Origin of the sequence: Streptomyces sp. NPDC102462 (assembly GCF_044765425.1) — a bacterium.
In the GTDB taxonomy this organism is placed as follows: Bacteria; Actinomycetota; Actinomycetes; order Streptomycetales; family Streptomycetaceae; genus Streptomyces.
Window position 1 is genome coordinate 1 of the sequence record NZ_JBIWKB010000064.1, and the last position, 52,481, is coordinate 52,481.

Below are 52,481 nucleotides of genomic sequence, written 5' to 3' on the forward strand. Positions count from 1 at the left end.
CAGGCCGCCCCCATGCGCGTACCGCATGACGACGTCATACCGCAACGATCAAGAAGCGTCACGGGCCACCGGACTCCACGAGTTCAACCTGAGTAGCTCTTCGACCTGGACAGCCCAAACGCTTGGGCTGCCTCTTCGACGCTCGCGGTTCCGCTCCAGGTGGCTCGTATATGTGCGGGGCTGAACTGCCCGTGCTGCGTTGCGCTGTTCTGGCTGGGCATCCCTGTCGGCAGTGCCTTTCGATTCTTTGTTGCTTCCGGCAGTAGTAAGTGTGTGTGGATGGTGGCCAGGGGTGGTTACCAATGCCTGATCTCACATCTTCTTCACGGCGCCGAAGCCCCTGACGGAAACAATCCTGTACCCGCCCGGTGTTCTCGATCTTCGAGCCGAGGAGGGGAAGGTGTCGGGTCTGAAGCTGTTTCACACGACGAATGGGGCTGTGAGCGAGGTCGCGCCGCGTCTTGCTGAGGTCGAGGCCGACGTGCAGGGCCTCATCGAAGCGCACATGGAGACGCTGTTGGGCGTCCGGTTGCTGGCGAGCGAGTACGGCACCGGGCCGGTCCACGGGGGCCGGATCGACTCGCTCGGGCTGGACGAGAACGGCTCGCCGGTCATCGTCGAGTACAAGCGCGGCGTTGACGCCGGCGTGATCAACCAGGGCCTTTTCTACCTGGCGTGGTTGATGGACCATCGCGCCGAGTTCGAGCGCCTGGTCCACGACTGCCTCGGGGTGACAGCCGCGTCCCAGGTCCTGTGGAGCGGCCCGCGTCTGATCTGTATCGCCGGCGACTTCACCCGTTACGACGTTCACGCCGTGCGCGAGCACCGGCGCTCGATCGACCTGGTCCGCTACCGACTCTTCGGCAGCGACCTGCTCGGGCTTGAGACAGTGGTATCCGTCAGCGGCGGTATGCAGGTCGTCCGCCGAATGCGCCGCCAGGCGGATGCTCGGGCGGTAGCCGACGTCCAGGGCGCGTCGATGATGGAGCTGGCGAGCGCGGTCGACGAGGCGCTGTTCGGGCTCGGGGACTGTGTGAACCGCGTTGAGCGCAAGCAGTACTGGGCGTATCAGCGTCTGCGGAACTTCGCCTGTGTCTGTCCGCCTCAGCGGAGCAAGCTCCTCGTCTACCTGAAGGTCGACCCGAGGGACACCGACCTCGTTCCGGGTTTCACCCGGGATGTGTCCGGTCTTGGTCACCACGGGACGGGTGATCTGGAGGTGCAGCTCCGTACGCCGAGGGACGTGGAGCGGGCGCAGGATTTGTTCCGGGCGAGCTACGCGGCAGCGTGATCGCTGGACGGTCCCTCGGTCGTGCGCGCTTCGTGGCTGCTCTGTGGTCGTCTGGAGGCGCCTTTCGACGTAGGGACAGGGCGTGGCGGCGGACTATCAATGGTGCGCGGGATCGCCGGTTTGGCCAACCGGCGATCCCGCGCTATGTTCGCCCGCTTTGCGGTGCTGGGTTATCAGCCTGTCTGGCCCCAGCATCAGCCTCGAGCAGCGGCGGCTCGCAGCGCCTCCGCCCAGTCACACGACCTGGATTAGCGGCGAGTGAATAAGTGCGCCCTCGCTCATCACCATCGGCCGACTCAGGAGGCGATCCACCGCCCCTCCTCTGCATCACTCCCGACAACGCATCTTCGGCTACTCGTCGGTGGCTTCGTCTCCCTGTTCCTCGGGCGGTGCCGACCGCCGGTACTGGGGGTGGTCGAGGTCGAGCTGTTTGGCTGCGTGCAAGGGGACGGGGTAGCGGGAGCGGTCGGACCAGGCGATGGTCTGGTGACACAAGCGTGCGGTCGCCCGTGCGAGCATCGTCCGGTCGACCCCGTCGGCCACACCGACTGGGTAGATCTCGGTCGCTGTGACGGCCCACCACGGCGCCTTGAGCTCATTCGTCTCCCGCTCCCCCTCCTCCCCGCCCTTGCCCGGGTCGGCATCCCAGCGAGTGATCGCCTTGCCCAGGTCTCCGCCCTTGGCTTGGTAGTTGCGCGGAATGTTGAACAGGATCCAGAAGGGATTCCCGAAGTCCACGTCGGCGCGGTGTAGTTTGGCCGATGCGAACAGGATGGACTCTTTCTCGGTGTCCGGATCGCTCTCGCGAGGGACGGGAACGTACTGGGGCACCTCGTCTGCGGCGACGTTCATCCGGATGACCGCACTCGGCTTCTTGCGAGGTGCGTTCTTGCCTTTGCCGTACCCCGGCAGCCAGGTGCGCGGATCGGTGATGTCCTCTTCCTGGTAGCTCTGATTCTCGTTGTGCAAACCCGTCCACATCCGTCGGCAGGCGTGCCCGTCGATCATGACGACATAGCCCATGCCGGGTTCCAGCTCGTCGCTTACGAGGCTGGAGAGGGCATCTTCGACGTGTGTCGCTGCTTCCGCCCAGCGTTCCTTGTCCGTCTCGCCCTTGCCGTCGACGTGGAGTGCATAGTCGCTGGCGTGGAAGGCGGCGATTGCCTCCCGGTAGGGCACCCAGGCCCCGATTTGGGGTGTCCACGCTCGCATCGTCCAGGCGTCGCTCTCCTCCTCCGGCGGGAACAGGGCTGTGGCAACGATGATGCGTTTGGTGTGTTTGCCGTCGGCGGTCTTGGTCTGCCGGCGGGCGTGGATCCCGCAGTAGACGAGTTTCCCCGCCTCGTGGCCCTTCCTGTCCTTCGCGATGGCCCGCGCGAGGCGCTGGTCGATGATCCCGAGTGAGCGGTACAGGTCGAGGAGCGCCATGTAAGCGGCGTGGTCTTTCCCCGGCTTCGGAGGGCTGATTTCTGTTGCGGGGTTTCCGAAGGATCCCGGTTTCATTCCCGTGGTGAACTGGCAGACGAAGTCCTTCTTGGCCAGGAAGCGGCGGACTTGGAATTTCCCGTCATAGCGCTCCTTGCGCAGCAGGAATGCGTTCCGCTTTTCTCCATCCTTCTTCTTGAGCGCCGGGATCTCGGTTTCGCACCAGGCGCCGACCATTGCCTGCGACTCGCTGTTGGCGAAGTCCTCTTCGAGGGACTTGAACTCCACGGTCCGGTTGATGTCGTCGCCGTGTGACAGGAAACGCTCGGCCTGGCGGAACACCACGCTGATGCCGGGAGCGAGGAAGACCTCCTCACCTGGCTCCGGATCGCCGATGGGCGGGCCGTCCGGGAAGGCCAGGGACAGCGCGTTGATCATGCGTAGGCGGGTGTTCCAGCGGTACCACAGGCATACGATCCGCAGGTGCTCGAAACCCTGAGCCTTCACGGAAGCGGTGATCTCTTCGGGCGGGGGAAAGCCGATGCTGTGGAGGAGTTCGCCGGCCTCGATGCGGCTTGCACGCTCCTGTGGGGCCATCTTCTGCTTGTCCGTGGGGCGTGGTTCGAAGGTCATCGGTTCCACCGTGAAGTCGACCCAGGTGGCCTTCTCGCCCAGCACCTTGGAGACGTGTTCAGCCAGGAGCCGCAGGTGGAGGCTGCCAGGTCCGGTGCCGACAGCGAAGTTGTCGTTCTGCGGCATGAGCGGGCGGATGACGCCGGCGTCAGGGGTGATGAACGAGGGGAATTCCCCCTTCTCGGCGGCCTTTTCCAGCAGGTCCCGCTCTTCGGTGACGCGCGTCTGCAGTGCTTGCAGGACGCTGATGTCCATCTCGTCGCGTGCGAGCAGTTCCAGGGCGCGCTGGTTGACCGCTCGGACGCTGCCGTTGCGTACCAGCTCGGTATGCAGGATGGGAAGGCCGTCGCTGCCCTGGTAGATGTGCGTGGACTTGGCGTAGACCATGTTGCTGTGGACGCGGGTGACGTGGGCGTCCAGGAAGATGACGGGGTGGACGACGTTGGGCTCGGTCTTCATGACCACTGAGAGCCGGGACATCGCGTACTGGGCCTTGGTGGCCTCGTTGACCTCGGTTGCGTCGTCACGGAGGTTGTACTTGCGTCCGAAGGGGTGATCCCAGGCGATGAGGCCGCCCCGGCTGTCGGGGAGGTAGGTGACTTCCCGTTTGTTCGGGTTGGCCTTCCAGCCGATTGTGCGGTTCTTGTAGACCTGTTCGCCGTCGGCGTCGAGCTTGGGGGAGCCGTCCTTCTCCTTCGCGGCGACCTGCTCAGTGATCGGGACGAGGTCGTAGATGGTGAACTTCTCCTTGGCGAGCTTCTTGGAGATCACCCAGGGCACGGCCACGTACATCCAGTCGGGACACCTCGGCTGCCTGCCCGACACCGGCTTGAGGAAGCGCGTCATCTCGAACTCCTGCTCGGGCGTGTTCGCGATGGCTTCGGCCACCGGCGGTACATCGAGGAGGACGGCCTGGTCGGTGTTCAGCCCCTTGCTGTAGCCGACGATGCACCGGAAGACGTGGCGCAGGGTCTCGTTGTCGATCTTCTCCAGTGAGACCAGGAAGTTGAGGTACCGGTCGAGGTGGACGTACCCGCCGGTCTTGAACTTCAGGTAGGTCAGGGCGGTTGAGTACGGCAGGTTCCTCTTCTCGTCCGGATGCTGCTGGCTTTTCTGCTCGTCGTCTCCGTTGCTTTTCAGCTTCTCCCATTCATCCCGCACGCTGCGCGGGAAGATCCGTACGTACACCTTCTGGCCCTGGACGAGTTCGGGGGTGCAGCGCAGGGTGAGGGTGCTCGGGAGAGTCGCGGTGGTGTCGCTCAATGCTGTGATCTCTTTCGGGAAGAAGCGCTGGGCTATGCGGAGAGGGCGAGGTCGACGCCTGCGTAGGTCAGGAAGGCGTTGACCGCTTCGCCGTACAGTTCGGCCATCTGCCGGCGTTCTTCCGGCAGCCACCGTGAGGCCATGCGTTCGATGATGCTGGCCAGGTCAGAGCTCCATGTCTCGTCGTGGAAGGCGTAGTCCACGAAGTGCAGTTCCATGTTGGTACCGCCGCGTCGTGCTCGGCCGGCGAGCTGGATGAGGGACACCAGCATTCCGGCGACCATCTGTTCCTGGAGGACGAGATCCATGGTCGACAGCTGCGGGGAGGAGCGCAGAATGGTGGCCATGTGGTCGCGTGCTGCGGTGCGAGCCGTCTGCAGAGCCTGGACGGGATCCGACGCACCGGATGCGGGCAACGAGTTGATGCCTGCGGCGTTGACACTGCCGTACATCCAGGTGGGATCGTCGATGATCAGCGGGGGCCTCACGCACAGGTAGATGGAGTGGATGGCTGAGCGGAGATTGACGACGATGTTGAGTCCTCTGGCGATGTTAGCCAGGGGCGCGATCAGGATGTCGCCGAATTGGGGGAATTCCTCGACCTCTTCGACGGTGATGCGGCGGACCAGTGACGGGTCGGGGAGGTGGCGGACGTTGCTGAGGCGGTCTTCTTCCCGGACGAGGACGCACACTCGGTGGGAGAGCCCTTTCGCCTTGGCGATGCCGGTGGCGATGTGGCCGCACTGTTCGTAGCTGTTGGCTGTGAGGATCACGCGGGCGCGGGTGCGGGTCGATTCCGATTTGGCCAGGCGCGTGAGTTTCCTCGACAGCTTTGTCTCGTACAGGCGTTCGCCGATTTCGCGCAGGGCTTCGGGTTTGTCGGAGGGGAACTGGCCGGCGATAGGGATGCGTTCTCCGGCCTTGCGGTGGCCGTTGCCGTAGGTGACGGCCGAGGACTCGACCAGGATGGATTCTTCCTGGGCGTCGGTCATCCACCACATCACGGGGGCGTGGACGTGTTCCTTGACCGCCTGGGGGAAGTAGGCCGTGGCGGAGAGCCCGAAGATGGGCCGCTCCACGCCGGCGGTGATCAGTGAGACGAGTCCGCCGAGTTCTGACACGTAGGTGTGCGGGTCGCCGGCCATGTGCTGCGTGGAGAGCTTGGCGTCCTTCTCCGGGTTCTTCATGCCGGTGACCCGGTAGCCGTTGATCGGCCTGCCGATTGTTCCGTGCGGAAGTACGTCGGCGATGCCGCCGGAGCGCATCGAGTCGATGATGCGGTTGGCGGTGAGCAGCCCGGAGTGACGCAGGGACTGGGCGGTGTCGCGCAGAACGGCGAGCGACACGTCTAGTTCGCTCATCAGTGTGCGGATGAGGAGGTGGTCGATGGCCCGGTTGCGTGTGCGGCCGTCGCTGATCATCGGGGCGAGGGCCTCGTGGAACCTGAGTTTGAGCGCGTCGCGCTGGTTGATGCCGCGCGGCGACACCACGGCTCCGAGGACGCTGCTGACTCGTTCCCACTCGGGGTCCAAGAGCATGGGGGTTGGAGCCGTCTCGTCGTCTTCGCCGAGGTCGGGGGTCGGTACCAGGGCGTTGAGCCGGGCGATGGCCTCGGCGGGAAGGGGCTGGCCGTCGCTGACCGGGTATTCGGGGAACAGGAGGCTGATGAGCTCGCGGTCCTTGGAGCGTGGCAGGCGCCAGCCCTCGTAGTCGTATTCGTGCCTCAGCCGCGGGACTCGGGCGTCGTCGTGGTGGTTGAGGCGGAATGCCTTGGTGCACAGGCCGGTCAGCAGGGACTCGGCCATGAGCCGGACGTGGCTGATCGGTTCGATGAGCTGGTCCTCGAAGCGCAGAGGAAGGTGCTTGGCCGCGGTGTCCAGGGCCTGCGGTTCTGCGGTCCACGGGCGCCGGGAGTGCAGGTCGACCGTGGTGGCGCAGCGGTCTACGGCGACGGCCTGGAAGGCGTCGATCTCGTCGATGATGACGAAATCGCTGGCGCGGAGCACGAACTCGCGGACGGTGACGGACCGGACCGGGCGGCCGTCGATCTGGATCCCCACCCGCATGGTGCCCTGGATGAAGTTGTGGTGATTGGTGACGATCACCGTGGCGTCAGCGGCCTGGTAAGCGGGGGCGAACTTGCCGCAGGTCGGGATCCAGGGGCAGGCCAGCATCTCTCCGCCGCCGCGCAGGCTCAGGCAGTTCTCCTTGCCGGGGCGGTAGATGCCGGCGGAGTCGAGCCAGTGCCGCTGTGCGCATCCATAAGCGAGGTGGTCGACGTCACGGTGGCCTCGCTTGCCCCATTCCCCGGGGGCGTCGGGGTCCTCCTTGACGAGGGCCGCATGCTTGAGGGCCCGCTCGTGCCGTGAAGACGGCGACATCAGCGGAGCGCACGTCGCCAGGTGCTCGGTCTTGCCCGCCTCGTGCAGGATCTCAAGGTCGCGGCTGATGTCCCAGACAGAGGCGAGCGTGGCCTTCACATCAGGGACGAGGAGGGTGATGCGGTAGTCGTTGAGCGCGGCCCACGAGCCCAGGAGACGGACCAGCACGGACTTACCGGTTCCGGTGGGCGCGTGGAAGATCTGGGTGCAGCCGGCCAGGAGCTCCAGCACGTCGACGGTGTCGGTGTCACGGGCCTTGACCCGGTCGAGCAGGCCCGCCAGCACCTTGTGCAGCCAGGGGCCAGCCTCTGTGTCCTCGTACTGGGTGTCCAGCAGCTGGGCGATGTCCTTGAGATCTTGGACGTGGACCGGGACCGTGCCGACGTTGGGCCGGGTGGTGAGGGCGGGAAGCGTGTCGTGGCCGAGAGGCTGGGTGAAAGCGGGAAAGCGGGGGATGGTCACGCGCCCGTGGACGATCTCGTTGCCCTCGGTGCGCTCACTCGTCTCGTACGTCTGGCCCGGCGCTGCGAACTCGTGGGGCTTGCGTCGGCTGCTCGGCCGCCGGTAGGGCGCGAGAAGGCTCTTGGCGTAGCCGAGATAGTCACCTCCCAGCAGGGGGTAGGCCGCGGTGGCGGTGAGAGGATCACCGGCCAGGGTGAACAGCTGGAGGGTGGTCTCCTCGTCCTCCTCGTCGGCGCTGTCCATGGCGCCCAGGAGGATCCGGGCAGCAGAGGCGAACCGCTTCTCGTCGGCGAGGTCGGGGTTGCTGAGCTTCATCACCTCGGCCACGAGCAGTCGTTCCTCACCGCCCAGCTCGTCCCATCTCTCCCATGCCTGGGGTTTGCAGCTGGCGAAGAACGCCGCGTAGCGGAAGGAGGCCAGCGGCTTGCCGTCGTCGTCCTGTTGTGGGAAGTAGTGGGCGGCCAGGGCCAGCGCGGCGCGGACGAAGGCGTCCCTGACGGTCATCTGGCTCATGCCCACACCACCCCGGCGCTCCGGCAGACCATCTTGGCGAAGTCGGTCATGGTCGCGGCTTTCATGTTGTACTTGTGGCAGGTCACGGTCAGCAGGGGGATCTGGTCAGCCCGGTGGTCGGGAACGACGAGCCATTCGGCGCCGCCCTTGTCGCCCTCGTTGCGGTGCAGGCTCTCGGCCAGGACACGACCGTGGGTGTAGTCCTTCACATCCACGGTGAAGACGTGTGTGCTCCCGTCAGGGCCCTTGACCTCGATGCGATGGTCATAGGCGTCGCTCATCGGCCAGAGCCTGACGGCCTCGTCCACATCGGCCAGTGCGGCGGCCAGCCGCTCCCGCAGAACGGTATGCAGACGCAGCTCGTGCAGGCCGGGCACGCATGTGTAGCGCCACACGCCGCGCTTGAGGGCCAGATGCCCCTCAACCGGCTTCGCCTCCGGCACGACACCGGTGGTGCCCAGCGCGAGCGCCGCCTCGTGCGGGGCCGGGGTGTCGGGGCTGTCCGGATGTAGCTGCGGCGCGTCTCCGGACGTGGGCCGGAACATGAAGCTGGCACCGGTATCGGCGTGACGGCCGTAGAGGCAGGCGACGCGGTAGTACTCGCGGCCCGCACTCATCCGCTTGCTGATCTTCATGGGCCACTTGCACACCGTGCAGGGAAACCACCAGGTGCGGTAGACGGCGTGGTAGGGGATCGGCTCGTAGAAGCCGATCGCGTTGAGGGGCAAACCGCGCTTGTTCAGCTCCGCGGCCGTGCCGGCCGGGCATTCCACCAGCGTGGTGCGGTCCTTGACGTACTGGGCGTCACCGCGGCCCTTGAGGATCTCGTACATCTGATCCTGGTCGATCTCGTCCTGAAGCTGCTCCTCGGTGAACCGCATCCGGCCGATCCGCCGAAGCCGCTTCAAAATCCGGTGCAGCTGGGAGGTCTCCCACTGCAGATCGAAGGCGTTCCCGGTGACGCAGCCCTCGGCGTCGACAACGGGAAAGTCGAGATCGCCGAAGCCGGACCGGTCCAGCCATGGCGGGAGCAGGCCGTCGATGGGGCCGCGCAGCTTTCGGCGGAACTCGCCGAACGACAGCGGCACTCCGGGGCCGTACGCGGCGAGCAAGTCCCCGTGGTACCGCATCAGCTTCTCGGCCCGGTCCCTCGGGGTCAGGTCCGGGGCGGTGATCGTCTGAGAGGCTTTGATGAAGGTGAAGTTGATCAGGCGGAACGCCTCGAAATGCGAGAACGTCAGGCCGTCGTCATCGACATGGGTCGTCACGGGAGACGACGGTAGAGCACGGGTCTGACAATGCCCCCGGAACGGCCTCGGACCGCCCTAAACGATCATTGCGGCGGAGACGTCGCGGCCGGGTACATCTGGGTGTAGACGTGCAGGTAGGAGGCAATGTGCTGCTGCCCGAGAGCGGTGGTGTGCCACCGGTATTCGAGGACGTGCGTATCGCCCGGTGCCATCCGGGGACGTAGTTCGATAAAGCCTCTGCTGGGATGCGCCTGGCGCTTCGGCCGATAGCCGACAGCCAAGTAGAACAGGGATTTACCGGTCAGCTCGCTCTCGTGGAGACCCTCCGGGCCGGCCGCGGCGACACGCAGCAGAACGCCCCACAGCCATTCAGACAGCAGATGCGCGGGAGGCGCCGACTCCGCGGGCTCTCCAAGCCCAGCGCGGGCGCAGGCACGGCCGCGGCGCGTAATCTCCACCAGGGTCCGGTCTACCTCGCCGACTCCCGGAACCTCTACGCGGTCCTTGGTCACTTTGATCAGTCCCAGCCGCTCCAGGGAGTGGAGGGTGGCCCCGGCCCCTTGATCGTGGACGCCAGCGCTCCGCAGGCGCTGCTGAAGGCGCGTGTGGCCGACTACTTCGGTGGGTGCGTCGAGAGTGAACGGCAACTTACGCCACTGCTTGGCCGGTGGAACCCTGGCCTGGTTCTGCCGGCGCATCCACATCTCAGTTTCAGTCATCTGGTCGTCGCGCAGGATTTCGCCTAGATAGACCCGCTGCCGTTCATTCAGCCCCTCCCAGCCCTCGACCGCTGACGCCGGCGGACCGTGCCGCTCCCGTTCGGGCAGGCGAGGGGGCTCATCAGCCGGCCGGGTACGCATCCAGGTGTCCATCACCATCCGGACCGGCACCTCGTACACGGCGGCAAGCTGCTGCACCAGTCGGCCCGTGTGCCCCGGCTTTCTCCAGTTCCAGCCGGACACCTGGCGGCCCCGCTCCAGGCTGCGGACTTTGTGTGCGTCCACGAACAGATCACGGCCGACGGCAGTCGCGCGAAGGCGGGTGGCGACCTCCTCCGCGGTGAGACCAGCGGCATATCGAAGGTCAACCAGCGTCTCGGACCCGCTGGGCGTACCCGTGAGGTCGGCCGTGGCGCAGCCCAGAGCATCGGCGAGCCGCCGCACGTTCCTGGCTTCAGGCACATACCTGCCCTCCTCCCAGTACACGACCACGCGGTACGTGACCCCCACGCGATCAGCGAGCTCCTGCGGAGTAAGCCCAGCCTGCTCGCGCAGCGCCCTGATCTTGGTGTGCTCAACGGCTAGCAGATGCCTCGGCATACTCGTAGGGAACCCCAGTGAAGACTTCATAGCAACCAGTTCCGCGCCGGGTGGCTATCAGCGTGGAGGTGAGTTCGAACGAGTACGGGGGCGTGCCCGAAGCCCAGCGACCGTCACGCTCATGTTCCGGGATCGAGTCGTCGGTGGAGAGGGCGTCGATTGCGCCGTCCTCCAGGAAGCGCATCGGGGCCCAGTCATGCACCTGCCGGGCGGGCGATCGAAGGCGTGACCTGTCGATCACGAGGGGGCGGGCACGCCAGACATCGTATAAGGGGCGGTCGCTGACGGATCCGCGCCATCGAACGGCCATGCCCACGGCGTCGCTGTGGCGCCGTCTCCGTCAGCCCCTCGAAGCCTCGCTGGCTGGGCGCGATTGCCGTATTTCGTGGTCCTGGGGAGGGATATTGTTGGCGGGTCGTCTGCACAGGGACGCGACGCCCAGGGCATGTCCACTCAGCGGCGTGTCCGGCGGATGCGCGCCGGGCATCCCCGTACTGGGCTGACTGATAGGAACACCACGGCCTTCGGGTCGCCACCTTTTGACGAGCGAGGAAACCCCCGACTGATGGCAGTGACCCAGCAGGAGATCGAGAGCCGGTTGTGGGACGCCGCGGATGAGCTGCGTGTGGCGATGCCCGAAGCGCAGTACTCCTCGGTCGTCTTCCCGCTGATGTTCTGGAAGTACCTGTCGGACACCTGGGAACACCAGCACCAGGAATTCCTGGCTGAAAACGAGGATCTGGACGACCTCTCAGCCGAGGAAGCGCACGAGATCGAGTACCGCGACTACCAGTCGTTCGAGATCCCGTTCATCCACCCCGGCACCGTCCAGGAGCGTCGTGCCTCCTGGTCGTCCATCCTCGCCACCGTCACCCAGCCCGGCCTCGGCCAGCGGGTCCGTGCTTCTCTACAGGCTATCGAGACGGCCAACCCCGACAAGTTCTCCCGCCTGTTCGGGTCCATGACCTGGACCTCCGAAGCCGTGCTGTCGGGGGAAGTATTGGCGGCGGTCATGCAGGCGATGGATCGCACCCCGAAGATGCACGAGGGCAACATGTCTCACGACGTGCTCGGCGGTGCGTACGAGTACCTGCTGAAGCGGTTCTCTGACGGGTCCGGCACCCGCGCCGGCCAGTTCTTCACCCCGCGCGAGGTCGTCGAGCTGATCGTCGAGGTCCTGGACCCCAAGGGCTACGAGTCCGTGTACGACCCCACCTGCGGGTCGGGAGGCATGCTCATCGCCTCCGCGAACCTCCTGAAGGCCCACGGAGGCCGCGGGTACACCCTCAGTCTGTACGGGCAGGAGGCCGTACCGGACACCGCCGGTGTGGCACGCATGAACCTGTTCATGCACAACCTCACCCAGTTCAAGGTCGAGGTCGGCGACACCCTGAAGGACCCGCGCTTTAAGAAGCCGGACGGGTCCGTGGCGCAGTTCGACGTGATCCTCGCCAACCCGCCCTACAGCCTGAAGTGGAAACCCTGGACGATGGACCCGCGCGCCATCGGCGGGGTCGCCCCGCAGTCGTCGGCGGACTGGGCGTTTGTCCAACACATGATCGCCAGCATGGACCCCAAGAAGGGCCGCGCTGGCGTCGTCCTTCCACACGGTGTCCTGTTCCGCATCGGCCAGGAAGCGGGCATCCGCCAACGCGTTCTGGACGACGACCTCCTGGAAGCCGTCATCGGGCTGCCAGCGAACCTCTTCTACAACACCACCATCCCCACGGCGATCCTGGTGTTCCGGGCACCCGGCACCAAGCCCCCGGAGCGTCAGGGCGGGGTGCTGTTCATCGATTCCTCCAAGCGGTTCACCAAGGCCAAGAACCGAAACATCCTCACCGACGCCGACATCGCAGACACGGTGACCGCCTACAACTCAAAGTTCGATGCTGACGGCAACCCGGTGGCCCCCGACAGCGATGGCGGCGTGACAGCACGCTTCGTGCCCAGCACGGAGATCGTGGCGAACGGGTACGACCTGAATATCGGCAGCTACATCAAGCAGGCCGCCGCTGAGAGCGAAGACCTCGGCACCCTCATCGACGCCTACAATCTCGCCCGCGCCGAACGTCAGAAGGCAGAGGCCCGTATGCTCGCCGTGCTCGCCGACGCCGGGATCGAGGGCTTCGATGAGTGACCCGACGAGCAATGACAATGCCGCCCGGTTGCAGGAAGGTTGGGTCCGCGCGCCTCTGGCACGGTTCCTCACGCCGAATGTGGAATCCGTGGACGTGGACCCGGAACAGACATACCCAACTGTGGGGGTGCTGAACAGAGGGCGAGGGCTGCTCTACCGCGATCCCGTCGCCGGGAGCGCAACCTCCTACAAGAAGCTCAACCGGATCGGCCCAGGAGTCCTCGTCTACAGTCGGCTTAAGGCGTTCGAGGGCGCGATCACCATCACGCCCGACGACCTGCCGGAATCGTTTGCGTCACAGGAGTTCCCCACATTCGCCTTCGCGCCCGACGCGGACCCCGACTTCTTTCGCATTCTCACCACGACGCAGCGCATGTGGGATGCCCTTCAGGGGGCCTCCAAGGGAATGGGGGGCAGGCGTGAGCGGGTGAAGCCCGCTGACTTCCTCAACATCGTCATGGATATTCCGCCACTGCCGGTGCAAAAGCGGATCGTCGAGGTCATCGGTGCGGTGGACGACCAGATCACCGCGCTTGACAGTGAGGCTGAGGCCGCGAGGCGGGTCCGGGATAGGCTGCTGGATGAGTTCACAGGTGCCGCTGTCAACGGAATGAAGCCGCTCGGGGAACTTTGCCCCGTGATCGGCTCAGGGCCCTCTTGGGCGGCCAAGGACGAGTCTTCGGTTCCGTCAGAAGAGGCGTGGACGGTCCTGAAGATCACCAACACAAGGCCCGATGGGTCCATCGACCTGCGTGAAATGGCTTATGTGGTGGGGCTACCGGCCAGGACAAAGGCCGTAGGCCCGACGAGTCTGGTCATGATCCGCACCAACGGAAACCGCGAGCGGATCGGCAACGTCTACCTCCCACCGGAGGAAGTTCACGGTGCGGCGGTGTCCGCCTTTCAGTTCATCCTGGACGCTACCGATGTCGAGACACGGGACTACCTCTACCTCGTGCTTCGCAGCCCGAGAACTCAGCATCAGATGAGCGAATCCGCTAGCGGCAGCACCGGGCTTGGGAATCTCGCAGTCCGGTGGCTGAAAACGCTTGAGATTCCTTGGCCCGCCTCTGAGGTGCGCGAGGCCCAGGTCGAATCCGTGCGGGCCATCGACGCCAAGATCGCCGCGATTCGCGCTGAGGCTAACCAACTCCGCAGCGTCCGTGGCGGGCTGCTGGCGGGGTTGTCGGACCGGACCATCGAGATTGAGTCTGCCGAGCTGGAGGTCTGAGCCGTGGCGAAGGGCATTCGGGAGCGCGAGTTCCAGAACCTGATGATCCAGTGGTCCCTCCCGATGGGCTGGGACTTTACAGCGGGCAGGTCGCTGCCGCGTGAGACGACACAGACGGTGGTCGCCAGCCAACTGCGGGACGCCATCGTCCGGTTCAACCCTGGGGTGATCGACAGGTTCGACGTGGACGCGGTGGTCGAGGAGATCGTCGCGACGGTCAATGCCGTCGACGGCGGGCTGGTGCGGGCCAACGAGCAGGTGCTGCACCTACTGCGAGGGCAGAAGGAGTTCCGGGACGTTGACGGGGTGTGGCACGCCCTGAAGGTCATCGACTTCGAGCATCCCACCGCCAACACGCTGGTCGTGTCGGACGAGGTGACCATCACCGTTCCCGGTAAAACTCCTCGCCGTTTCGACCTCGTGTACTGGGTCAACGGCCTGCCCCTGGTCGTGGTCGAGGTGAAGTCACCGACCGCGAAGTCCGGGTGGGCCGACGCCGTCCGCGAGATCAACGACGTGTACGTCACGGAGTACCCGTGGTTCTTCACCCCCAATGTCTTTGCCGTCGCCTCCGACGGGCTGAAGCTGAGGTTCGGTGCCGCTGGCGCGCCCACGAACCTCTGGCAGCCGTTCCGATCCACCGCCGATGACGAGAACCTGTCCGGGCAGGCCGACGTGCAACGCTCCGTCGAGCTGCTGCTCGCCCCGGCCACGCTCCTGGACATGCTCGCCAACTTCGTCCTCTTTGACACGTCCGGGGGTGGCGCGGACAAGAAGTATCTGCCGCGCTACCCGCAGATGGAGGCCGCCCATCTGATCCACAAGCGGGTCCTGGCCGACGGGACGAAGGGCCTGATCTGGCACCACCAGGGGTCTGGAAAGACTCTGCTGATGGTGTTCGCCGCCTCCTTGTTGTTGGCCGACACCCGCACTGATTCGCCCACGATCATCCTGCTCTCGGACCGCACTCATCTCGTTCGGCAGACCTCCGGGGTGTTCACCTCCGCGATGGGGGACGCCTACTTCCACCAGCCCGCCACCAGCGCTGAGTTGCGTTCCCTGCTGGCCGACGACGTGCGCGGCGTCATCTCCACCACCGTCCATAAGTTCGCCGATGCCGGCAAAAACCTGTCTACCCGCAGGAACATCATCGTGCTGGTCGACGAGGCCCACCGCACCCAGTCCGACAGGTCACAGTCCTTGGCCGGGCAGATGCGCGCCGCATTGCCGCACGCGAAGTTCTTCGGTATGACCGGCACCCCCGTCCGGAACCTCGCAACCGACACCTTCGCCCTCTTTGGCGAGGAGACCGACCCGGACAGGGTTTTGCACCGGTACTCGGTGTCCCGGTCTCTACTGGACGAGGCGACCGTCCCCGTCATGCTGGACCCGCACCCCGTCACCTTCGAGATGAACGACCAGGCACTGCAGGCAGAGTTCGACCAGTTCGCCGACGAATTCGACCTCGACGACCCTGACCGTGAAACTCTGTCCCGCAAGTTCGGGCGACTCACCTCGGTGTTCGCCAACCCCCACCGCATACACACGGTCTGCCAGGACATCGTGGACCACTACCTGGCCAGCACCTACCGCAACGGCCTCAAGGCCCAGGTCGTCGCCTACAACCGTGAGCTGGCCGTGGCATACACGGACAAGATCAACGAACTGCTCGCCGGCTTCGAGACGTCCCAGGTGCTCGCCGAGGTCGGCAAACACGACCGGATCACCGCTGAGGTGAACATCCACGTCTCGGACGCCAAGGACGAAGACCCCGCCATGCGGTCGTACCGGCTCTCAGAGGTCGACGAGGAGGACCAGAAGCGGCGATTCCTCTCCCCGGACGACCCGCTGTGCTTCCTGGTCGTGACAGCCAAGCTGATGACGGGGTTCGACGCCCCCAACGAGGGCGTCCTCTACCTGGACAAGCCCCTGAAGGCCCACAACCTGTTCCAGACGATCACCCGACCGAACCGCACCTGGGTATCCCCGACCGGTTTTGTGAAGACCACCGGCGTGGTCGTGGACTACATCAGCCTGGCCGAAGAGGTCCAGCGGGCCGTCGTGGACCCCACCTCGCAGGGATCCGCCGGCAAGGGCGGCGGGTTCGTCACCGACCTGACCGAGCTGGTCGCCGAGTTCCGCACCACCTTCGCCCGCGTAGAAGACCTCCTCGCAGACGTGGATGGCCTGGATCTCACGGTCCACGGCTACGAGTCCGTGCGAACCATCAATGCCTTCCTGGACACCAACCCGGATGCCGCCGAGGTGTACGCCAAGGACTACCGGCTCCTGGCGCGGCTGTACCCACTCATCAACACCGACAAGCGGGTCGCCAAGTACCAGGACGGCTTCGGGCTGTTCGGCTCCGTTTACACGACCCTGTTCAAGAAGTCCTCCGACGAGGAGCGGAAGGAACGGCTGGGCGAGCTGGGACCGATGGTCCTGGAGATCATCAATGCCCACGTCCACTCCTTCTCCGTGGCCGCCTCACAGGAGGAAGCCCTCGTCCTGGACGCTCAGGGCATCACCATCCTCAAGGAGCTGCTGGCCCTCGTCCGCCCCAAGCCTGGCAAGGACGACGGCGAGGACATGAGGCCGCCGTCTGCGGCGGAGATCCTGGACCACATCAAGGACGCCCTCGAAAGGGGCGTCGAACCGGGGTCCGCGAAGTACACCGCCCTCGCGGAGCGAATCAGGCAGCTGCGGGACCGGATCATCCAGAACGCGCAGGACGCCCTGGAGTTTCTGGCCGATGCCCTCCGCGTCGCCCGCGCCATCGTGGACGCCGAGAAGCACCCCGACGAAGCCGTCGTGCTGGACGACGACCACGTGGGTGTCCTGTCCCGAATCATTCACGATCACGCACCGTCCGGCCTCACCATCACGGAGCGGAACCTGGCCGAGGAGATCGATCAGGTGGTCAAGCGCACCCTCGCGCAGTCGTGGGACAACGCCGAGGCTCGCAACCGAGGCGTCCGCCGCGCCACCGCCGCGGTCTTCCGCCGGTACACCTTGAAGCCGGTGGGAGAGCCGTACGGCTCCACCGTCGCCTACATCGAAGCCCACTACCTTGTTGACTGACGAGTGCATGGGCCCGGCAACCTACGGCGGTTGCCGGGCCTATCACGCTGCTCGGGCCCTGATCAGTCTCCTGAGCGGTGCCGTTTTCGTCAGCACTCCCGCCGGTGTGGCTACATCGGGGGCAGGGCTGTGGCGTCGCGCACGGTGATGTGGAGGGCGTGAAGCGGCTGCGTCCGTGTGGGGCGGACGACCTCCAGACTCTGGGCGCCCTCGCGGAGCCGGTAGATGAGCTGGTCGAAGTGGTACCAGCCGAGATTGATCCACAGGGCGCCGGCGCCGTACTGGTCGCGGCGGTGGTCGAGTGGCTGTCCCTGTACCCACACGGACGGCGGGGACACGCCGGTGTCCTCCGTATAACGCACGGCGGCAGCGCCTGCGCGGCGCAGTGGGCTGTCCGGCTTCCATCGGCGCCCCAGGGCGGCCACGGCGGCCGGGCTGGTGGGGTTGGCGTCCGTGAGGGCGATGCGGCTGATCTCGATCCCGCCGGTCTCCAGCAGTTCCACGAGCTGGACACGTATGGGCAGGGGGATCCACCGGTCGAGCCCGTCGAACTGCTCGATCATCGCGTCGCGGAGCGCTCGGCCAGCGTCCGGGTCCGCCTTCATCGCCTGCAGCCGTTCTTGTGCGGTGGCGCGGGTGTCGCCGCGCTTCCACAGTAGTTGCGGCTCGGAGCCTTCGGGGAGGCGGTCGTTCTGGTTGAACTGGAACTGGAAGCCGCGCCTGTTGCCTTTGAGGGCGCGTTTCATGCTTGCCATGGGGTCCCGGCCGTAGATGATGGCGCTGACGACGTCCTCGGTGAACTCGGTGTCGGTGTGGTGGACCACTGCCACATCGATGTCGCCTGGCTGAAGCGCGCCTCGGGCGTACGAACCGAAGATGTAGACCTCGTCCACGAGGTCGAGGGGGCGGGCACCTTCCTCGAGCCTGTCGAGCATCTCGTGGAGCAGTTGCGTTGCCCGCTCGCGCTTCATGTGAACTCCTCTGCCGTACACGGCCGCTGGTTCGACCTTATGGGCCAAGGGCTTTGGCGACAGTGCACTGAAGAGTGAATCCAGGAGCGTCCCAGCCTTCCGCGCTGCCGGGGCGGGGCAGCGCACCAGCGTTCAGCGCAGCGCAAGCCTGTGCGAATGCGCAGACGAACGGCACGGTGCGAGTGGCTCCGCGGCATCCCCGTGTCCGCTTGAGCCATGGCTGTGTTCGCCGGTCAACGCGGTCGGCCGGCCTGGCGTTGCGGGCCGGGTGGCGCGGTGGCGGGGCGCACCGTGGCGTGCTGGGGCAGTTGCCGGGGTGTGCCGTGACTTCGGTGGCGGCGGGTGCCGGTGCCGTGCGCGAGTTCTTCGGCGAGGTCGGCGAGGAGGCCGGCCGGGGTGTAGACGGAGGCGCGGATGGCCCAGGTGGGCTGGTTGATGCTGGGGCCGGACCAGATGGTCCAGGTGTCGAGGGGCTGGTGGGGAGTGTTGGCGGCGAAGGCGTCGAACTGTACGCCGACGTCGCCTGCCTTGGGCTGCCAGCGCAGTCGGCGCCCGTCCATGGTGGGTGTCCACCCTGCGTCGGTGAGGGGGCGGGTGGCCTGGGCGACGGTCTTGTCGGTGACCGGGGTTCCGAGCGCGGTCTCCGATGCTTGTCCGTGGCTGAGGGCCGTGAGCAGGGTTTGGAGGATGGGTTGGGGGGTGGCGGGCGTGACGGTCATGTGCCACATGCGCTCGCTGACAGGGCTCTCGTAGGCGGCGATCGTCCACTGCGCGTCGCGGGGGCCGGCACCATGCTCGAAGAGGATGCGCAAGGTCAGTGATTCGTGGGTCGCGACGCTGGTGTTGTCGTCCCACGTGCTGTAGCGCTGCCAGTCGCCGTTGGCAGTCAGGAAGTCGTCGAAGGCGGTTTCGTGGTTGCCGGGGTCGGCGGCGTGGGCGGGCACGATCTCCGGTTCGGGGCGGGTGGTTCGGGCGCGGCAGACGGTGCGCTGAGTGAGGTGCGGGCTTGGGCGGCCTCGCGTTCGGTGTCGGTCAGGGGTGCGGGGCCGGGACGCATGGTGGCGGCGTGGAGGCGTTCGAAGGCCGTGAGGGCCTGGGCGGGTGAGTCGAAGCTGTCGGCGATCTGCCGCAGGTGGTCTTCGCCGTGGAGGTAGACGCTCTTGCCGCTGTCGAGGTAGGTGCCGATGGCGACGGTGGTGTGGCCGTCCTCGGCATGGGCGTGGATGAGGAGCCGCCCGTGGCGGATGTCGTCGTAGATCTTCTGGGCTTCGTTGGAGATCTCACGGATTTCCTGGCGGGTGCTCCAGGGCGTGGGGTAGTTGGCCCAGGTCCATTTCTCGTCGATCGCTTCGCGGAGCCGGTCGGTGATCTGCGTGGTGATGCCCTGGGCGGTCAGGGCCTGGGCGGCGGTGTCGGCCCAGTAGGGTTCCTCGCGGTCGATGCGGGCCATGACCAGGGTGTGGTCGTCGAGGGCGTCGAAGCCGTGCGCGGTCAGCACGGGGCGGGCCAGGTCGTGGCGGGTGCCGGTGAGGGTGGCGGTCACGGCGCTGGTGTGAGTGGGGTGGGCGTCGAGGCGGACGTGCGCGTCGATGGTGGGTGGCGTCACGAACAGGGGTGATCTCTCGTGCTGGTGGCCGGAGTGGGGAGGTCCGGCCACCGGCCGGTTCAGGGTCAGCGGGACAGACGCGCGGCGGGCGGTGCCGTGGTCGGCGGCGGGCCGGCCCGGGGCGCGGCCGTGGCTCTGGCACGCGCGGGCCTGGTCGCCGGCACGGGGGAGGTGGCGTGGTGCCAGCGGGTGCGCAGGGCGTTCAGGTCGGCTAGGGCGCGTCGGCTGCCGGTGACGAGCTGGTGGGGGGTGTTGGCGAGGTCGTCGGTGTAGGCGGTGATCCGTGTCGCGACCGTGTGGGCGCGGGCGAGGAGAGCACGCCGAAGGACGTTCTCGCCCCAGTATTCGGGGGAGCCTGCGGGTGTGGAGACCAGGGCCATCAGGTCGCGGGCGGTGAGGGCGTCGGTGATCAGTCCGCGGAGTTGGGCCTCGCCGAGGACGGTGACGGGGTCGACCATGTCACCGCGGTGGACCAGGGTGGTCACACACTGCCACAGCTTGGCGTGCAGCGGCCAGATGAAGTCCTCCGCCGCCAGCCACCGCATCTGCTGGACCTCGGCCGGGTAAGCGGTGGCCGTTGCGAGCAGGCAGCGTTCCTCGTCGAGGTCTTCCTCGCTGCCGTGCCGCGCGACGGCGGTGATGGGCGGCGTGCGGGGAAGGGAGCCGGGGTGCGGGGCGAACTGGCCGGCGAGGTCGTCCAGGACGCGGCCGAGGGCGTCGGCCTGGATGAGGGTCGCGGCGGTGGGGTTGGGCCCGGTGGTGTCGGCGGCGGTGTGTGCGAGGCGTTCGGCGTGCAGGCGCAGGGTGCGGCGGGCGTGGTCGGCGCGGATCATCCGGGCGTACGCGGCGGCGTGCTTGGCCTGCGGACAGAACTGGATGAGCCCGTGGAGGTAGGAGGCGCTCAGGCCGCGGGCCTTTGGCCGGGCATGTTCCAGCACCTTGGTGAGCCAGGCGGTGTCCTTGGCGTGGTCGGCGGGCTCGGGCGCCGGGAGGGTACGGATCGCGGTGAAGAGGGCGGCGTGGCTGTGGTTGTAGAAGTGGCCGGCGGTCAGAGTTCCGGTGTCGGCCAGGCGCCGGGGTTCGAGGAGGAGGGCGCCGAGGAGGGCCTGTTCGGCGTAGTACACGGGCTGGGGAGCCCGCACGCGCTCCAGACCGTCGTCGTCCTCGGGGGCGTCAGAGGTGTCAGGGGTGTGGGGCATCAGGCTGCGAGGGCGAAGTCCTCAGGATTGACGGGCTTGTTGAGGTGCGGGGCGAGCAGGTGGGCTGCCAGACGCGGAGGCACGGCGTTGCCGATCTGGGAGAACTGCTGGCCCTTGTTGCCCTGCCAGGGGTAGTCAGCGGGAAAACTCTGCAGGATGCCTGCTTCGCGGGCGGTGATCCTGATCGGATCCGGCACCGGCTGCTGTTCGCCTTCCATGCTGGTGGTGTCGGCGACCCAGGTGCACTCGTTGGCCCGGTGGCCGAAGAACAGCGTGCCGGCCGGCTCCCACAACGGTCGGACGGTGGCGTTGGCCTGGTTGTTGCTGCGCAGCGACCATGCCCAGTGGAGCGCATCAGGGGCGAGCGCGGGGGCCGCATCCCCGGGCGGGCGGTTGTCGAGGGTGTCGTGGCGCGCGGTCTTCCCGGAGCGTTGGGAGGCCGGGACGGCGTTGGTGTCGCTGCGGGGCGTCCAGGTGCCGCGGGTGCGGGCGTCGGAGAGGGTCTTGCGGGAGCCGGAGGGGAAGGGCTCGGGGCCGCCTCCTGGTCCGCCGCCGGCGCACACGGTGGGGACGGGCCGGTCGGTGGCGCCCCAGCCGAGGGCCTCGGCCATGGACACCCACCGGGCGCGGCCCGGCCCGAACAGTGACTCGGGCTCGGCGACCTGGGCATGGGTGGGAGTGGGCGGTTCGGCTGTACGGACCCGGGAGGCGAGCAGGATCGCGCGCCTTCTCGTCTGCGGTACGCCGTAGTCGGCGGCGTTGAGGATGCCGGTCCATACGGAGAATCCCCACCGGCGAAGGGTGGCCGCGTATTGACGCCAGAGCGGCAGAACGTCGGGGACCTCCTCCAAGGCGACCCACTCCGGCTCGCCCACTGTGTTCAGAGCATGGAGGTAGCGCATGGGCTCGGCGGCCAGCAGACTGCGCTCATCCCGGCAGGCGGCGAGTAGATTCTCGCGGGTGTCGCGGCCTTGGGCGAGGTCTGAGACCGCCTGGTGGACCAGGGGTTGGTCCACCAGGCCGAGGCGCCTGCCAGCCATCGACCATGCCTGGCAGGGCGGGCTCGCGATCAGCCCGACGGTCCGTCCGAGGAACGGCCAGACCGGATACAAGGCCACGTCCGTGCGAGGAGTCAACTGTCCGGCTGCCGCGCGGGTCTTGCAGGCCCATTCGTCCCATTCCAAGCCCACGTCCCGAACACCGAGGACGTTCAATGCGTGGCTCCACCCACCTGGGCCCGCAAATAGGTCCAGGGTTATCAAGAGGCCAATCCGAAGTCGTCCTGTGCCCGCGCGAGTTCTCCGCGGCGGGCCCACGGAGACGAGCCGTCGATGACTTCCTGTTGCAGCCATTCCAAGTCTGCTTCACCGTTGGCGAGTTCCTGCCGCATCGCCGCCCATCCGGCGGCGGTGACGTAGTCGATCGGGACTTCGCTGAATGGGATGCCGCAGCGGTGGAGGAACACTTCGCCGAGCAGTTTGTTGCCTGTGGCGTGGGTATGGGAATTTCCCTTGCGGACGGCCGCGTCGAACTCCACCACGTCTTGCCACCCCGTCGGGGAGTCGTCTGGGAGGTGGCGCCATTGGGCGTTTCCGTGGAATGGGCAAGTTATTGAGAATCGAGACAGGGCTGAGACCTTTCGGGGTGATAGGCAGGCTCCGGGCTGGCGCATCGGAGTCGGACTCTCCGAGCGGGCCGGTCTGGCATGTGAACTGCGGCGGCAGAGGGGAACTCGTGGCACGGCGGAGCCGTCCGAGGGCGTCGTGCCGTTTCGCAGATGCCGTGTCACCCAGGCGTCATCCGTATCGGCGACGCGCTCCACATACCGGCCTCGGAGGCTTTGCTGTGTGTCGCCGCGCTGCTCAAGCGTTGGTACGCGGAATGATGTGCCGAAGTGAACGAGGCGGCGGCAGGAGGGCGCTGGGGAGCGGGTGGTGCTGTCAGCGGTGTGCGCGGGCGGCGTTGGCCGCAGCGGGGGCGGTGACGGGGCGTGTCATGGGCAGGCTGATGTGCGGGGGTGCATCGATGACCGCGCTGAGCGTGGAGATTCCGAGGGCGGTCAGGCGTACGCGGTCGCGAAGCGCTCCGCCGGGGAAGATCGGAGGTACGGATGCCGGCTGGCGGGTCACCAGGTGCTGGGCCTCCAGGTGGCGCAGCACCTCGACGGCCGCCGTCGAGGTGTGGCCGTGTACGCGGTGCCCGTGCTGCTCGGTGATGGTGATGTGGCCGCGGGCGACTTCGAGCAGGGCGTTGTGCTGGGCTGCGTCGAGGTCGGGGACGCTGCTGCTGTTGCGGGCCCTGCCGGACAGCCTGTGGGCGATGTGGCTGGCTGACTCGACGATGGACAGGGGGGCGAGGGCGGTCAGTTCACGGGCCAGCCGTACGTACTGTGATGAGGATTCTTGAAAACGGCCAGGGCTGCTCTTCGTTCCCCAGTCGGTTGCTGTCGGCAACGGGGACCGGGGCCGCCCGCTCGTGGAGTGTGCGGGCCGTGCCGAGCGGTCAAGGGCGCCTTCGGCGTCGCTGCGCGATGGGCTTCGCCCACCCTGGACAGCTCGACCCGCCCCTGGGCCTGGCTGGCTATCGGCCGGCCCCTCCCTTGTGGCGCCCGACCGCAGGTCAGCGACCTGAGGGTGGGGAATCTCGGCGAGCAGGTCTGTCCCACCCCCGAGCACCGGGTGAGGAGATTCAGGGAGCCTCATCAACTGTCCGAAGCCGCGGCGAGGATCGGGGCGTGTGTGCTCCGCAGCCTGTGAGGGCAGGGCTTGCTGGGCTGCGGCGAGGTAGCGCGTGGCCCCGCTGGTCAGGTAGGCGGTTTGCTTCAGGCGCACTACAGCGCTGGCTACTGGTTCGATGGCAGGCAGGTGCTGCTGCCGGACGTCCTTGATGCAGGCCAGGGCCTCGCGTTCCAGACGGTGGGCGGAGGTCACGTAGGCGTCGGGGGCGGTATGGGCGTGACCGGAGAACAGGAGGTCGATCCTGTCGTTGTGCTGGGTGTAGAGGTCGGCGAGCGCAAGCAGGCGCTCCACGGGGGTCAGCGGCACGGGCACGTCCATGTTGAACAGGGGTGTGTGCTCGGGGTCGGGTGGTGTCGTCATCAGTGGCAGGTCGGGGTCAGCGGCTGGTGGCCGGCCTGACGACCGGGGGTGGCGGTGCCGACATGGGGTGTTGTCTGGGCTGATGGGGTTCGGTTCAGGTAGGCGCGGGTGTTCGACAGCGCGCTGAGAGCATCGTGGAAGTGCACGCTCATCTGGGACTGGATGTTGATTGCGTCCAGTTGCTGCTGGAGCGCACTCCGCGCGTCGGTCTTGCGCGGTGGCAACGGTGTGAGCCGGCGGCAGGGTGAAGTGGGTGGTCTTACTGCCGAGATGCGCGGCTGCCCGGCTGCGCGGTTCGACCGCAGACGCAGTTGTGGCATCGGCGTGGTCGTGGACGCGGGAGCGGACTGGCACAAGGTGTAGCCGAGATCCGGTCATGCGGCCGGGCCGTAGTCGGAACGGGCTGGGGCGTGCTGGGCGATGGCGCGTTCGGTGATCGCTTTCGAGGCACGGGCAGAGGCGGCGGCCAGTTCGCCGGCGCCGGGCTCGGCGTACCAGGGGCGCAGGTCGAGCATCGCGGCGCGCATGCCGGTGGCGAAGACCAGGGCGGTGCCCTTGGGCAGGGCGCGGATGGCATCGGCGGGCAGGATCCGCTCCTGCCGCATGCTGACGGACGTCGACTTCCCGGACTCGGAGGTGGAGGTGGAGGTGGTCTCGACGTCGTGGTCACCGATCAGCCGGGACAGCTTGTCCGCGAAGTCCGGGTCGTCGATACCGGATCCGATGACCTTGACGGTCGCGGCGGACCACATGGCGTCCATGCCCGCGTCTCCCCAGACCTTCTGGCCCTGGCGGTAGGACTGCAGGATGGTGATCGGGATGATCCCGCGTGAGCCGAGGTGAGAGTACAGGTCCGGCAGATCGCTGATTTTGCAGACGTTGGCGGCCTCGTCCAGGATCGCCAGCATCGGCGGGTCGAGCCGGCCGCCTGCGCGTTCAGCCTGGGCGGTCGCGGCCCGCATCACTGAGTCAGCGCACGCCGCGATCAGCGCTGACGCGCCTCCGCCTCCGTCCTTCGACAGCAGGTAAAGGGTGTCGGCCGAGGTGACGAAGTCGGCGGGCCGGAATTCGGAGACGTCCTTGTGTGGGGTGACCCAGGCGGCGATCTCGCTGTTGAGGAGGGCGGCGGCGTACTGGCGGGCGGTCTCGTAGATGCCATCGCGGGTTTCCGGCGGGCCTTCCACGGTTCCCTTGAGCTGGGCGGCGACCGCGGTGAACTGGTGGTCGCGGAGGATGTCGAGTGGGGTGCGGTCGGCGGGGAAGGCCAGCCACTGCATCACGTCGGTGATCGGCCGGTCGTCCAGCGCAGCGGCGAGGAAGAGCTGGGAGAGGATGTTGGATCCGGCCTTGGACCAGAAGTCGCCGTGCTGACTGGCGTCGACCGAGGCAGCGAGGAAGTGGCCGGCCAGCCTGCCCGCGCCGTCGAGGGTCTTGGCGTCGGTGAGGGGGTTCCACCACATCTCGCGGGCGGCGTGGGCGATCTGCTGCGGGTCCATCGACCACACCCGTCCTGTTGAGGCGCGGGCATCGAGGGTGGCGGTGTAGGCGTCGCCGGCGGCCTTGTTCGAGGTCAGCAGAACCGGGCCGGGGGCGTTGAGGATCGACGGGATTGCCAGCGAGGTGGTCTTGCCGGACCGTGGCGCCATGATCGCGACTGCCACGTCCTCATACCCCATCCGGACCTCGTGGCGGGTGTTTTGAAGGTTCCCGAGGAGGATGCCGGTGTCGCGGGCGTCGATGTGCTTCGCGGTCTTCAGACTTGGGCGCAGCTCGCGCGCCTTGCGCGTGATCGCCTTGGCCATCAGGGACTCGATGTCCTTCGGCCCGGCCATCCCGGTGATCTTCTTCTTCCGGCCGCCACCACGGTCCTTGTGCCGGGACCACAGGATGCCAGCCGCAGCACCGAGGGCGAGAAGCACGGCGATGGGGACGGCGCGTGCGCCGATGAGCAGGGACGTCTCTCCGGCTTCGGGCCAGAGCTGGTCGGGGTGGAGCAGGGCCGCGGTCGGTTGGTAGGGCGCCCTTGGCTGTCCGGTGAGGTAGGCGGTGATGTTGCCGGACAGCCAGGCGAGGTTCGAGAGTGGGACGACGACGGCGAGGACTCCGAGGAGAACCCGGAAGGCGACGTCGTACCCGTCGGAGCTACGGGAGGATGGGAGCAAAGGGGCTGGATGCTTCCGGGCGGGGCGTAAGGTCAGCGGCTGCGGCCAGAGTTGGGCGGGGGCTGGCGCGGCGTGCTCGGGTGCGTCGGCGAAGCAGTGCGGCGGGCGGCGAGGGCGCGGACGCGTTCCTCCAGGGCGGAGGCGACCTGCATGGTGGGCACGCCCCGGTGCGTGCGAGTGACGAGGTTCGGGTTCCGGGTGGGGATGCTGACCGGGCTGCCGGTGCGCGGCACAGGGCTGGGATCGGCGAGCGCGGCGGTGAACGCGGTGATCAGGTGTGGCGGCGTGTGTTCATCGAACCGGGCCTGCCACACCCATCGGGGGCCGGGAAGCGTGACGGTGGCGAACCAGGGGCCATCGCCTGCGCTGCCCGCCCGCTGGACCATGGCCCTGCCGTCCGGCGAGAGGAGGCGGTCCCGAGCGCTGGTGGGCGACCAGCCGGCGCGGGCGAGAGGCTCGTAGGGATCGGCGGGTGCGGCGGCTGTCGCTGCGGGAGCGGTGAGGGCGTCGGTGAAACCAGCGATGATCTCGACCGGTGTGCGGGCGCCGAAGCTCGCGTGCCAGGCGGGCCGGCCCTGCGTAGCGATGTGGTGGAAGGTCCACCATTGGCCCTCAGGATCGGGCTCAAGGCGCAGTAGAGCTTTCTGGTCGGGGCTGGAGAGGATGACGCGCGGGATCAGGGGGTCGTGTCCGTGACTCCAGCCGCAGGCGCGGTGGAGGGGGACGGTGATCCACGCGGGGTCTCCGCCGCCGGCGAGGTGACGCGGAGCGATGAACTCGACCTCGACGGTCTCGGTGGGCCGTGGCATGGTCACCTCCGGACCGAAACAGCCCTGCCGGCTGCGGGGGCGGAGGCGGTCGGCGCAGGGGCCCTGAGCGAGGCGGCGTGTTTCACTGCGGAGTTGATGTCCGCCAGGGCGTGCCCATGGGTGGCCCAGTCGTCGAGGTAGCTCCACGATTCGGCGTGGTACTCCGCCAGGGCGTCGTCGAATACGGGGGTGCCGGGACGGGCGTCGGCCGGGAGGCCGTCGCGTGTGCGCAACCACTGATCGCGCAGGGTGTCGAGGCCGTCGAGCGCGGCCTGCAGAACACCGAGTTGATATGCCCAGCGGTTCTGCACCGCGTTGCTGGGCAGGCTTTCGAGCTGCACGCTGGCCGTGGCCAGCAGGGAGCTGGCACCGGCATGGACGTTCTCGAACGCCTCAGCGGTGTCGGCGTCGCGCCGGCTCTTGCGCAGGCCGTAGGCGTGGGCGTCGTGTGGCCATCCGTCGAGATCGGTGTGCTCGTCGGAGTAGGCGTCCCAGGCGTCGAGGATCTGCTGGCTGTCGCGGACGTAGTCGTCGAGATGTTTCAGGTACTCACGGTGGGCTGTGCGGTCGAAGGAGATGGTGGGTGGTCCAATCGGGGTCAGCGGCGAGCGGCAGGCCGCGCTGTGCCGGGTGCTTCCGGAGGCGTGTTGGGCTGTGGGGAATGCTGGCGGCGGGCGGTGCGGGCCTGGGCGCGGATGGCGTCGAGACGGATGGTGTGCGCCTTGACGACCTGCTCGGGGGTGAGCGGGCTGGGCTTTTGCACGACGCTGTAGTGGGCGGTGCGGTCGAACATGCCGCGGGTGAGCGGTGCGGGATCGGCGAGCCCGGTCATGAAGGCGCTCACGAGATGAGCTGGAGTGCGCGGGTCGAACCAGGCGTGCCAGATCCTGGGCCCCATCAGGGTGCCGTGTCCTGGCCTGCAGGTCTCGATGTGCCAGAACCCTCGGGCTTGATCGGGACGCCGCTCCACGTGACACATGGCATCGGCGGAGTGGGCCGTGGCGGCGTTGTCCACCTGCCATCCCGCTGTCTCCAGGGCCTGGAACGGGTCGGGCTGCCGGGCCGGTGGCGTCGCGGTGAGGGCGTCGGTGAGGCGGCCGAGGATCTCGGCGGGGACGAGTTCGCCGAATTCGGCGTACCAGCCGGGCTCGGTATGGGTGGGCGCGGCCAGCAGCCGCCACCATGCGGACGTGGTGGACTGCGGGTCGAACGTCAGGGTGAGCCGGTGGTCCGGGCTGCGTAGGATGATCTCGGGGCTGAGAGGGTCAGATGTGCGGGTCCATCCGGCCGCGGCGAGTCCGTGGGTGACGTGGCGGGCGTCACCGGGGCCGGCGAGGTGGCGGGGGCTGGTGTCGAAGGGGATGCGCCAGGCGTGCGTGTTGGCGAACGCGGTCAACTGCCGTTCGCTCACGGGCACCGGCCGCACCCCGCATCGGTGTCGGCGGCGCTGCCGTGCAGGGCGTGCAGGTCGTCCAGAACGTAGTGGAGGGTGTGCTGGTCGCCAGTTCCCACGCGGCGGCGCGCAACTCGGTGATCACGAGACCGACTTCGTGGCTGCGAGGTGTGTCCGGGTACGTCGAGCAGCGGCTCGACGAGGGCGAACGCCTCGTCCGGTTCAGGGCTGTCGTGCAGGTGGTCGCTGTGGTGGGAGAAGGTCTCGGCCGCGGTGCGGATGGTGTCCTGGGTGAGTGCGGGCACTGAGCTCCTGAGGTGTGGCAGTCGGGGGTCAGCGGCGGGTGTGGGTGCCGCCCGCCCGGGCGTAGGGCCGGGTGTTGGTGCGGGGCCCGGTGTTGCGGGCCCAGGTGGCGGCGCGGGCGGCCGTGATGCGGGCTTGCTGCCAGGCGCTGAGCTGGGACGGCAGGACAGAGACGGACATGGTCCGGATCCGTGTGCTGGGCGGGACGCGGCCGAGCGGGCGCATCACGGGCTCGGGGCTGGCGAGCGCAGCAGAGAACGCCTGCACCAAGTGCAGTGGGGTGCTGGCCGTGAACTGGGCTGTCCAGCCATTGCCTTGGCCGTCCTTCGCCCCCGCCCACCACATCGCCGTGCCGTCTGGGCTCTGGTGGAACTGCATCCACGCGGTGTCGTCAGGACTGGTCGCGGTGACCTGCCCGGCTTCGGGCTGGCTGCGCCAGCGTTGCTCCCGCAGCGGCGCCCACACGTCGGGGGCGTGTGCGGACCGGGTTCGCGCAAGTGCGTCGGTGAGGCCGGCGACGATCTCGACGGGTGTCTGTCGGCCGAGGTGTGCCCACCACTCGTCCTGGTGGCCGGTCACGGTGCCGTGGATCGTCCACCCGCCGGGCAGCACGTAAGGGTCGTAGGCGACGCGGACCGTGCGGTCGGGACTCTCCATCGAGAGGGGTCCGCCCTTTTTGGATTTGTCACGCCAACCGGAGGCACGAAGGAATTCGGAGATGTGCCGGACGTCGCCGCCGCCGGCGAGGGCACGGGGCTGGACGAGGTAGTGCTGCTGGGCCTGCTCTCCCGGCCCCCAGCCCAGCCACTGCGTTGTTTTCACCGGCGCCGCCGGACCACGAGCGGGGCGGGGGTCGGCGGCTTTTCCGCCGTGATGGCGGTCTCGGTGCGGAGGTTCCGGAGGGTGCCGAGGTGTTCGTCCAGGTCGAGGGCGATGTCGTTGAGTTCGTTCGAGGCCCGACCCAGGGCGAGCCACACCTCTGCGGGCACAGTGCCTCGCTCGGCCTGGTCCTTGGCGAACATGCTGCCGGTGACCACGAGGTGGGTGATACCGCCGAGGACTCCGTCGTCCGGGTCCAGGACGCGGGCGATGACCTGCATGGCCTGGTGAGAGGGGAGCTGGGCGAGGTGGTCGGCGAGCTGGCAGAGCTGGCGGGTGACCTCGTCGGCCAGCCGCACCGGATACGGGGTCGGGTGGGACATGCTCCTCCAGATGGGGGTGGTCGGTGGGGTGGTGCCCGATCCTCTGCGACTCGGCGAGGACGGCCTCCGGGCATGCGCTGCCCAGTAGGAAGGCACGGTCCGGACCAGCGGGGTGCAGACGCGCAGGTAGCGACAGCCGTCGGTCGGGAGCGGATCGTGTCCGCAGCCTGTTCGAAGGTCGTTTCGTCGAATGCCTCGGGGCTCGGTTGACCTTGTTTCCGACCATCACCAGGGACGGAAAGTGCGTGGCTGGACAGGCGTTTCTGCTCGTCCAGGGCGAGGTGCCTGGGCGCTTCGTGTCACTCGTGGACATAACCTGCGGTCGCTGTGACGTGGCGGTCAAAGCCGAAGCAGTCGAGCAGGACGAGGGGAGCCGTTCGGGGGCGCCAATTCGGTTCCCTACGGGGTCATCGCGTCCGTACGGCGCCGGAGCGGGTGACGGGCGGGGGGACGGCCGGCGGGGCTGATGACGGCGCGATCCTGCCGGAGGGGTGCTGGATGGCGGCGGAGATGCCGTGCGCGTTGAGCAGCGGGCCGATCGCCTGGACGGCGCGGGCCTGGACAAGGGTGTCGTCGCCGCTGAGGCGGTAGATGCCCGTCGTGTCGTCGCGGACGAAGCCGTTGTCGAGCAGAATGGCGGCGGCGCTCTCGCCGACCGGGGCCGCGGCGAGACTTCCGTCCGGCTGCCAGGTCAGCACGAGGCGGTCCGCCTGCGAGGGCGACACGTCCTCGGTCGCGTTCAGGCGGGCCTGCGCGAGTGCGGCGTCGTAGCGGCCGAGCAGGTCGCCGGCGACCATCCCCGCGCCGGCGAAGGGGTCGTCGGCCAGTGTGATGCCGTTCGGCTCGCTCACTCCTCGGTATGCCTCGTCGGGGAGTTCGCCGGGGGCGACGGCGGCGATGAGGAAGCCACCGCGGTGGTCATGCCGGTCGAGGAGGACGAGTTGGGCTCCGTCGTCGCGGGTGAGTACGGCCGCTTGCCGGAGCGGGTGCTCGGCCAGGGCCTGGGCGACGAGGTCGAGATCCCAGATCCGTTCGGCGAGGCCGGCGAGGTCGTCCTTGTCCTCGGCCGGGTAGTGGGTGCTGGTCCAGGCGCCGGGGAGTTCGCTGGCGAGGACATCCGCATACGAGGCGAGGCGGTCGGAGGTGTCGTGGTCGAGCAATGGTGTCCTTGGGCAGTTGCAGGGTCAGCGGCGCGGGCCGGCGGTCACAGGCGGGGAAGCCGGGGACGGGAGCGCGCCCGGCGGGGGCGGGCCGGCGCACACGGCGGAACGTTCGTGCTCCTTGTCGTGCACCTCCTGGGCCCAGTCGCGGCGCCCGGGGTGCGAGGCGTGCCGGTCGGCTAGTTGGCCGCGGGTGTGGGCGAGGTCGGTGCGCACGATGCGTACGTACTCATCGGCGAGGTAGCGCAGGCGCCGGGCGATGTGCGGATCGGCCGGATTGCCGAGGCCGTCGAAGAAGTCCGCGAGGGCCGCGAGGGTTTCGTCGAGCCCGGCGAGGATGCCGTCGTGGGGCGCCGTCAGCTCGGTGAGGACATCGGCAGCCTCGCCGGTTGTGGTGGCCTCGCGTAGACGCTCGGCGAGGTGGGCGACCGAGCCGCCGAGCGCCGGATGGCGGACCGTCTGGGAATTGGTGTCGAAGGGCTCGTCACAGTCGACGTGGTAACCGGCGGACCGGAGTTGGGCGACGGCATCGGTGGCCATTCGGTTCTCCCTGTCTCCGGTGAGGCCGGCGGGGGTGCGGTGGTAGGTCTCGTGGAGGCGGACCACAGGGACGAAGCCGGATCGCTGGATGATGCTGTGGGCCTCCGGGGTGCCGCCGCGGACGAGGACCTCCTCGGAGTGCGGATCCCGGTGGACGGATACGAAGCGGTCGGCAGAAGCCAAGAGAGACGTTTGTCCTAGAGGATGCGTCGGGCCATGGTGGTGTGTGCGGTGGCGGGCGGGGCTCTGGCGAGGTCGGCGGCCGTATGGTCGAGGTTCTGCTGGATGCCGTGGATGTGGCGGAAGACCAGTTCCAGCGGTGCGCGAGGGCTGCCGGCCCACTGCTTCACGGTCCAGGGCGACTGCTCGTCGCCGAAGGTATAGAGGTGCGACCCGGGCCAGTGGGTGACGATGCTGTCTTCGCGAGGCTGCCGCTGTTCACGATCGGGATTGCCCGGCGCCGAGCGGCTCGGTGAGAGGGTTGTGCGGGGTGTGGTGGCGGTAGCTGATGCGGGGAATCATGCGGCTGCGGCTGCTGTCGCACGGGGCTTGCGCTCGGCTGTGATCGCCGACCGCTCGCGCACCAGGTCGGCTTTGATGGCCGGATCGCCGGCCGGCAGCCGGTCCAGGGCACCGCTGAGAACGGCGCGGGCCTCGTCGTGGCGGCCGAGTACGGACAGGGAGCGGGCGAGCGCGAGGCCGGGACGGCGGACGGGGAGGCTCATCGGCCACCTCTGGCGTCGGCGATGTGCACGAGCTGTCCAAGGGCGGTGGTGGTGTACCAGCCGCAGTCGATGAGCGTGTTGTGCTCCTTGTGCTTGGGTAGGAGGTGGTCCTCCATTGCGCGCAGGTGGATCAGGCAGTCCGCGCAGCGGCGTGAGAGGTGGACGAGGTAGCGGGGGTGGCCGGTGATGTACGATTGCGCGCCCCCTGCCGCGTCGTGCAGCCGCCAGCCGTCCTCGTCGGTGGGCGTGTGCCAGGAAGGAGCGACGACGCGCAACGAATCTCCCCAGAGTTCCCCGTTGGCGACTCCCCTGAGGACGACGACTTGGTCGCCGGCCTGGAAGTGCTGGTGAGTGATATCCCGAGTGGGGGTGAGGGGGTCGGGTGTCGGCGCGAACGCCGGGGTGGGCGGAGGCGTCCAGAACGGCGAGATCATGCAGGTCCTTCCACACAGAGCCGAGTGGCGGCGGGAGGATCAATGGTCCGCAGGATCGCCGGTTTGGCTAACCGCCGATCTCCGGCTATGTTCCGGTCGGTCAGCGGAACGGGTTCTCCGTCCCGCGGTCCTGCTCGGTGGCCGCGTCGAGGAGTTCGAGCAGGTCAGCGCCGTCAGCTTCCCTTTGGTCGATCCACCATCCGGCCCGGTTGATCGTACGGGCCTTCGCCTCCAGGTCCGCCCAGTCCGCCTCGTTCCAGGCGCCCTCGATGACCAGCGCGGTGTGTGCGGCCGTCATGAGCTGGTGGCGGGAGCGATCCCCCCAGTCCAGGGCCCGCTCCGGACCCTCCAGCGGTGGCATGTCGAACTTGGCGGCCCACTCGGCGGCTGCCTGCTGCTCCTCGGCACGCTTGGCGGCGAGCCACGCTTCTCCGAACCAAGCATTGAGTCTGTGAGCTCGTAAAAAGATCACGTTGCTAACACGGACTCGGCGCGATCCGAGGACCAGATCCAGCTGAAAGAACCGGCTTGCACCGGGCCTTGTCAGGGGCATCAGGCAGACTGCGCCGCATGAACTTGGTGACCGCGCACGACTACGCCTGGATCCGCACCTCGCCGCTCTTCCGTCACGCGATGGAGAGCGGATACACCCTGACACTGATACGGGGGCGGACCCCGCGCGAGGTGCTGCGCGTGATGGGGGCGGAACCGCGCGGCACCGGGGAGGGAACGGCCGGGCTGATCGAGGCGGGCGACGCCCGCCGTGCCGAAGTGGACTACGACTACTGGGACGAGTCCTACGTCGCGGGCGCCTTCAGCACTCCGGGTGAGAACGGCGACTGGACACTCGTCCTCGGCTTCGACGGTGGCCTGGGAATCGCGGGCGCGTGGGTGGAGACGCTGTCGAAGGGCGGCCGGGTCGTGGCCCACTCGACCAACGGCGGCAAGCCCATCCACCTCTTCCACTGGTTCGAGGACGGTGAGCTCCGTACGACGTTCGAGGACCCCTCGTCGCGCGACGGCAACACGCCCGATGAACTGGTCCCCCTGCTGCGGGAGGTCGGCTTCCCCCTGACTCCCGAGGGAGAGCACGACGAGAGCGCCCAGGGCGTTGACGGGAAGGCGGCGGTCCTCGCTCTGGCCGAGAGACTCACCGGCATACGCGTCACCGAATCCCTCCTCCAAAACACCACGTACGAACTGGGACTCGTCCCCGAACAGCCCACCGAGGAATGGACCGGCGTGGTCATCGACATCACCGATGCCCACGGGGAGCGTCTGCACAGGGAATGGACCTACGAGGAGATCGCGACGGCGTCGGACCGCGCACGGGCGGAGGCAAACGCGCCGGTCGTGATCACCTACAACGAGCCGTCGGCCATGGATCGTTCGGAGTACGAGGGGGGTGAGTAGCGAGCGGGCGCGTGGAGGGTGCCCCGGCACGGGGCAGCGGACGCACGCATGCTCGTGACTGCACTCGGTTCCATAGGCTCGCCCGCACTCCCGCGGGACGTCGTTCGCCAGGCACGGTGCGAAAACTAGCAGACAGGCGCTCTGACCTGCGAATACGTATGATTTAGTTCGGTCAACACGTCTTCCTTGGACTCCGTGTCGGCATTGCGCGCCGTCTTCCAGCAGTCGGTGCAGTTCCGCCCGGCGAGCCAGCGGGCGAAGCCGGCGCGACGGTCGGCGGGCCGGTCAGACAGGTCATGGACGATCGAGTGTCCACAGGGGTGCTCAACGGTCCACCGGGTACGACAATTGCCACGTGGTTGTTTCTACTTTCTGTCTTCTGCGTCGTCTCAGCGTGTCCTGCGGATGGCGTCTGTGGCCGCCGTGGCGATGGCGACGGGAGCGCTGGAGGGCTGGGGCAGGTGCAGCAAGGTGGTCCCCGGCAAGTGGTGGGACCCCGCGGTGAGGGTGAGCTGGAGTACGGCGCAGCCGGCGGTCGTGAGCTGCTTGACGCGGGTGATGGCTTGAGCGGTTTCGTCGCTGCCGTACCGGGCGTCGGTGACGATCACGAGGAGGCGGCCGGCGCCGGGGCGGCTGAGTTCGAGGCCGTGGTCGAGTGCGTCGATGGCGTCGCCGAGATTGTGGTGGCCGCCGTTGGCATCGAACGTCGTCACGCGCTCTGGTGCTCGGTGGGTGGGTCGGGTCAATGCGGTCAGGTGCATGTCGTAGGCGATGGTGGCGGTAAGGGAGTCGGCGTCGGTCAGGGCTGCTGCGCGTGCCACGATCCAGGCAGCGGACGCGACGGGCGCGCAGGCGGCACGCATGGAGCCGGAGACGTCGACGGCGATACCCACACGCAGCGGTGGGGTGGGGGAGTTCCGGCGGCGTGTGTGGGTGAACGGTTCCGCGGTGGGGACCGACCCGGCCGCGCGCTGAGCGTCGCGGGCGAGGGCCGCGCGCATGTTGAGGCGGCCGGGCGGGGTGGGGCTGGTGGTCCGCTCCTCGGTCCGCTCGCGGTAGGCGGCGGCACGCAGGGCGCGGCTCAGGCGCGCGGCGGCACTCTGCTCGGCGGCGGTGGGCCTGCGGGTGCCGGTGACCGGGTTGCCGTAGGGCGCCGGTGTGCCGTCGGGGGTGACGGTGGTGCCACGGGCGTTGAAGACCGACTTGGCGGTGGCGGCGGCTTTGCGTCGCTGGCCGGCCCGCTGGGCGCGGTCCTGAGCCTGCGCCTTGGACTGCGCGGCCATGGCGTTGGTCGCTGCGGCCTGTGCCGCGAGGTCGGCGGCGTCGGTGGCTGCCGTGCTGTCCATGACGACCCCCACGGCGCCGGACAGCAGATCGGTGAGGTTCTCCGGCACGGGCAGGGCGGGGGCCGCGGTGTCCAGAGCGTCGCACCATTTTTGAGCGTGCGCGAGCATGGTCGTGGCGTCGTGGTCGGCGCACTGGTGGGCAGCGGTCCAGATGCGGGTGAGTGTGGCCAGCAGGTTTGCGCCCAGCACCTTTTCGCACAGATCGGCGACGGCCCGGGTCTCGCCGGCGTCCAGGATGCCGACGTCACGGCGGCCGAGGACCAGGGCCGCCACGGCGGCGGCGTGCTCGATGCCCTGGAGGGTGGGGTGGGCGATGTCGGGCATGACCAGAATTCGGGCACTGGTGCGCAGGTACGTGCGGTCCGTGGGCCGCGTGATCAGGTGTGCGCCTTCGACACGGCTCTCCTCCAGCAGGAGCGCGGCCTCGACGACACGGGGGTTCGCTCCGGCTGGCTCCGTCCAGACGGAGTGGGCCGCGTGCGCGGCCTCGTGGACGAACACTCCCCAGGCGGCGGGATACCGCTCCTCGTCGCCCACGATCCGCGGATGGATCTCGTGGGGCTGGAGCGGGGCGAACAGGCCGGCGTCGAACTCGACCTCGCCCAGAGTGGGGAAGAACGCGGCCGGTGTGCCGCTGCGCGTGCCGGGGCGGCAGGTGACGAGGAGGTCCTGGCGGCCGGAGAGGGCGACCAGCCGATCGCCGAGTTCGGCTCCCACGCGCAGCCACGCGTCCGGGGAGGAACGGGGTTGCGCGGGCGGGGCGCCGTCGTCGTCCCATCGCGCGAGGTCGGCGTCGTCGTCCGGCGTGGTGGCGGGGGACTGGACGTGGTGGTGGGCGCTCATCGCGAGCGGCCCCGGTGCGCGGAGCCGGTGCTGCCCCGGGGCTGCCGGACGGCCGAGGCGGAAAGCTGCTTGCCGAGGGTGAGGGGAGCGACCTCCTTGACGCCGACAGCCTTGATGACGGCAGCGGCGACGGCGTCGCGATCCTCCAGAGGAGCGATGCCGACCAGGTTCGCGAGCGCGGCTTTGGTGCCGAGGACGGCCTCGGTCCTCTGGTAGCTGAGCAGCTCTCGCAGTTGGGGGGCCCAGCCCAGTTCGCCGAGTTCGACTTGGCGGGAGAGGTGTCGGGCGACCCGGACCACCCGGGCATCGATCCTCAGCGCCAGGGCGAGGTCATAGTCCGTGCCGATCTGGATTTGCACGCTGAACCGGCTCGCGAGCGCCTCCGTCAAAACCGCCCCGTGGACGCCGGGATTGTGGCCCGCCACCACGTAGAAGCCCGGCTCGGCCTTGATGGTCTCGCCCTTGTGGGCCTTGACCTGGATCTGCCTGCGCCCGTCCATCGCGGGATACAGCGCCGCCAGGACCTTCGGTGAGATCAAGGTGGCATCGTCGATCAGCAGGGCGCGGCCCTCGGTCATCGCGGTGACCAGCGGACCGTACTGGAAGACGTAGGCTCCCGCGTCGTCCTGTGTGTACTCGCCGATCAAGTCGCCGACCGTGGTGTCGCCGTCACCGGCGACGGTGAGCAGGTCCGGGAACGCCGCCTCGACCAGACTCGTCTTGCCGGTGCCCGGAGGGCCGTAGAGCAGCACCGGCACGTCGGCGTCGCGCAAGCGATTCAACGCCTCGACGTCGGGCAGATCGGCCAGCTCCCGGGGGTGGTAGACCTGGCCCCCCGCGCGGCGGATCGGGCCGGTCTGCCTGGGCGTGGCTGCTGCGGGAATGGTCGTGCGGGCCGTGGCCGCCTGGGCGCGGGGAGAGTGGGTGCCCGGTGGGCTGATCACAGCGGTCTGCGCGGCTGCGGCGGTTTTCGCGTTCGCGCGGAACTCCGGTTGTCCGGTTCCGCCTTGGTCGGCCTCGCCGCGTCGCACCAGGGTGAGGGCGGCGTTGCGGACGGCTCCGTGGGAGTGGCCCAGCTGCCTGGCCATGTCCCCGATGGTGAGCGTATCCGCCGGCCGGTCGGCCAGCAGTCGGGCCACCTTGGCCCGTAGTTCGCCGCCCTTGGTGCGCGCTGGACTGGTAGGCGTTCCGGGTGTGGTCAAAACGAGGCCCCTTCAACAGGTACGGGTGCGGGCGGGGTTGGCGATGCGCTGGAGAGGCTGGCCGCTCTCGGAGCGGATCACGGACTGTGCCGACATCGGCGACCGGGCCAACCGGGGCGTACCGTCGGCGCTCATCGGCCGACCGAGGGCTCGGTCCAGGTGCACGGGATGGCCGGCGACGAGCAGCTCGCTGGCTGCCGAGCAGGCCCGTGCGTCCGCTCCGTACCGGGTTCCGTAGCTCGGCAGGCGCAGCCTGGCGTCTCTTCGAAGCCGGCCTGGAGCAGGATCCGCCGGGCGGCGGCGTTGTAGCCGGTGGTGGTGATCTCGCCGGTGATGGTGTGGCGGATCGTCATGAACGGCTCTGCTGGTGCTTCGGGCAAGGCGAGTCTCCTATCCGTGGTGGCGGGAAAGCGGTGGGGTGTTGGGCGAAGGCGAGGCGGGCCCGGAGCTTCCAGCACATCAACGGTGCGTGGCTGGACCACGAACGATGGGCAATGACTGCCGACATGCTCCAGGGCGGGCCTCACCGCCCCGCAGCTACCTGACTCGCCTTTCCGCACGTTCCGATAGCCGGGTGTACCAACAACAGTCATGAATGAATCTCCTTGAATACAGGTGAAGAAGGCGTGCCTGCTCGGGCGTGGACGCAATGTTGACCGGGGCGAGCGAAGAGCAGGACGCGAGAGCGCGTGTGGCGTGGGTACATGGGCGCCATGACCGCCTCGGCAGCCCGGCATCACGCACATATCGCGTGGTGCTGGGCCGCCCCCAGTCCGTCGGGTCTGGGGGGCAGGGGCGATCGGTGGCTCTTCTGGTGGGGTCAGCGGCGTGGTTTCCGTGGCGATGGCGTCTGCACGGTCACCGCGGGAGAGCGGACCGGGCCGGAGGGCGTGGCATGTGGGGTGCGATGCGTGTCGAGCGCCGGGTCGAGACACACGGGATAGCGAGCGGCGGCCAGCATCTGCGCGGCCCAGGTTGCACGTTCGTTTTCCCAGTCCCGTCCCATGTCGAAGGGCAGCCGCACCCAGTGGCCGCGAAGCGTCGGTTCGAAGAGGAAGCCAGCGCGGCGGAGTAGCCGTCCGGCGAGGTCGTCGAGCGGTCCTACGACGTCGACTTCACCGCCTTGGCCCCGGTCGATGCGGATTGCGTCGGAGGTTGTGGTCATCGGTTGTGTCCCGTTGCGAGGTGGGCTGGGGCATGAGCGGGCTACGGCGGAATCGAGTGTGCGAAGGGCGCCGAGATCGGCGATGCATTACCGCGCTGGGGCGCCCGGGCTGCGCAAGCCCAGGCGATGCGGTTACGACGCTCCATCGGCCCGTAGCGCACGGCCGTTTGGGGCGGACCAGGGCCTAGGGCGGGGGAGTGATCAACCTGTACCTCGTAGCCCTGTCGGCGAATGCCGAGGACTGCTTGGCGGGCTCGGCGGGCGCTGCCCTGCTCAGGGTGGGTAAGCCAGGCCCGGCGTGTCCGCGACGGGATCGAACGGCACGCGGACCAGGTACCAGCCGCCCAGGCCCGTGCGCATGTTCGCGTTGGCGGCGGCCCCGAGGCCGTGCTCGGGACGGACACCGAAACGGAAGCGGTCAGACAGGGGGGAATCCTCATTTGTGGGAGGTCAACGGTGCGTAGCTGCGCCGCGTGGCCCAGGGGCGGAGCGTGCGGTGAGTAGCCGCGGGCTGGGAGCTGACATAGCCGCCGGCCCGCCCGGCACGGCGGCGCGGGCCTGTCGCTCGAACGGCTCGCTGTCGGCGAGCCATGTCTCGATGGCTGGCAAAACAGCGATGCCGAGCTGCCCGCGGACCTGGCTCCACTCGTGGGCCGACAGCGTCCGGGGGATCGAGTACAGATCGTCGCGGAGGCTGTTCCACTGGTTCCAGGCGTCCTGGCTTTTGGCGAGCGCTTCCCGCAGGCGGGTCAGTGCTGCGGTGTCCTGGGGCCAGGGGGTGGCCGCGGGACGGCATCGGGTGAGCAGGACCGGCGCGTGTTCGAGGACGTGACGGAAGGAGAGCCAGGCGTGGTCGGCGAAATCCCGTTCCGCGCTGGCGATCAGACGGGAGCCGCGGACCGATTCACCGGTGCTGTAGCGGCCGGAGTCTCTGACCGCCTGGAGGCTCTGGTGTTCTTCCCGGATGCGGTCCAGCGCCGTGAGGACGATGTTCAGGTCCCGGTTGTGCAGGGCGCGGCGGTGGGCTGGCAGGAACGTGTTCGTAACGGCCTGCGCCGCAAGAGCGGGATCGGCGGCCAGCGTGAGGCTGCGCGGCGTGGTGGGGTCATCGTGGGGGTCCCCCTGCTCCCTGTCGGTGAGAGCCCCGATGAGGTAGCCGCTTCGGTGGCCAGGGCGCTCGATCAGCAGCAGCTCGGTGCCGACGTCGTTCCTCAGCACGCATGCAAACGGGATCCGGTGGTGTTCGAGGGCCCGGTATATGTCGCCCGCTTCCCACAGCATGGGCCAGAGATCTTCCTGCGCCAGAGGATGGCTGTAGATCTGAACCTCGGCCCTCCACCTGCCGGGCAGCCGGGCAGCGATCTCGGTGCCGACGTCGCCGAGGTAGGGCCGGCTGCTGGTGGTGATGGTGGCACCGTGCTCGTGGGCGTAGTGCACCAGGGAGCTGGCGGTGGCCCGGGCAACCTGCGTGTTGGCCAGAGGTGAGATGAACGTGCCGTTGGACAGCCTGCTGAACCCGGCTTTCTGCAGGGCGTGGACGGCTTGGTGGTACTCCTCGCCCGTCGCGATGGCGACAAGGCCCATGGCATGGCTGGTGGCGAGGACGATCTCGGCGAAGGGAGTGGGCAAAGGGGGCTCCTGAAGGTGCGGGTGCGAGATCAGCGGTAGGCGGTCGTGCATGGTCAGCCCGGCGCCCTGTGCGCTGCCGGCCGGGCTTGAGCCGTCACGACCGGCTGATGCTCTGCGGTGAGCGGAGCGCCCTGCCAGACTGCGCGCGAAACGCGTCGGTGCCGGCGGGCCAGACGTCGACGGTCGGCATCACCACCAGTCCGAGCTGGATGCGCACCTGCTCCAGCCGCTCCCGGGCTGTGCGGGGCTGGAGGCCGAGCAGGCGCCGAGGCCGCGTGTATCGGACCGGCCTCCAGCGAGTGCCGTTTGGCCGTCTGCTGACTGTGGTGCGCCTCCGACTAGATAAGGCAGGGGTCGATGAAGTCGTCAGCGCGGCTCATCGGTGCTGCCCCCTGCGGAGGCCGGCTCCTGGCAGGGGCGGATGCATGCGAGGGCCGTCGCTGCCGTGCAGTGCGATGTGGAAGTTCTGGTGCCGCAGGCGCTGCAGGCTGGTGATCAGGCGGCGCCGGGCCTGCTCCGGGCTGAGGGTGGCCGGCAGATGGCACTCGCCGGACGCGGGGTCGAGCAGGAATCCGCCGTGCGCCAGCAGTTCGATGAGGGCGCCGATGTAGCCGGTGCGGATCCTGGGGCGCTGCTGGTCGTCGAAGGTGACGTGGACCTGCATGTGGCCCGGGCTGCTGCGCCGGATCGGTGCGGGCGCGGCGAGCCGGTAGGCGAGCAGCAGCCTGCGCTGCAGCGCCGCCGCGGCCCGGACCGGGTCGGCGGGGACGGCGATGCCGCGTGGGGCCTGGATGCCCTGTACGTGCCGGTGACCAGCGTTGGCGGGCAACATCGGCAGCACCAGATACTGGCCCGGCCGGTAGGGGCGGGGCATGACATACAGCTGGAGGCCCCAGTGGTGCGTCAGCACCGCGCGCCGGGCGCCAGCCTCGTGCGCCGTGTACGGCAGGGGACCGCTGTCCCAGATCCGCTGGCCCGCCGGGTCGTCGGCGATGGGGACCGCGCTGTGGGTGGGCCGCCAGCCAGGCAGGCGCTCAGCGAGGGCGTGGGTGAACTCGGTTATTGGCAAAGGCGCATTCTCGTCGGTGCTGACGTTCACGAGGAGGTGGCCATGCCGTGGGCGTCGGTGCGGCGGCAGGTGTAGCCAATCAGCGTCGATTTGCCCGGCGTGGTAGGGACGACGGCAGTGTCGGAGCAGGTGAACCTGTATGTGAAGGAGGGTGAGTTGGTGGTGCCGAGCCAGGCACGGTCGTCCTTGCCCGGGATGATCTGGTAGCCGGAGAAGACCGTGTCGCGCTGCGAGTGGGTGTGGGAGAACACGACGAGGGCTTGGCCGTCAGCGGTCTTCAGCGCGTAGCTGTCGGTGAACTGCGGGCTGGCGGCGGAGAACGTAGTGATGCCGTGGCTGCCGAACTTGCGCACGGTCTTGTCGTGTGTCTTGACCTGCCGGGCGGACGCATTGGAAGCGGCGAAGACCTTCTTGCCAGTCGTGTTGCCTCCGGTGGTGAAGTTGTCGCCGACAGCCGTGCGCAGCACATTGACTGGGGTGGCGACGTTCTTGCTGGAGGCGGCGTCCAGGGCGGTGGCGTAGCCGTGGGCATCGAGGGCGATCTTCGGGAGCTTCTTCGGGTCGTCAAGGTCGATGGCAGCGACCATCTCCCACTGCTTCGTCGTCGCCTGCTCCGCCGCGATCATCACCCGAACGTTCTGCTTCTTCTTGCCGCTACGTGTGACGGCGGCGAACCAGCGCCGCTCGTCGGCCGTGAAGCGGGGGATGTAGACGTCGGTGGCATCCAGGTCATACGACCAGGGCTTGTACTTTTCGCGGTCGGCCTTCGGCAGCCCCTCGTCCTCCTTGTAGTCGGAGACCGACATCGCGTACAGCGGTCCACCCTCGATGGTGTCGAGGAAGGCGCGGTTGTGGTGCTTGTTCGCCTCGTTGTTGATCTCGGAGTAGCGGGCGATCTGGGCCAGTGCCTCCTGCTTCGTCAGCGCCGGGGCGGCGGTCGGCGAGGGCGTGGCGCTGCGGGTGGCCTTGGCTGTGCTGTTGGCACTGTGGCCGGTGGTGCAGGCGGATGTGGCGAGGGTGATCGCCACGGTGGCGGTGAGCAGGGTGGCTGTGCGGCGGGCGGGGGTGTGCTGGGTGATGAGGTGCTCCGAGTGCGTACGGTTCAGAGGGTACGGATGGGGACGGATGTGGAAGCGGTACGGCGGCGGGTGGCGGGGGCCGGGTGTCGGCGGCGGCCAGCAGGTGTCTCGCGGCGTCGGCGAGGCGCGGCGGTGATCGTGCCGGCCGGGACTGAGAGCTGGTGGTTGAGGCCGGCGAGGCGGCCGAGGTGGTGGACGGATCATCGCTCCGGCGCGTGGTCTCCCCAGCACACCCGTCACTGTGAGGTGCCGTTGCCGCTGGACACCGCGGCCATCGGATGCGTGCTCAACTCGCCCGAGCCCACTGTGGCCTTGGCTGTCACACTCGTGGCCTTCCACGCGGTGACGAGTCCGCTGCTGGCAGCGCCGCAACTGACGGACGTTCGTGACGGGCGCCGTGACCCGTAACAGACGCGGTGTGCAGGTGGCGTCGCTGGCCTTGTCAGGCACCGGCGGTGCGGGGCTGGTCAGCGCCTCGGTGCTGATGGTGGTGCTTGTCGTGGCACTGGCCCGGCGGCCGGGCGGTGCGGCGGAGACGCGGCAGGGGCGTCGTGGCCGCCGTCCGGAAGCGCCTTTCCCTCGGCTGTGAACTGCATGAGCACGAACTCGGTGTGGGTGTCGCCGTCGACGGTGAGCTGCCAAGGCGCGCAACGCGTGAAAACCCCTTCGGTTTCAAGCCGTTGCCCGTCGGGTGCGGTGGCCGTGATGTAGATGGCCAGCACCCACTCGCCTTCGAGGGGTTCTGAGCGCGGAGGGCGCCCTTCGAACTCGTTGCGGGCAGCGATGAGCTGTTCGAAGTCGGCGATGTCCTCTGTGGTCAGAGTGCGGTGGTCTATGAAGGAGAAGGTCATGGCTGGCGTGTATCTGTTCTCTCAGCAGGTTCAACTGTGAGGCAGCTGTTTGGCGGTGGGGCGGTCGCGTTAGCGGCTGTTTGACCCCGTGCACGTCAAGCAGGGCGTGTTGAACTCACGGGGCTTTCAATGCATGCGGGCGTCGGTGTCGAAGAGGGTCAGTTCCTGGGGATGAAGGAGGTGCTGGACGATGAAGGACCGTCCGGCGACCTTCCACAGACCGCGTCCGCGGTTGAGGTGGGCGATAGCGTCCATCTCCACGGAGGTCAGGCCCAAGAGGGCCGCCGCGGCGTGGAGTTGGTCGGTCTCCTGGCGGTAGACGATGCGGGTGGAGCAGTCGGCGAGCAGGCCCTCGGCGAGTGCGCGGCCTTGTGACCCTGCGTCGCCTGCGGTGAGCAGGTCGGAGAGCCGGTGGATGACGAGGAGGTTGGCGATGCCGAGTCCGCGGGAGAGCTTCCACTGGGCCTGCATGCGCTGGAGCAGGCCGGGGTGGCGCATCAGGCGCCAGGCTTCGTCGTAGATGATCCAGCGCCGGCCACCGTCGGGGTCGGTGAGGGCGGATTCCATCCAGGCGGAGGCGCAGGTCATGGCGAGGACGAGGGCGGTGTCGTCGCCGGAGCTACCGAGCCGGGAGAGATCGATGGAGAGCATCGGCGACGCGGGATCGAAGACGACGGTGGACGGGGCGTCGAACATGCCGGCCAGGTCACCGTGGACCAGCCTGCGCATGGCGTGGGCGAGGTCGCGGGCCGCGTCCCCGAGCCGTCCGGACATCATCCCGGCGGCCTCGTCGAGTTGTGTGGGGTTGTTGAGGACGGTGGCGATGTCACCGAGCAGTGGGGTACGGCCGGTGGCGGCGGCGCGGGAGACGACCGCGTCGAGGGCGACGTCCAGCGCGGTGTGCTCCATGGGCATCAGGTCGCGGCCGAGGACGGTGCGTGCCAGGGAGCCGAGAAGGAGGAGACGGCGCTTGCGGACTTCGCCGGCCCAGTCGGCTTCCGGTGTGCTTTCCGGGCGGGGCGCGGCGTCGAGCGGGTTGAGGCGGCCGGGCAGGCCGGGACCGAGGGCCACCGACATACCGCCCAGGGCCTGGGCAACGGGCGTCCACTCGCCTTTCGGGTCACAGGGGACGTAGATCCGGTAGCCGAAGGCCACGGACCGCAGTGCGAACGACTTCGCGAGGGCGGACTTGCCCTGACCGATGACGCCGGCCAGCAGGATGTTGGGGTTGGTGAAACCTTCCACCTTGCCGTACAACGCGAAGGGGTCGAAGAGGAACGATGCTTCGGCGTGGACATCGCGGCCGATGTAGATCCCTTCGGCGCCGAGGCCGCCTTCGGCGAGGAACGGGTAGGCACCGGACGCGATAGCGGTCGTCATGCGGTGGGCGGGCAGCTTCAGGCGGTTTCCGCGGGCGGAGCCGGGGCCGGGACGTCCGCTGGCCGGATAGAGGGGCGCAGGCATCTCGTGTTCGGCTCGTGCGGTGCCTGCGTGATGGGTGGCTGTTTCGGCACGGACTTTGGCCGACACTTCGGCGAGTTGGCGGCGAGCGGCCTTACGCGCGGCACGGTCGGTGCCATGCGGGGTGAACAGGGAGGATGCCGAGGCGCGACGCGTGCGGCGGGCGGGCCGGTGGCTCATCGGGGGCCTCGTTTCGACGAGTAGTGCTCATCGCACACAAGCGGTGGTGTGCGGCGGGCTGTTGAGGTTGGTCGGGGTGGTCTTGCGGCGGACACTATGTCCGGCGGCGACATGCCTCTGGCAGATCGTGAGGACCATCGGTCCCTCGGGGAGCCGATCGGGGCGGCACTCGGCGGAGTCGGCCGCGGTCGATGGCACGAGGTGGAAGGCCGCGTGGAGCTCGGTGGCGGCCTGCCACAACCGGGTATGAGCGGCTGCTAGATGGCGCCCGGCCGCGGGATGCGGGGGCCGGGTGGCCTCGGCCAGCTGGTCGAGGAGCTGGTGCAGCCCGGTCAGGTGAGCATGCAGCACGTCCAGGTGGACGCGGTCGGCCGCGGGCCGCCCCTGGGCGAGCAGACCGCGGGCGTGGTGACGGACGCCGGCGGTGGCAGCGCGTAGATAAGGATGCGCTTCGTGCACAGCTTGTGAGTTCAAGAAGGTCCTTGCTAGAGCGGTAAGTTCAGCGTCGGCAGGCACCCGTGCCACGCAGACCCGGCGGAATGGTCGGCGCCTGCCGCGCCGATGGCAAGCCTCTCGTCTGCCGATCTCCGAAGCGGCGCCGGAGCCGGCGTGAGTACCTCGTGCACCTGCGTAAGGTTGTGGCGTCAGCGGTTGAGGAGCGGCGCGCTGACCCAGCTCTTGGCCAGGGGACGACAGCCGAGGACAGAGATGACGCCGCAGCCGCCGCCTCGCGGAGATCTGCGGGAAGCGGTGGTACCGGCGTCTGCGGGCCGCAGACGGTGCGGAGCGGCTGGCCTCCGGGCCACGGCGCGCTGATCACCCCCCCCCAGCGGCCGCAGTGTCTTCCCAGTCCGCAGTCAAGGCGTCAGCCGAGCGGGGAGCGTGCCGCGCAGCAGGCTCTCGCGTGCCTCGGGTTCGGTTCGGTCGAGGAGCAGGGCGTAGTCCGCCGGCTCGTTGTCGAAGGGGCAGCTTCCCCATGCACCGATCCGGTTCTCCTTCGTCACTCGGCGGTGCGGGCGAGGGGAAGTGCCGCGACGGTGAAGGCGTCGGGCTGCTGGTAAGTGAGGCGGCGCAGGTCGACACCGGCGGTGACGGCAGCAGTCTCGATCTGGGCGCAGGCGGCGTCGAGGAGAGCGTCGGTCTCGGCGGTGACGGTGACCAGACCGGTCAGGGCGACGTCGGCGTGCCCGGCGATGAGCTGCCGCTCGCGGGTCTTGACGTCGGCGTACTCGACGGAGTCCTCTTCGCTGTCGACCTGCCCGCGGCGCGCTCGCTCGTTGGCATCGGCGATGATCGCGGACTTCTTGCGCTGGACGTCGCGGAGCGCGGACTCAAGCCCCTGGGGCACGTAGACGAGGGAGAGGGTGCGCCGGACGCCGGCGCTGAACATCATGCCGTGCAAGAATCCGGCGCCCATTTCGGTGCGCGGCCAGTTCTCCACCCAGTAGGTGGTGTGGCGTGCGCTGTCGGTGGCGAGCCGGTCGTACTCTTCCACCTGGACAACGGGCCCGGCGGCAGCCGGGTCGGCCTCGGCGCGGCCGGTCTCGGACCACTGCTGCAGCGCCGGGAGGGCTTTCGGGTCGTAGGCGGTGCGGATGACGGCGGCGATGTCACGGGCGCTGAGCCAGCCGGTGACCATCAGTCCGGCGTTGCGGGCGGCCTGGGCGACGCTGGCCGTGGTCTGCTCCAGGACGGTGAATGCTCCGGGCAGGCCGCCGCCGGCCTGGTTGATGAGGCGGCGGGCGGCCTTGAGGTCCAGGGAGATCGCGATATACGTCTCGTGCGGTGCGGCGGCGGGACCAGCGGCGGCGATCAATTCGGAGTAGACCTGCCCGGCGACCGGCGTGTCGGGGCGGCCGTGCCGGGCCCAGTGGCGGGCGAGGGTGTCGCTGGAGTCCGGGACGGTGCGCTCCAGGACCTGAACGGCGGCGACGTGCCCGGTGCGGGCGATGCCTGCGAGGGCCCGGCCCCATCCGTTCACGTTGTGGTTCTGCGTGGCCGGGTCGAGCAGGACGAACGCACGGCTGCTGACGCGCGCGATGGCGGTGAGGGTCTGCCGGTGCGGATCGTGGACAGCCGCGGCCTTATTGGCGGAGTCGCCGGGGGTGACCACCTTGAGGGAGGCGGCGGTGCCGGGCAGGTGGAGGATGCCGTCCTGCCGGGGCCGCGTGAGGGGACGGGCCAGCCACAGGGTCTGCCCGGTGCGTCGCCGGCGCGCGTACCGAACGACGATCGGGGCCCAGTCGATCAGGGACCGGCCATGTCGGCGGACGGCGACCAAGGCGGCGACCGCCGCCCACAGCGGGGTCAGGGCGAAGACACCGAGCAGCCCGGTGGACACGACGGTCACCAGCAGCAGTGCGAGAGAAGCGCAGACGAGGACGAGCTGGGGGAGGGACAGGCCGAGGAGGATGCCGCGGCGGGACCGGTGCGGGAATCGCACCGTGACCGGAGCGATGGGGAGATCGGACAAGAAAGAGGTCCTGGAGGCGCGGGCCCTGGAAGCGGGAGGCAAGGAATCCTCCCGCCTTCAGGGGATCGGGCAGGTGGTCAGAAGCTGGTCGTCGAAGGCGGCGGGGTGACCGGCCCGCTCGTGCTGTCGTTCTCTGTTCCGGTGCCGGCCATGGGCGGTGCGCCCTGCGGTGGCGGCGTGGTAATCGGCGGACTGGACTGCCAACCGTCGACCCGGCCTTGTGCGGCACTGTGTCCGGGACCGCCCTTTTCCGGGCTGCCGCCCATGTGTCCGCTGGTGGCGTCGCGGACATTGGTCGGGGGCGGTTGGACGGCCTTGCCCAGACCGGACTGGGCTCCGCCGGGAGACACGTCCGTGCCTCCATTTCGGGAGCCTTCCTGATCGCCGCCAGCACTGAGAGCGATGTCGCCGGGGAATCCCCCGTCGCCGGGAAGGGAGTCCGGTCCCTGCGGAGCGGCTCCCGTTCCGGCACTGGCGCCTGCCGCGGCGCCGCCCGTTCCGGCGGTTGATGCCAGCGCGGCGGCCTTCTTCCCGGTGCGCTCGGCGTACTGCTTCGCGAGCTGGGCGCCGGCCCCGCCGGCCCGGTGCAGGGATTCGCCGTCGCTGCCCTCGGCCGCCCAGTGGACGAACTTGAAAGTCGCGTACGGGCACAGCAGGATCAGGACCATGATCACGATGCCTGCGAGGACGTCGGCGAGGGCGGCCAGGCCGTCTTTCGTCTCCGTCTTGCCCATTGCGGCGATGCCGAGGACGAAGATGATCGTCATCAGGAGCTTGCTGACCACGAGGGTGGCGGTGGCCTCGATCCAGCCCCTGCGCCAGCGGCGGGCAACTTCCCAGCCTCCGCCGGCCCCCGCGAAGACCGCCAGGGTGACCATCACGAGGATGCCGACCTTGCGGACCATCATGACGCACCAGTAGAGGAGTGCGCCGATGGAGGCACCGAGCGCGGCGAGCACCATCACCAGCCAGCCCAGGCCGCTCAACGACGTGAGCTGGCCGACCTTCACGATTCTGTGCACCGCGGACTCGATGGTCAGGTGCGCGGCCTTGAGGAGACCTGCGGACAGCGCGTCCACGACCTCGATCGCGACGGTGGTCAGCGCGACGGCGGCGAAGCTGAAGATCACCCCGGACGCGGTACCGGTGAACGCCTGCGTCAGGGCCTGGCCGTCGCGGCGGATCGCAGCCCGGATGAGCTGGGCGCAGAACGTGGCGACGAGCACGACCAGCCCGATCGGCAGGATCATCTCGTAGTTGTCGCGGAACCAGCCCGCGTTCAGGTCGACGTGGGTCGTGGAATCGACGGCCTTGGCCGCCAGGTCAGCGGAGGCCGCGGCGAGTTCACCGGCGGACTTCGCCATCCAGTCGCCGATGGCCTTCCCTGGGTCGGAGGCGAAGTCGACGGCTTCACCGACGGCGCAGACCGCGTCCGCGAGGGGGAGGTCACAGAACCCCATGAGGTGCTACCTCCTTTCGGTCAGGGCGCGACGCGCGGGGCGATGGCGACGAGCGAGCAGTCGGCAGAGGGCCGGCACTGCACGGCGAGGGTGATCGAGCGGTCCTCGGCTCCGCCACCGCCCTTGGCCCAGGCGATGGTCTGCTTGACGGTGACGGTGACGGCGTAGATGTACGCCTTGGTGATCTCCGCGGGGCTCTCCGCGAGGGCCTGCTTGAAGGCGGCCGGGAAGTGTGCCTCGGTGACGGTGGCGCTGGCGTGCTGCATCTGGTCGGCCATCCGTGACCATAGGAGAGGGTCAGGCATCTGCGCGGAGACCGAGTCCCAGTCGCGGTACTGGCCTTCCTTCGTCAGCCATGCCTCCATCCCGGCGAGCTGCTGGTCGTGGCCGGTGGTGCGGGTGTCGTACGTCCAGAGCATCTCGGCGGCCTGCTTGGCGAACTCGACCGGATCGGAGATACGGGGCGGGCGGGCGACCGGGCCGGTCTCGGCTGCGGGCTCCTGCGTGTCCGGAGCGGAACTGTGCGTCGGTGACGGCGCAGAGGCGGGTGCCCCGTGCTGCTCGCCCCGGCCGGTGAGGAAGACGGTCGCGGCTGCGACGGCCAGCAGCAGCGCTAGTCCGACTGCGACCAAGGCGATGCGGCGGTAGGGCGCCAAGACGATGCCGCGGCTGGGAAATCTTCTCTGCATCAGTGGACCTGCGACCCCAGCGCGCTGAAGAAGGCGACGATGCCATTGGCAGCGCCGAGACCGAGCGCGGCGCCGGCGGCGACGGTCGCGCCCTTCTTGCCGTTGGCCTCGGCTTGGTGGCCTCCGGTGTGATGGCCCCAGGCCCATACGGCAAGGCTGACGGCGAGGGCTCCGACGACGGCGACGATGCCGAAGAGGTTGATCGAGTTGACGACGTTCTTCAGCACGCTCAGGCCGGGCAAGCCGCCTCCCTTGGGAGAGATACCGGGGTCGTAGGCGAGTTGGAGGAAGCGGTCGGCAAGCGGTGACACGGGAATGGCAGTCTCCTTGCGTCGCTGGCCAAGCGGGCACGGCGAGCGGGAAGTTGAGAGTGGGAGGGAGTGCGCGAGCGGCGCGAGAAGGCGGCTGGCGTCAGAGGACGCGGCGGGCGGCGAGGATGTCCATGCTGGTGATCGGCACGATCCGTACGGGCTTGCCGGTACGCGGGGCCTCGATGACCAGGCCCTCACCGATGTACATGGCGACGTGCTCGGGAACTGCGGCGCTGCCGCGGCTGAAGACGAGGTCGCCGGGGCGCAGGGCGTTGGTGGAGACGGCCTTGCCCTCGTGGATCTGGGTGTATGTGGTGCGGGTGAGGGTGATGCCGGCGTGCTTGTACGCCTGTTGCATCAGGCTGGAGCAGTCGCAGTTGGCCATGGGGTCCCGGCCACCGGCGTTGGTGCAAGAGCCACCCCATTGGTAGGGGGTGCCGAGCTGCTGCATCGCCCAGACGATCGCCTTGCGCGCTCGCGGGGCAGTGCCCTTCGGGATCTTGTAGCCGTTCGGAACCTTGCCTTCCGGGATGTTCCCGAACCGGGTGTCCTCACCGGCGGAGCCACAGCCCGATCCGGCGTCCGGCTCCTTGTCCGGCGTCGGGTCGTCGCTGCCTTCGACGGCGCCGGGGAACGTGGCGGCTATGGCCTTCTGCAGGGCGGTGGCCAGCGGCTCCCACTGGGCGTACGCGTCCGGGAAACCCGACTTCTGCACGGCTTGTGCGGCCTGGGGGATGGTCATCTGCTGCCAGCCGGACACATCGAGCAGGGCTTTGTAGAACTTCTCGGAGGCGTAGACGGGGTCGCGGATCTGGTCAGGGGTGCCCCAGCCCTGGCCGGGGCGCTGCTGGAACAGACCGAGGCTGTCGCGGTCGCCGTAGGCGAGGTTGCGCAGTCGGCTCTCCTGCATCGCCGTGGCGAGCGCGACGATCTGCCCGCGCCTGGGAACGCCGAGGCTGATGCCGGTGGCGACGATGGTCTGGGCATTCGGGATCTGCTCACCGGGCAGGTCCAGGCCCTCGATGCGGACGGCGGAGGCGTCAGCGCCGTCGAGGATCTTGGCGACCTGTTCGGTGATCTTGCCGGTGTCCAGGTCCGGCAGGCACTGCCCGATGGTGCCCGTGCCCGAGGCGGCTTCGCTGGAGCTGGCCATCATCATTGCCGCGCCGCCGAGGAGGAAGGGGGTGAGGACGACGACGCCGATGCCTGCGGCGAGCGCCTTCAATCCGCGCGGCTCGCTCGCTGGTCAGCGATTTCGGGCAGGGGCGGGTAACGACAGGTCATGTGGGTGTCCTTCGCGGTGTGGTCCTGTGCGCAGCGTGTGCGTGGCGCGTAGACGGGGAACGGCGGCCCGCGGCGGGCGATCAGGTGCCCGGCGGCGCGGAGAGGGTCGCCGCTCGCCTCGCCGGCCGGAAGGTGAGCCAGGTATGCCGGGGTAGGGGGAACCTTCGCGAGGCGAGGGGTGGGAGTGCCGATGGTGGTACGTGCTGGGGGTTCCAAAACAGTAGGTCCGGATCGGCCGTTGACCAAGAAGTCGGCGGGAGGTGCCGGAATCCGGCACCTCGACGAGAGCTTCTTGGTCATCGGCGGAATCGCCTCTACAGTTTTTGGACTCCCCTCTCCTTACCCTGATCTGTGGCCCTGGGCTTCTGCATGCCCAATTCCGGCCTCGCGGGGTCCCCAAGCGCGATGGGCGCTTCCCACCACGCACTCACACCCGAATAGGGGTCTCTCTTTGCCCTTTTCCCTGCACCACGGCGATGCCCTCACGGTCCTCGCTGGCCTCCCGGACGGCTGCGTCGACTCCGTGATCACCGATCCTCCGTACAACAGCGGCGGCCGGACCGCGAAGGAACGCACCAGCCGCTCGGCGAAGGCGAAATACACCTCCGCCGATGCCAAGCACGAACTCGCCGACTTCACCGGCGAGAACATGGACCAGCGCTCATACGGCTTCTGGCTCACGCAGATCATGACGGAGGCACACCGCCTCACGAAGAGCGGCGGGACCGCGCTGCTGTTCACAGACTGGCGCCAACTCCCCGTCACGACGGACGCGATCCAGGCGGCCGGCTGGTTGTGGCGCGGTGTGCTGGCCTGGCACAAGCCGCAGGCCAGGCCCCAGAAGGGTCGCTTCACCCAGAACTGTGAGTTCATCGTGTGGGCCTCGAAGGGGGCCATCGACGGCTCCCAGAATCCCGTCTATCTATCCGGCATGTACTCCGCGTCGCAGCCCTCCGGGGCGAAGCGCCAGCACATCACGCAGAAGCCCGTCGAGGTGATGCGTGAACTGGTCAAGATCAGCCCCGAGGGTGGAACCGTGCTCGACTTCTGTGCCGGCTCCGGCTCGACGGGCGTCGCCGCCCTGCTCGAAGGCCGGGACTTCATCGGCGTGGAGAAGACCGAGCACTACGCGGACATCGCGGCCGACCGGCTCACAAAAACGGTCCGCGAAACCCTCACGCAGGACGACGTGGTCCTCAGCGTCTGAACCGGCAACTGCATTGCCTGTGACGGAAACGACGCCTTTCCTCAGTCGGTGGGCGGCTGGCTACCACACGCCCTTCCGCGGCCGGACGACTTTCCGTTCGCCGTGCCGTGCCCGCTATTCGATTCCCATGCCTTCTAGTGTCTCGTGATCCTGTTCATGGAACCTGAGGCTTCTGTGATCGTTGAGTCAGGTATGGATCTCTCCTCTGAACAGATGGCAGAACTGCGG

Annotated in this window: 47 protein-coding genes; 6 read left to right on the forward strand and 41 right to left on the reverse strand. The window is 68.5% G+C overall.

Annotated features, from left to right (window positions below; all coding sequences use genetic code 11):
- Window positions 1–400 precede the first annotated feature (400 nt).
- A complete protein-coding gene (locus ACIRFL_RS36155; RefSeq protein ID WP_404037461.1) occupies window positions 401–1,291 on the forward strand; it encodes a DUF5655 domain-containing protein in 891 nt (296 codons plus the stop codon).
- 351 nt (window positions 1,292–1,642) lie between these two features.
- On the opposite strand, the gene ACIRFL_RS36160 is transcribed toward ACIRFL_RS36155, so the two are convergent.
- The 4 genes from ACIRFL_RS36160 to ACIRFL_RS36175 form a co-directional block, all read right to left on the reverse strand.
- Window positions 1,643–4,612, reverse strand: a complete 2,970-nt coding sequence (locus tag ACIRFL_RS36160; RefSeq protein WP_404037464.1) for an RNaseH domain-containing protein — start codon at window positions 4,610–4,612, stop codon at window positions 1,643–1,645.
- A gap of 32 nt (window positions 4,613–4,644) precedes the next feature.
- On the reverse strand, window positions 4,645–7,968 hold the full coding sequence (locus ACIRFL_RS36165; protein ID WP_404037467.1) for a hypothetical protein: 3,324 nt from the start codon (window positions 7,966–7,968) through the stop codon (window positions 4,645–4,647).
- The gene (locus tag ACIRFL_RS36170; RefSeq protein ID WP_404037470.1) at window positions 7,965–9,236 is read right to left on the reverse strand and encodes a hypothetical protein; all 1,272 of its coding nucleotides are present in this window, start codon (window positions 9,234–9,236) and stop codon (window positions 7,965–7,967) included. The genes ACIRFL_RS36165 and ACIRFL_RS36170 overlap by 4 nt, the downstream gene beginning before the upstream one ends.
- Window positions 9,237–9,301: 65 nt before the next feature.
- Window positions 9,302–10,537 carry a helix-turn-helix transcriptional regulator gene (locus tag ACIRFL_RS36175; protein WP_404037472.1) on the reverse strand — a complete coding sequence of 412 codons (1,236 nt, stop codon included), beginning with the start codon at window positions 10,535–10,537 and terminating at the stop codon, window positions 9,302–9,304.
- A 445-nt stretch (window positions 10,538–10,982) separates the two neighbouring features.
- Between ACIRFL_RS36175 and ACIRFL_RS36180 the strand changes: the two genes are divergently transcribed.
- Genes ACIRFL_RS36180 through ACIRFL_RS36190 form a run of 3 tightly spaced genes read left to right on the forward strand, consistent with a single transcriptional unit; the run spans window position 10,983 to window position 16,989 of the window.
- On the forward strand, window positions 10,983–12,677 hold the full coding sequence (locus tag ACIRFL_RS36180; RefSeq protein ID WP_404037475.1) for an N-6 DNA methylase: 1,695 nt from the start codon (window positions 10,983–10,985) through the stop codon (window positions 12,675–12,677).
- Window positions 12,670–13,908: a hypothetical protein gene (locus tag ACIRFL_RS36185; RefSeq protein ID WP_404037477.1), complete on the forward strand. Its 1,239-nt coding sequence runs from the start codon at window positions 12,670–12,672 to the stop codon at window positions 13,906–13,908. Before ACIRFL_RS36180 ends, ACIRFL_RS36185 begins: the two co-directional genes overlap by 8 nt.
- A gap of 3 nt (window positions 13,909–13,911) precedes the next feature.
- On the forward strand, window positions 13,912–16,989 hold the full coding sequence (locus ACIRFL_RS36190) for a type I restriction endonuclease subunit R (RefSeq protein ID WP_404037480.1): 3,078 nt from the start codon (window positions 13,912–13,914) through the stop codon (window positions 16,987–16,989).
- Window positions 16,990–17,099: 110 nt separating this feature from the next.
- Here ACIRFL_RS36190 and ACIRFL_RS36195 read toward each other — a convergent pair whose 3' ends face one another.
- The 21 genes from ACIRFL_RS36195 to ACIRFL_RS36295 form a co-directional block, all read right to left on the reverse strand.
- A complete protein-coding gene (locus ACIRFL_RS36195) occupies window positions 17,100–17,960 on the reverse strand; it encodes a nucleotidyltransferase family protein (RefSeq protein WP_404037483.1) in 861 nt (286 codons plus the stop codon).
- A gap of 233 nt (window positions 17,961–18,193) precedes the next feature.
- Entirely contained in the window at window positions 18,194–18,904 is a 711-nt protein-coding gene (locus tag ACIRFL_RS36200; RefSeq protein ID WP_404037486.1) for a DUF317 domain-containing protein, read from the reverse strand.
- Window positions 18,847–19,566, reverse strand: coding sequence for a hypothetical protein (locus tag ACIRFL_RS36205; RefSeq protein WP_404037489.1), 720 nt, complete (start codon window positions 19,564–19,566; stop codon window positions 18,847–18,849). Before ACIRFL_RS36205 ends, ACIRFL_RS36200 begins: the two co-directional genes overlap by 58 nt.
- Window positions 19,567–19,631: 65 nt before the next feature.
- Complete coding sequence (locus ACIRFL_RS36210; RefSeq protein ID WP_404037492.1) at window positions 19,632–20,765, reverse strand: DnaB-like helicase N-terminal domain-containing protein; 1,134 nt, start codon at window positions 20,763–20,765, stop codon at window positions 19,632–19,634.
- Window positions 20,765–22,024 (reverse strand): DNA cytosine methyltransferase, encoded by a 1,260-nt coding sequence (locus ACIRFL_RS36215; protein WP_404037580.1) that lies wholly within the window; start codon window positions 22,022–22,024, stop codon window positions 20,765–20,767. The genes ACIRFL_RS36210 and ACIRFL_RS36215 overlap by 1 nt, the downstream gene beginning before the upstream one ends.
- Complete coding sequence (locus tag ACIRFL_RS36220) at window positions 22,024–22,305, reverse strand: hypothetical protein (RefSeq protein WP_404037495.1); 282 nt, start codon at window positions 22,303–22,305, stop codon at window positions 22,024–22,026. The genes ACIRFL_RS36215 and ACIRFL_RS36220 overlap by 1 nt, the downstream gene beginning before the upstream one ends.
- A 400-nt stretch (window positions 22,306–22,705) precedes the next feature.
- Window positions 22,706–23,863 (reverse strand): hypothetical protein, encoded by a 1,158-nt coding sequence (locus ACIRFL_RS36225; RefSeq protein WP_404037498.1) that lies wholly within the window; start codon window positions 23,861–23,863, stop codon window positions 22,706–22,708.
- On the reverse strand, window positions 23,863–24,183 hold the full coding sequence (locus tag ACIRFL_RS36230) for a hypothetical protein (RefSeq protein ID WP_404037501.1): 321 nt from the start codon (window positions 24,181–24,183) through the stop codon (window positions 23,863–23,865). The genes ACIRFL_RS36225 and ACIRFL_RS36230 overlap by 1 nt, the downstream gene beginning before the upstream one ends.
- Window positions 24,184–24,237: 54 nt before the next feature.
- Window positions 24,238–26,025: a type IV secretory system conjugative DNA transfer family protein gene (locus ACIRFL_RS36235; protein WP_404037504.1), complete on the reverse strand. Its 1,788-nt coding sequence runs from the start codon at window positions 26,023–26,025 to the stop codon at window positions 24,238–24,240.
- A gap of 32 nt (window positions 26,026–26,057) precedes the next feature.
- Window positions 26,058–26,834: a DUF317 domain-containing protein gene (locus ACIRFL_RS36240; protein ID WP_404037506.1), complete on the reverse strand. Its 777-nt coding sequence runs from the start codon at window positions 26,832–26,834 to the stop codon at window positions 26,058–26,060.
- A 2-nt stretch (window positions 26,835–26,836) separates the two neighbouring features.
- Window positions 26,837–27,175 (reverse strand): hypothetical protein, encoded by a 339-nt coding sequence (locus ACIRFL_RS36245; protein ID WP_404037509.1) that lies wholly within the window; start codon window positions 27,173–27,175, stop codon window positions 26,837–26,839.
- 257 nt (window positions 27,176–27,432) lie between these two features.
- On the reverse strand, window positions 27,433–28,251 hold the full coding sequence (locus tag ACIRFL_RS36250; RefSeq protein WP_404037512.1) for a DUF317 domain-containing protein: 819 nt from the start codon (window positions 28,249–28,251) through the stop codon (window positions 27,433–27,435).
- Window positions 28,242–28,532: a hypothetical protein gene (locus ACIRFL_RS36255; RefSeq protein WP_404037514.1), complete on the reverse strand. Its 291-nt coding sequence runs from the start codon at window positions 28,530–28,532 to the stop codon at window positions 28,242–28,244. Before ACIRFL_RS36255 ends, ACIRFL_RS36250 begins: the two co-directional genes overlap by 10 nt.
- Window positions 28,533–28,560: 28 nt before the next feature.
- Window positions 28,561–29,352: a DUF317 domain-containing protein gene (locus ACIRFL_RS36260; RefSeq protein ID WP_404037517.1), complete on the reverse strand. Its 792-nt coding sequence runs from the start codon at window positions 29,350–29,352 to the stop codon at window positions 28,561–28,563.
- Window positions 29,349–29,732, reverse strand: a complete 384-nt coding sequence (locus ACIRFL_RS36265; RefSeq protein WP_404037520.1) for a hypothetical protein — start codon at window positions 29,730–29,732, stop codon at window positions 29,349–29,351. The genes ACIRFL_RS36260 and ACIRFL_RS36265 overlap by 4 nt, the downstream gene beginning before the upstream one ends.
- A gap of 407 nt (window positions 29,733–30,139) precedes the next feature.
- On the reverse strand, window positions 30,140–30,892 hold the full coding sequence (locus ACIRFL_RS36270) for a hypothetical protein (RefSeq protein ID WP_404037522.1): 753 nt from the start codon (window positions 30,890–30,892) through the stop codon (window positions 30,140–30,142).
- Between the two features lie 24 nt (window positions 30,893–30,916).
- Window positions 30,917–31,615, reverse strand: coding sequence for a hypothetical protein (locus ACIRFL_RS36275; protein ID WP_404037525.1), 699 nt, complete (start codon window positions 31,613–31,615; stop codon window positions 30,917–30,919).
- A gap of 14 nt (window positions 31,616–31,629) precedes the next feature.
- Entirely contained in the window at window positions 31,630–31,782 is a 153-nt protein-coding gene (locus ACIRFL_RS36280) for a hypothetical protein (protein WP_404037527.1), read from the reverse strand.
- Window positions 31,783–31,950: 168 nt separating this feature from the next.
- Window positions 31,951–32,157 carry a hypothetical protein gene (locus ACIRFL_RS36285; protein WP_404037530.1) on the reverse strand — a complete coding sequence of 69 codons (207 nt, stop codon included), beginning with the start codon at window positions 32,155–32,157 and terminating at the stop codon, window positions 31,951–31,953.
- Window positions 32,154–32,591: a hypothetical protein gene (locus ACIRFL_RS36290; RefSeq protein ID WP_404037532.1), complete on the reverse strand. Its 438-nt coding sequence runs from the start codon at window positions 32,589–32,591 to the stop codon at window positions 32,154–32,156. Before ACIRFL_RS36290 ends, ACIRFL_RS36285 begins: the two co-directional genes overlap by 4 nt.
- Window positions 32,592–32,691: 100 nt before the next feature.
- The gene (locus tag ACIRFL_RS36295) at window positions 32,692–33,063 is read right to left on the reverse strand and encodes a hypothetical protein (RefSeq protein ID WP_404037534.1); all 372 of its coding nucleotides are present in this window, start codon (window positions 33,061–33,063) and stop codon (window positions 32,692–32,694) included.
- 98 nt (window positions 33,064–33,161) lie between these two features.
- Here ACIRFL_RS36295 and ACIRFL_RS36300 point away from each other — a divergent pair, with 98 nt between their 5' ends.
- Window positions 33,162–34,004: a DUF6461 domain-containing protein gene (locus tag ACIRFL_RS36300; RefSeq protein ID WP_404037536.1), complete on the forward strand. Its 843-nt coding sequence runs from the start codon at window positions 33,162–33,164 to the stop codon at window positions 34,002–34,004.
- Window positions 34,005–34,393: 389 nt separating this feature from the next.
- Here ACIRFL_RS36300 and ACIRFL_RS36305 read toward each other — a convergent pair whose 3' ends face one another.
- From ACIRFL_RS36305 to ACIRFL_RS36380, 16 genes are all read right to left on the reverse strand, one after another.
- A complete protein-coding gene (locus tag ACIRFL_RS36305; RefSeq protein ID WP_404037539.1) occupies window positions 34,394–36,193 on the reverse strand; it encodes a hypothetical protein in 1,800 nt (599 codons plus the stop codon).
- The gene (locus tag ACIRFL_RS36310; protein ID WP_404037583.1) at window positions 36,190–37,332 is read right to left on the reverse strand and encodes an AAA family ATPase; all 1,143 of its coding nucleotides are present in this window, start codon (window positions 37,330–37,332) and stop codon (window positions 36,190–36,192) included. The genes ACIRFL_RS36305 and ACIRFL_RS36310 overlap by 4 nt, the downstream gene beginning before the upstream one ends.
- Before the next feature lie 194 nt (window positions 37,333–37,526).
- Window positions 37,527–37,748: a hypothetical protein gene (locus ACIRFL_RS36315; protein WP_016572176.1), complete on the reverse strand. Its 222-nt coding sequence runs from the start codon at window positions 37,746–37,748 to the stop codon at window positions 37,527–37,529.
- A 467-nt stretch (window positions 37,749–38,215) separates the two neighbouring features.
- Entirely contained in the window at window positions 38,216–38,560 is a 345-nt protein-coding gene (locus ACIRFL_RS36320; RefSeq protein ID WP_404037542.1) for a hypothetical protein, read from the reverse strand.
- 450 nt (window positions 38,561–39,010) lie between these two features.
- Window positions 39,011–40,189, reverse strand: a complete 1,179-nt coding sequence (locus tag ACIRFL_RS36325) for a hypothetical protein (RefSeq protein WP_404037545.1) — start codon at window positions 40,187–40,189, stop codon at window positions 39,011–39,013.
- Window positions 40,190–40,565: 376 nt separating this feature from the next.
- Window positions 40,566–41,258: a hypothetical protein gene (locus ACIRFL_RS36330; protein WP_404037548.1), complete on the reverse strand. Its 693-nt coding sequence runs from the start codon at window positions 41,256–41,258 to the stop codon at window positions 40,566–40,568.
- A 26-nt stretch (window positions 41,259–41,284) separates the two neighbouring features.
- On the reverse strand, window positions 41,285–42,286 hold the full coding sequence (locus tag ACIRFL_RS36335) for a hypothetical protein (RefSeq protein ID WP_404037550.1): 1,002 nt from the start codon (window positions 42,284–42,286) through the stop codon (window positions 41,285–41,287).
- Window positions 42,287–42,804: 518 nt separating this feature from the next.
- Window positions 42,805–43,188, reverse strand: a complete 384-nt coding sequence (locus tag ACIRFL_RS36340; RefSeq protein WP_404037553.1) for a hypothetical protein — start codon at window positions 43,186–43,188, stop codon at window positions 42,805–42,807.
- A 126-nt stretch (window positions 43,189–43,314) separates the two neighbouring features.
- Complete coding sequence (locus tag ACIRFL_RS36345) at window positions 43,315–44,829, reverse strand: ATP-binding protein (RefSeq protein ID WP_404037556.1); 1,515 nt, start codon at window positions 44,827–44,829, stop codon at window positions 43,315–43,317.
- A gap of 27 nt (window positions 44,830–44,856) precedes the next feature.
- Window positions 44,857–45,303 carry a DUF6238 family protein gene (locus ACIRFL_RS36350; RefSeq protein ID WP_404037559.1) on the reverse strand — a complete coding sequence of 149 codons (447 nt, stop codon included), beginning with the start codon at window positions 45,301–45,303 and terminating at the stop codon, window positions 44,857–44,859.
- A gap of 383 nt (window positions 45,304–45,686) precedes the next feature.
- Window positions 45,687–45,833: a hypothetical protein gene (locus ACIRFL_RS36355; RefSeq protein ID WP_404037562.1), complete on the reverse strand. Its 147-nt coding sequence runs from the start codon at window positions 45,831–45,833 to the stop codon at window positions 45,687–45,689.
- On the reverse strand, window positions 45,830–47,302 hold the full coding sequence (locus tag ACIRFL_RS36360) for an SCO6880 family protein (protein ID WP_404037565.1): 1,473 nt from the start codon (window positions 47,300–47,302) through the stop codon (window positions 45,830–45,832). The genes ACIRFL_RS36355 and ACIRFL_RS36360 overlap by 4 nt, the downstream gene beginning before the upstream one ends.
- A gap of 77 nt (window positions 47,303–47,379) precedes the next feature.
- Window positions 47,380–48,762: an ATP-binding protein gene (locus ACIRFL_RS36365; RefSeq protein ID WP_404037568.1), complete on the reverse strand. Its 1,383-nt coding sequence runs from the start codon at window positions 48,760–48,762 to the stop codon at window positions 47,380–47,382.
- A 20-nt stretch (window positions 48,763–48,782) separates the two neighbouring features.
- Entirely contained in the window at window positions 48,783–49,451 is a 669-nt protein-coding gene (locus ACIRFL_RS36370) for a hypothetical protein (protein ID WP_404037571.1), read from the reverse strand.
- Entirely contained in the window at window positions 49,451–49,768 is a 318-nt protein-coding gene (locus ACIRFL_RS36375) for a DUF6112 family protein (protein ID WP_404037586.1), read from the reverse strand. Before ACIRFL_RS36375 ends, ACIRFL_RS36370 begins: the two co-directional genes overlap by 1 nt.
- 94 nt (window positions 49,769–49,862) lie before the next feature.
- Entirely contained in the window at window positions 49,863–50,987 is a 1,125-nt protein-coding gene (locus ACIRFL_RS36380) for a C40 family peptidase (protein WP_404037574.1), read from the reverse strand.
- 510 nt (window positions 50,988–51,497) lie between these two features.
- On the opposite strand from ACIRFL_RS36380, the gene ACIRFL_RS36385 reads away from it, so the two are divergent.
- Window positions 51,498–52,253: a DNA-methyltransferase gene (locus ACIRFL_RS36385; protein ID WP_404037577.1), complete on the forward strand. Its 756-nt coding sequence runs from the start codon at window positions 51,498–51,500 to the stop codon at window positions 52,251–52,253.
- Window positions 52,254–52,481 lie beyond the last annotated feature (228 nt).

Coding starts and splice junctions, on each gene's coding strand:
- ACIRFL_RS36240 (WP_404037506.1), bottom strand. CDS start 26,834: ATGCCACGGCCCACCGAGACCGTCGAGGTCGAGTTCATCGCTCCGCGT.
- ACIRFL_RS36345 (WP_404037556.1), bottom strand. CDS start 44,829: ATGAGCCACCGGCCCGCCCGCCGCACGCGTCGCGCCTCGGCATCCTCC.
- ACIRFL_RS36365 (WP_404037568.1), bottom strand. CDS start 48,762: ATGGGGTTCTGTGACCTCCCCCTCGCGGACGCGGTCTGCGCCGTCGGT.
- ACIRFL_RS36165 (WP_404037467.1), bottom strand. CDS start 7,968: ATGAGCCAGATGACCGTCAGGGACGCCTTCGTCCGCGCCGCGCTGGCC.
- ACIRFL_RS36315 (WP_016572176.1), bottom strand. CDS start 37,748: ATGACGATCCGCCACACCATCACCGGCGAGATCACCACCACCGGCTAC.
- ACIRFL_RS36185 (WP_404037477.1), top strand. CDS start 12,670: ATGAGTGACCCGACGAGCAATGACAATGCCGCCCGGTTGCAGGAAGGT.
- ACIRFL_RS36175 (WP_404037472.1), bottom strand. CDS start 10,537: ATGCCGAGGCATCTGCTAGCCGTTGAGCACACCAAGATCAGGGCGCTG.
- ACIRFL_RS36340 (WP_404037553.1), bottom strand. CDS start 43,188: ATGACCTTCTCCTTCATAGACCACCGCACTCTGACCACAGAGGACATC.
- ACIRFL_RS36305 (WP_404037539.1), bottom strand. CDS start 36,193: ATGAGCGCCCACCACCACGTCCAGTCCCCCGCCACCACGCCGGACGAC.
- ACIRFL_RS36370 (WP_404037571.1), bottom strand. CDS start 49,451: ATGCAGAGAAGATTTCCCAGCCGCGGCATCGTCTTGGCGCCCTACCGC.
- ACIRFL_RS36195 (WP_404037483.1), bottom strand. CDS start 17,960: ATGAAGCGCGAGCGGGCAACGCAACTGCTCCACGAGATGCTCGACAGG.
- ACIRFL_RS36230 (WP_404037501.1), bottom strand. CDS start 24,183: ATGCCACAACTGCGTCTGCGGTCGAACCGCGCAGCCGGGCAGCCGCGC.
- ACIRFL_RS36285 (WP_404037530.1), bottom strand. CDS start 32,157: ATGAGCCTCCCCGTCCGCCGTCCCGGCCTCGCGCTCGCCCGCTCCCTG.
- ACIRFL_RS36290 (WP_404037532.1), bottom strand. CDS start 32,591: ATGATCTCGCCGTTCTGGACGCCTCCGCCCACCCCGGCGTTCGCGCCG.
- ACIRFL_RS36320 (WP_404037542.1), bottom strand. CDS start 38,560: ATGACCACAACCTCCGACGCAATCCGCATCGACCGGGGCCAAGGCGGT.
- ACIRFL_RS36265 (WP_404037520.1), bottom strand. CDS start 29,732: ATGTCCCACCCGACCCCGTATCCGGTGCGGCTGGCCGACGAGGTCACC.
- ACIRFL_RS36180 (WP_404037475.1), top strand. CDS start 10,983: ATGTCCACTCAGCGGCGTGTCCGGCGGATGCGCGCCGGGCATCCCCGT.
- ACIRFL_RS36300 (WP_404037536.1), top strand. CDS start 33,162: ATGAACTTGGTGACCGCGCACGACTACGCCTGGATCCGCACCTCGCCG.
- ACIRFL_RS36210 (WP_404037492.1), bottom strand. CDS start 20,765: ATGCCCCACACCCCTGACACCTCTGACGCCCCCGAGGACGACGACGGT.
- ACIRFL_RS36225 (WP_404037498.1), bottom strand. CDS start 23,863: ATGACGACACCACCCGACCCCGAGCACACACCCCTGTTCAACATGGAC.